The sequence below is a fragment of the Aliisedimentitalea scapharcae genome (assembly GCF_045277565.1).
GTDB lineage: Bacteria > Pseudomonadota > Alphaproteobacteria > Rhodobacterales > Rhodobacteraceae > Aliisedimentitalea > Aliisedimentitalea scapharcae.
On the sequence record NZ_CP123584.1, the window covers coordinates 3,850,881 to 3,907,248 of the forward strand.

General features: G+C 58.7%; 56 protein-coding genes (2 of these 56 only partly in view). 23 read left to right on the forward strand and 33 right to left on the reverse strand.

The window, feature by feature from the left end:
• On the forward strand, positions 1–292 hold the 3' portion of the coding sequence (gene ccmI, locus QEZ52_RS17875; protein WP_406645833.1) for a c-type cytochrome biogenesis protein CcmI. 1,118 nt of this gene lie to the left of the window's left edge; the window shows 292 of its 1,410 coding nt (coding positions 1,119–1,410); its start codon lies beyond the left edge, outside the window; its stop codon occupies positions 290–292.
• 129 nt (positions 293–421) lie between these two features.
• Here ccmI and QEZ52_RS17880 read toward each other — a convergent pair whose 3' ends face one another.
• The 4 genes from QEZ52_RS17880 to QEZ52_RS17895 form a co-directional block, all read right to left on the reverse strand.
• The gene (locus QEZ52_RS17880) at positions 422–1,690 is read right to left on the reverse strand and encodes an ABC transporter permease (RefSeq protein ID WP_406645834.1); all 1,269 of its coding nucleotides are present in this window, start codon (positions 1,688–1,690) and stop codon (positions 422–424) included.
• Entirely contained in the window at positions 1,687–2,493 is an 807-nt protein-coding gene (locus tag QEZ52_RS17885; RefSeq protein ID WP_406645835.1) for a taurine ABC transporter ATP-binding protein, read from the reverse strand. Before QEZ52_RS17885 ends, QEZ52_RS17880 begins: the two co-directional genes overlap by 4 nt.
• Before the next feature lie 133 nt (positions 2,494–2,626).
• Positions 2,627–3,616: an ABC transporter substrate-binding protein gene (locus tag QEZ52_RS17890; protein WP_406645836.1), complete on the reverse strand. Its 990-nt coding sequence runs from the start codon at positions 3,614–3,616 to the stop codon at positions 2,627–2,629.
• A gap of 278 nt (positions 3,617–3,894) precedes the next feature.
• Entirely contained in the window at positions 3,895–5,175 is a 1,281-nt protein-coding gene (locus tag QEZ52_RS17895) for an NAD(P)/FAD-dependent oxidoreductase (RefSeq protein ID WP_406645837.1), read from the reverse strand.
• A gap of 272 nt (positions 5,176–5,447) precedes the next feature.
• Here QEZ52_RS17895 and QEZ52_RS17900 point away from each other — a divergent pair, with 272 nt between their 5' ends.
• A complete protein-coding gene (locus QEZ52_RS17900; RefSeq protein WP_406645838.1) occupies positions 5,448–6,845 on the forward strand; it encodes an aspartate aminotransferase family protein in 1,398 nt (465 codons plus the stop codon).
• A 322-nt stretch (positions 6,846–7,167) separates the two neighbouring features.
• Here the strand turns inward: QEZ52_RS17900 and QEZ52_RS17905 are convergent, their stop codons facing one another.
• Both QEZ52_RS17905 and QEZ52_RS17910 read right to left on the reverse strand, forming a co-directional pair.
• Entirely contained in the window at positions 7,168–8,196 is a 1,029-nt protein-coding gene (locus QEZ52_RS17905) for a permease (protein WP_406645839.1), read from the reverse strand.
• Positions 8,189–8,500, reverse strand: coding sequence for a helix-turn-helix transcriptional regulator (locus tag QEZ52_RS17910; protein ID WP_406645840.1), 312 nt, complete (start codon positions 8,498–8,500; stop codon positions 8,189–8,191). Before QEZ52_RS17910 ends, QEZ52_RS17905 begins: the two co-directional genes overlap by 8 nt.
• Positions 8,501–8,674: 174 nt before the next feature.
• Here QEZ52_RS17910 and QEZ52_RS17915 point away from each other — a divergent pair, with 174 nt between their 5' ends.
• The 6 genes from QEZ52_RS17915 (at position 8,675) to QEZ52_RS17940 (ending at position 17,600) form a co-directional block, all read left to right on the forward strand.
• Positions 8,675–10,135: a PLP-dependent aminotransferase family protein gene (locus QEZ52_RS17915; RefSeq protein WP_406645841.1), complete on the forward strand. Its 1,461-nt coding sequence runs from the start codon at positions 8,675–8,677 to the stop codon at positions 10,133–10,135.
• 119 nt (positions 10,136–10,254) lie between these two features.
• Positions 10,255–12,027: a sulfoacetaldehyde acetyltransferase gene (gene xsc, locus QEZ52_RS17920; RefSeq protein ID WP_406645842.1), complete on the forward strand. Its 1,773-nt coding sequence runs from the start codon at positions 10,255–10,257 to the stop codon at positions 12,025–12,027.
• 3 nt (positions 12,028–12,030) lie between these two features.
• A complete protein-coding gene (locus QEZ52_RS17925; protein WP_406645843.1) occupies positions 12,031–12,777 on the forward strand; it encodes a TSUP family transporter in 747 nt (248 codons plus the stop codon).
• Between the two features lie 254 nt (positions 12,778–13,031).
• The gene (locus QEZ52_RS17930; RefSeq protein WP_406645844.1) at positions 13,032–15,866 is read left to right on the forward strand and encodes a molybdopterin oxidoreductase family protein; all 2,835 of its coding nucleotides are present in this window, start codon (positions 13,032–13,034) and stop codon (positions 15,864–15,866) included.
• 82 nt (positions 15,867–15,948) lie between these two features.
• On the forward strand, positions 15,949–16,713 hold the full coding sequence (locus QEZ52_RS17935) for a 4Fe-4S dicluster domain-containing protein (RefSeq protein ID WP_406645845.1): 765 nt from the start codon (positions 15,949–15,951) through the stop codon (positions 16,711–16,713).
• Entirely contained in the window at positions 16,713–17,600 is an 888-nt protein-coding gene (locus tag QEZ52_RS17940) for a dimethyl sulfoxide reductase anchor subunit family protein (protein ID WP_406645846.1), read from the forward strand. The genes QEZ52_RS17935 and QEZ52_RS17940 overlap by 1 nt, the downstream gene beginning before the upstream one ends.
• Before the next feature lie 134 nt (positions 17,601–17,734).
• Here the strand turns inward: QEZ52_RS17940 and dapA are convergent, their stop codons facing one another.
• A complete protein-coding gene (gene dapA / locus QEZ52_RS17945; RefSeq protein ID WP_406645847.1) occupies positions 17,735–18,607 on the reverse strand; it encodes a 4-hydroxy-tetrahydrodipicolinate synthase in 873 nt (290 codons plus the stop codon).
• 144 nt (positions 18,608–18,751) lie between these two features.
• Here dapA and QEZ52_RS17950 point away from each other — a divergent pair, with 144 nt between their 5' ends.
• Entirely contained in the window at positions 18,752–20,716 is a 1,965-nt protein-coding gene (locus QEZ52_RS17950; protein ID WP_406645848.1) for a lytic transglycosylase domain-containing protein, read from the forward strand.
• Here the strand turns inward: QEZ52_RS17950 and QEZ52_RS17955 are convergent.
• The gene (locus tag QEZ52_RS17955) at positions 20,690–21,580 is read right to left on the reverse strand and encodes a DMT family transporter (protein WP_406645849.1); all 891 of its coding nucleotides are present in this window, start codon (positions 21,578–21,580) and stop codon (positions 20,690–20,692) included. The two genes, QEZ52_RS17950 and QEZ52_RS17955, sit on opposite strands and share 27 nt — an antisense overlap.
• On the reverse strand, positions 21,577–22,245 hold the full coding sequence (gene mnmD, locus QEZ52_RS17960) for a tRNA (5-methylaminomethyl-2-thiouridine)(34)-methyltransferase MnmD (protein WP_406645850.1): 669 nt from the start codon (positions 22,243–22,245) through the stop codon (positions 21,577–21,579). Before mnmD ends, QEZ52_RS17955 begins: the two co-directional genes overlap by 4 nt.
• Positions 22,246–22,303: 58 nt before the next feature.
• Here mnmD and QEZ52_RS17965 point away from each other — a divergent pair, with 58 nt between their 5' ends.
• The gene (locus QEZ52_RS17965; protein WP_406645851.1) at positions 22,304–23,344 is read left to right on the forward strand and encodes an NAD(P)/FAD-dependent oxidoreductase; all 1,041 of its coding nucleotides are present in this window, start codon (positions 22,304–22,306) and stop codon (positions 23,342–23,344) included.
• A gap of 72 nt (positions 23,345–23,416) precedes the next feature.
• Here the strand turns inward: QEZ52_RS17965 and QEZ52_RS17970 are convergent, their stop codons facing one another.
• Positions 23,417–24,223, reverse strand: a complete 807-nt coding sequence (locus QEZ52_RS17970) for an acyl dehydratase (protein ID WP_406645852.1) — start codon at positions 24,221–24,223, stop codon at positions 23,417–23,419.
• 51 nt (positions 24,224–24,274) lie between these two features.
• Here QEZ52_RS17970 and QEZ52_RS17975 point away from each other — a divergent pair, with 51 nt between their 5' ends.
• The gene (locus tag QEZ52_RS17975) at positions 24,275–24,676 is read left to right on the forward strand and encodes a VOC family protein (RefSeq protein WP_406645853.1); all 402 of its coding nucleotides are present in this window, start codon (positions 24,275–24,277) and stop codon (positions 24,674–24,676) included.
• Positions 24,677–24,730: 54 nt separating this feature from the next.
• On the opposite strand, the gene QEZ52_RS17980 is transcribed toward QEZ52_RS17975, so the two are convergent.
• The 3 genes from QEZ52_RS17980 to QEZ52_RS17990 form a co-directional block, all read right to left on the reverse strand.
• Complete coding sequence (locus tag QEZ52_RS17980) at positions 24,731–25,273, reverse strand: NADPH-dependent FMN reductase (protein WP_406645854.1); 543 nt, start codon at positions 25,271–25,273, stop codon at positions 24,731–24,733.
• Between the two features lie 223 nt (positions 25,274–25,496).
• Positions 25,497–26,159: an OmpA family protein gene (locus QEZ52_RS17985; protein WP_406645855.1), complete on the reverse strand. Its 663-nt coding sequence runs from the start codon at positions 26,157–26,159 to the stop codon at positions 25,497–25,499.
• A gap of 139 nt (positions 26,160–26,298) precedes the next feature.
• Entirely contained in the window at positions 26,299–26,994 is a 696-nt protein-coding gene (locus QEZ52_RS17990) for a helix-turn-helix transcriptional regulator (RefSeq protein ID WP_406645856.1), read from the reverse strand.
• A 105-nt stretch (positions 26,995–27,099) separates the two neighbouring features.
• Between QEZ52_RS17990 and QEZ52_RS17995 the strand changes: the two genes are divergently transcribed.
• A complete protein-coding gene (locus tag QEZ52_RS17995; protein WP_406645857.1) occupies positions 27,100–27,288 on the forward strand; it encodes a hypothetical protein in 189 nt (62 codons plus the stop codon).
• A gap of 12 nt (positions 27,289–27,300) precedes the next feature.
• On the opposite strand, the gene QEZ52_RS18000 is transcribed toward QEZ52_RS17995, so the two are convergent.
• On the reverse strand, positions 27,301–28,155 hold the full coding sequence (locus QEZ52_RS18000) for a methylated-DNA--[protein]-cysteine S-methyltransferase (RefSeq protein WP_406645858.1): 855 nt from the start codon (positions 28,153–28,155) through the stop codon (positions 27,301–27,303).
• 146 nt (positions 28,156–28,301) lie between these two features.
• Between QEZ52_RS18000 and nth the strand changes: the two genes are divergently transcribed.
• Both nth and QEZ52_RS18010 read left to right on the forward strand, forming a co-directional pair.
• Complete coding sequence (nth, locus tag QEZ52_RS18005) at positions 28,302–28,946, forward strand: endonuclease III (RefSeq protein ID WP_406645859.1); 645 nt, start codon at positions 28,302–28,304, stop codon at positions 28,944–28,946.
• Positions 28,943–29,932, forward strand: a complete 990-nt coding sequence (locus QEZ52_RS18010) for an adenosine kinase (RefSeq protein WP_406645860.1) — start codon at positions 28,943–28,945, stop codon at positions 29,930–29,932. The genes nth and QEZ52_RS18010 overlap by 4 nt, the downstream gene beginning before the upstream one ends.
• Before the next feature lie 219 nt (positions 29,933–30,151).
• Here the strand turns inward: QEZ52_RS18010 and QEZ52_RS18015 are convergent, their stop codons facing one another.
• Both QEZ52_RS18015 and QEZ52_RS18020 read right to left on the reverse strand, forming a co-directional pair.
• Positions 30,152–30,646 (reverse strand): hypothetical protein, encoded by a 495-nt coding sequence (locus QEZ52_RS18015; RefSeq protein ID WP_406645861.1) that lies wholly within the window; start codon positions 30,644–30,646, stop codon positions 30,152–30,154.
• Positions 30,643–31,128, reverse strand: coding sequence for an RNA pyrophosphohydrolase (locus tag QEZ52_RS18020; protein WP_406645862.1), 486 nt, complete (start codon positions 31,126–31,128; stop codon positions 30,643–30,645). The genes QEZ52_RS18015 and QEZ52_RS18020 overlap by 4 nt, the downstream gene beginning before the upstream one ends.
• A gap of 130 nt (positions 31,129–31,258) precedes the next feature.
• Here QEZ52_RS18020 and QEZ52_RS18025 point away from each other — a divergent pair, with 130 nt between their 5' ends.
• Positions 31,259–33,286, forward strand: a complete 2,028-nt coding sequence (locus QEZ52_RS18025) for an FAD-dependent oxidoreductase (RefSeq protein ID WP_406645863.1) — start codon at positions 31,259–31,261, stop codon at positions 33,284–33,286.
• 39 nt (positions 33,287–33,325) lie between these two features.
• Here QEZ52_RS18025 and QEZ52_RS18030 read toward each other — a convergent pair whose 3' ends face one another.
• On the reverse strand, positions 33,326–33,766 hold the full coding sequence (locus QEZ52_RS18030; protein WP_406645864.1) for a DUF4399 domain-containing protein: 441 nt from the start codon (positions 33,764–33,766) through the stop codon (positions 33,326–33,328).
• Positions 33,767–34,018: 252 nt separating this feature from the next.
• On the opposite strand from QEZ52_RS18030, the gene QEZ52_RS18035 reads away from it, so the two are divergent.
• Positions 34,019–34,924, forward strand: a complete 906-nt coding sequence (locus tag QEZ52_RS18035) for a LysR family transcriptional regulator (RefSeq protein ID WP_406645865.1) — start codon at positions 34,019–34,021, stop codon at positions 34,922–34,924.
• A gap of 103 nt (positions 34,925–35,027) precedes the next feature.
• On the opposite strand, the gene QEZ52_RS18040 is transcribed toward QEZ52_RS18035, so the two are convergent.
• Genes QEZ52_RS18040 through QEZ52_RS18055 form a run of 4 tightly spaced genes read right to left on the reverse strand, consistent with a single transcriptional unit; the run spans position 35,028 to position 38,051 of the window.
• Positions 35,028–35,951, reverse strand: coding sequence for an OmpA family protein (locus QEZ52_RS18040; protein ID WP_406650550.1), 924 nt, complete (start codon positions 35,949–35,951; stop codon positions 35,028–35,030).
• Positions 35,952–35,980: 29 nt separating this feature from the next.
• Positions 35,981–36,553, reverse strand: a complete 573-nt coding sequence (locus QEZ52_RS18045) for a peroxidase-related enzyme (RefSeq protein ID WP_406645866.1) — start codon at positions 36,551–36,553, stop codon at positions 35,981–35,983.
• A gap of 11 nt (positions 36,554–36,564) precedes the next feature.
• The gene (locus tag QEZ52_RS18050; RefSeq protein ID WP_406645867.1) at positions 36,565–37,287 is read right to left on the reverse strand and encodes a GNAT family N-acetyltransferase; all 723 of its coding nucleotides are present in this window, start codon (positions 37,285–37,287) and stop codon (positions 36,565–36,567) included.
• Complete coding sequence (locus QEZ52_RS18055) at positions 37,284–38,051, reverse strand: competence/damage-inducible protein A (RefSeq protein WP_406645868.1); 768 nt, start codon at positions 38,049–38,051, stop codon at positions 37,284–37,286. Before QEZ52_RS18055 ends, QEZ52_RS18050 begins: the two co-directional genes overlap by 4 nt.
• Positions 38,052–38,113: 62 nt before the next feature.
• On the opposite strand from QEZ52_RS18055, the gene sfsA reads away from it, so the two are divergent.
• A complete protein-coding gene (gene sfsA, locus QEZ52_RS18060) occupies positions 38,114–38,815 on the forward strand; it encodes a DNA/RNA nuclease SfsA (RefSeq protein WP_406645869.1) in 702 nt (233 codons plus the stop codon).
• A 138-nt stretch (positions 38,816–38,953) separates the two neighbouring features.
• The gene (gene map / locus QEZ52_RS18065) at positions 38,954–39,742 is read left to right on the forward strand and encodes a type I methionyl aminopeptidase (RefSeq protein WP_406650553.1); all 789 of its coding nucleotides are present in this window, start codon (positions 38,954–38,956) and stop codon (positions 39,740–39,742) included.
• 79 nt (positions 39,743–39,821) lie between these two features.
• Here the strand turns inward: map and QEZ52_RS18070 are convergent, their stop codons facing one another.
• The 3 genes from QEZ52_RS18070 to QEZ52_RS18080 all read right to left on the reverse strand — a co-directional run bounded on the left by QEZ52_RS18070 (position 39,822) and on the right by QEZ52_RS18080 (position 42,350).
• Positions 39,822–40,481 carry an HAD family hydrolase gene (locus QEZ52_RS18070; RefSeq protein ID WP_406645870.1) on the reverse strand — a complete coding sequence of 220 codons (660 nt, stop codon included), beginning with the start codon at positions 40,479–40,481 and terminating at the stop codon, positions 39,822–39,824.
• Between the two features lie 100 nt (positions 40,482–40,581).
• The gene (gene rsmD, locus QEZ52_RS18075) at positions 40,582–41,142 is read right to left on the reverse strand and encodes a 16S rRNA (guanine(966)-N(2))-methyltransferase RsmD (protein WP_406645871.1); all 561 of its coding nucleotides are present in this window, start codon (positions 41,140–41,142) and stop codon (positions 40,582–40,584) included.
• Positions 41,139–42,350, reverse strand: coding sequence for an NAD(P)/FAD-dependent oxidoreductase (locus tag QEZ52_RS18080; RefSeq protein ID WP_406650555.1), 1,212 nt, complete (start codon positions 42,348–42,350; stop codon positions 41,139–41,141). Before QEZ52_RS18080 ends, rsmD begins: the two co-directional genes overlap by 4 nt.
• 95 nt (positions 42,351–42,445) lie before the next feature.
• On the opposite strand from QEZ52_RS18080, the gene QEZ52_RS18085 reads away from it, so the two are divergent.
• Positions 42,446–42,931, forward strand: a complete 486-nt coding sequence (locus tag QEZ52_RS18085) for a peroxiredoxin (RefSeq protein WP_406645872.1) — start codon at positions 42,446–42,448, stop codon at positions 42,929–42,931.
• A 126-nt stretch (positions 42,932–43,057) separates the two neighbouring features.
• Here the strand turns inward: QEZ52_RS18085 and QEZ52_RS18090 are convergent, their stop codons facing one another.
• The 6 genes from QEZ52_RS18090 to QEZ52_RS18115 all read right to left on the reverse strand — a co-directional run bounded on the left by QEZ52_RS18090 (position 43,058) and on the right by QEZ52_RS18115 (position 48,912).
• Positions 43,058–43,351, reverse strand: coding sequence for a 4a-hydroxytetrahydrobiopterin dehydratase (locus tag QEZ52_RS18090; protein ID WP_406645873.1), 294 nt, complete (start codon positions 43,349–43,351; stop codon positions 43,058–43,060).
• On the reverse strand, positions 43,348–44,535 hold the full coding sequence (locus QEZ52_RS18095; protein ID WP_406645874.1) for a GNAT family N-acetyltransferase: 1,188 nt from the start codon (positions 44,533–44,535) through the stop codon (positions 43,348–43,350). The genes QEZ52_RS18090 and QEZ52_RS18095 overlap by 4 nt, the downstream gene beginning before the upstream one ends.
• Positions 44,536–44,583: 48 nt before the next feature.
• On the reverse strand, positions 44,584–45,354 hold the full coding sequence (locus QEZ52_RS18100; RefSeq protein ID WP_406645875.1) for a glycerophosphodiester phosphodiesterase family protein: 771 nt from the start codon (positions 45,352–45,354) through the stop codon (positions 44,584–44,586).
• A complete protein-coding gene (locus QEZ52_RS18105; protein ID WP_406645876.1) occupies positions 45,351–45,809 on the reverse strand; it encodes a RidA family protein in 459 nt (152 codons plus the stop codon). The genes QEZ52_RS18100 and QEZ52_RS18105 overlap by 4 nt, the downstream gene beginning before the upstream one ends.
• Positions 45,810–45,877: 68 nt before the next feature.
• Complete coding sequence (locus QEZ52_RS18110; RefSeq protein WP_406645877.1) at positions 45,878–47,182, reverse strand: HlyD family type I secretion periplasmic adaptor subunit; 1,305 nt, start codon at positions 47,180–47,182, stop codon at positions 45,878–45,880.
• Positions 47,179–48,912: a type I secretion system permease/ATPase gene (locus tag QEZ52_RS18115; protein ID WP_406645878.1), complete on the reverse strand. Its 1,734-nt coding sequence runs from the start codon at positions 48,910–48,912 to the stop codon at positions 47,179–47,181. Before QEZ52_RS18115 ends, QEZ52_RS18110 begins: the two co-directional genes overlap by 4 nt.
• Positions 48,913–49,104: 192 nt before the next feature.
• On the opposite strand from QEZ52_RS18115, the gene QEZ52_RS18120 reads away from it, so the two are divergent.
• Together QEZ52_RS18120 and QEZ52_RS18125 are read left to right on the forward strand one after the other, a co-directional pair.
• Complete coding sequence (locus QEZ52_RS18120; protein WP_406645879.1) at positions 49,105–49,866, forward strand: VacJ family lipoprotein; 762 nt, start codon at positions 49,105–49,107, stop codon at positions 49,864–49,866.
• Between the two features lie 3 nt (positions 49,867–49,869).
• Entirely contained in the window at positions 49,870–50,457 is a 588-nt protein-coding gene (locus QEZ52_RS18125) for a phospholipid-binding protein MlaC (RefSeq protein ID WP_406645880.1), read from the forward strand.
• Positions 50,458–50,588: 131 nt separating this feature from the next.
• Here the strand turns inward: QEZ52_RS18125 and QEZ52_RS18130 are convergent, their stop codons facing one another.
• Positions 50,589–52,880, reverse strand: a complete 2,292-nt coding sequence (locus tag QEZ52_RS18130; RefSeq protein WP_406645881.1) for a transglycosylase domain-containing protein — start codon at positions 52,878–52,880, stop codon at positions 50,589–50,591.
• Positions 52,881–53,148: 268 nt separating this feature from the next.
• On the opposite strand from QEZ52_RS18130, the gene QEZ52_RS18135 reads away from it, so the two are divergent.
• Positions 53,149–53,487 carry a P-II family nitrogen regulator gene (locus tag QEZ52_RS18135; protein WP_406645882.1) on the forward strand — a complete coding sequence of 113 codons (339 nt, stop codon included), beginning with the start codon at positions 53,149–53,151 and terminating at the stop codon, positions 53,485–53,487.
• 56 nt (positions 53,488–53,543) lie between these two features.
• A complete protein-coding gene (locus QEZ52_RS18140; RefSeq protein WP_406645883.1) occupies positions 53,544–54,881 on the forward strand; it encodes an ammonium transporter in 1,338 nt (445 codons plus the stop codon).
• 85 nt (positions 54,882–54,966) lie between these two features.
• Here QEZ52_RS18140 and QEZ52_RS18145 read toward each other — a convergent pair whose 3' ends face one another.
• Complete coding sequence (locus tag QEZ52_RS18145; protein WP_406645884.1) at positions 54,967–55,587, reverse strand: MliC family protein; 621 nt, start codon at positions 55,585–55,587, stop codon at positions 54,967–54,969.
• Positions 55,588–55,700: 113 nt separating this feature from the next.
• Positions 55,701–56,368, reverse strand: partial view of an aromatic amino acid transaminase gene (locus QEZ52_RS18150; RefSeq protein ID WP_406645885.1) — the 3' portion only. The gene runs 517 nt beyond the window's last position; the window shows 668 of its 1,185 coding nt (coding positions 518–1,185); its start codon lies beyond the right edge, outside the window; the stop codon is at positions 55,701–55,703.

Genomic DNA, 56,368 nt, shown 5'->3' on the forward strand with positions numbered 1-56,368 from the left:
GGGTCTTGCGCTTAACAAGGGGCCGGACGCAGCCGCAGTGGCTGCGATGTCAGAGTTGAGCCAGGGTGAACGTGATCAGATGATCGACGATATGGTCGCAGGGCTGGCCGACCGCTTGCAGGATGATCCCATGGATCTGGACGGTTGGGTCATGCTGGTGCGCTCCTATGCGACATTGGGTCGGGATGAACAGGCAAAACAGGCGTATAAAACCGCATTGACTGTTTTCGAAACTGACACGGTTTCCCTGGCCACATTGAAAGAGGCTGCCGGACAGTTGGTCCAGCGCTGAATACGCAATCGGGGCCCGACACGTATCGAAGGTCAAATGTCATGCGCTTTGGCCGATCATGGGGCCAGGCGAAACGTAAACAGGCCGGGGAAACCCCGGCCTGTTGTCATTTTTATGGTATAGCGACTGTTACGCTTTGCCTTTCCACGGCACCATGAGACGCTCCATCCAGCGCATCAGCATATCGATGCCGAACCCGATGACACCAATCAGGATTATCCCCATGATGACGATATCGGTGTTCTGGAACTTGGAAGCGACCATGATCATCATGCCGGCCCCCTTTTCGGCGGCCACCAGTTCAGCAGCCACAACTGTCCCCCAACAAACGCCCATGGCGACGCGGGCTCCGGTAAAGATTTCCGGCAGCGAGTTTGGCATGATCACATAGCGCATGATCTGCACTTTGCTGGCACCCAGGCTATAGGCCGCGTGGACCTTGGAAATATTCACGCCGGACACACCCGAACGGGCAGCAATCGCCATGATCCACAATGCGGCCAGGAACAACAGGATGATCTTGCCCGCTTCACCGATCCCGGCCCAGATGATGACCAGCGGGATCAACGCAAGCGGTGGCACCGGGCGCATGAATTCGACGATCGGGTCGAACCATCCACGGAACCAATTGGACAACCCCATGGCATATCCCAATGGGATACCGACCAAAGCCCCCAGAACGAAACCCATCACAACGCGCATCAACGAAAAGCCGAGATGTTCCAGAAGGGTGGTATCGCGGAAACCCTCGGAGGCAATTTCAGCCAGCCGGACGGCCACGTCTTCGGGGGCCGGCAACCAGATCGGCTCCATTTGCCAGCCTTTGTTCGGTTCAAAGTTCAATGTCCCCTTGGGCGACATTCCAACCCGTCCAAAATCGGTTTCGACCGACCCACCCGGTGCAATTGGCGTTCCGTTGACAGCGACGACTTTTGCGCCTTCGCTGCGGCCAATTTCGTCATTCTTGTCGACCCGGATCAAACCACTGCGCCACATTCCAATGGTGGCACTGTCGTTCTTGGCCCAGCCGTCACCGGGGTCGACTTCGGGTTTGTCCACCTGCTGATCGACGGGATGCACCAACACCGTCACCGTGGCGGTGTCGCGGTCACCATTTTCTGCCTGCGCGGTATATTCAAAGGACGCTTCGCCCTCGAACGGTCCCGGAGCATGCAAAAAGCCAGGCAGCAGGGTCGAGCCGGTAAAGATCCCCCACATGACAAAGATGGTCACGACCGAAATCACGCTGGCCACCCGGTCAGAGACAACCGCGCTTTCATCACCAAAGGTCACGGTCTTGAGCGACGTGTAGTCGTGTTTGGCGGTGCGATGCACCAGGAACTTCACAATATAGAACGCACCGATAAAAATCGCAGCATAAAGGAGAAACGGTATCATTGTGCGGCCTCCGTGCGTCCCATGATTTCTTCTTCCATGTCCCAGATCATGCCCAGGATCTCATCGCGTTTGACGGCAAAATCAGGATGTTTCTTGACTTCACGCAGATCCTGCCCAACGCCCATATCAGCAAACGGCAGGTTATATTCCTTGTGAATGCGCCCCGGGCGTGGCGCCATGACCAGCAGGCGTTCGCCCAACAACAGCGCCTCTTCGACCGAATGGGTGATCAGGATAATGGTCTTGCCGGTTTCCTTCCACAGTTTCAAAACGAGCGATTGCATCTTTTCCCGGGTCAGCGCATCCAATGCGCCCAACGGTTCGTCCATCAGGATCACATCGGGATCATTGGCCAGGCAACGCGCCAACGCCACCCGCTGCTGCATCCCGCCAGACAGTTCGTAAACGGCCTTTTCCTTGAAGTCCTGAAGCCCGACCACATCCAACAGGTGATCGACAATTTCGACCTTGTCGAGTTTTGGCATTCCCTTCATCGACGGGCCGAAACCCACGTTTTCACGCACGCTCATCCATTCAAACAGGGCACCTTTTTGAAACACCATGCCGCGTTCGGCATCCGGGCCGATCACGCGGTGGCCGTTCATGACGATCTGACCTTCGGTCGGTGCCAGGAAACCAGCCAGAATATTCAATAATGTCGTCTTGCCGCAGCCCGAAGGGCCGAGCACGCTCATCAATTCACCTTCTTTGAGATGCAGGGAGACATCTTTCAGCGCCTGAACCGATCCGCCATTGGGCAGATCGAAACGCATCGAGATGTTTTCTATGGAAAGTCCAGACATACGGGCGACCTCGCGCGTTGTATGTTATCATTTTCGGACAGCTGGGAACGGCGGTGTGCCCCGGCTGTGCAGGGAAGTGGTGACAAAAAGGGCGGGGTTCGTCGCGAACGCCCGCCCAATGTGCAATCAGCGATTACTGAGCCGCGCCCAGAGGACCGGCGTTCACAGCGTTTTCATAGCTATCCAGCGCCGAATCAATCGACCCGGCGGTCACGAACACGTCAGCCACACCCTTCATGAATGTCTGAGCGTTGCCACCCAGCCACGTCTGCGACAACTGCTCTTCGACGCCCGGGAATTTCATGGTCGAAATCGCGCTGCGCGCCGAGTCGATGTCCATGCCGGATTCCTTGGCAATCACGGCCAGCATCTCGTCGCCACCGGCACCCGAGTTCCACTTTTCGTTGGCAGCCGCTGTGACGCTGAGGAATGTGGAAACAACGTCGCTGCTTTCGGCGACAAACCCTGCAGGGGCCGATGTCACGTCAAACACCAGGATACCCAGTTCTTCTTTTTCCGCACCGGTCAAAAGCGTGTTGCCATGCTCCTTCATGCGGCCCAATCCGCCGCCATAGCCACAGGCAAAATCGACGGCACCCTGGGCCAGCGCAGCTGCGCCTTCTGGGGGTGCCATGTCAACGATGTCCAGCGACGCCAGATCAATTCCAAAGTGGTCCATCTGGCGCAGGAAGCCATAGTGGGCCGCAGTTCCCATTGGAACAGCCACTTTCTTGCCCGCCAGTTCGCTGGCCGAATCTTTGTCCACTTCCAAATCGGCACGTACGACACAGTTGTCATTTTCCGAGTAAGACACCGCAACGTCGAGAACCTGGATGTCCTGACCGGCGCTGGCCGCGACGACGAAAGGCGGCACACCTTGGCTGACCGAAATCTGAACGTCGCCCGACGCCATGGCCGCGCTCATTGCTGTGCCGGTTTCAAAGCTGACCCAGTTCACTGTCATTCCCAGAGCTTCGTCATAGGATTTGTCGGCTTTTGCCGCCAGGAAGGGCATGGGCCATTCTAGGAAATACCCAACGGTCAGCTCTTCGGCGACGGCCGCCTGCGCCGTGACGGCTGCGGCGGCTGCAAATGCGAAGCTCTTGATTTTGTTTTTGATCATCTTTTTCTCCCAGTTGATCATTTTGGACAGCCCCTTTCGAGCCCTGCCCAGTCGTGTTTTTTGGGATTAAGACCCCGTGAGATCCAGTTCCCTTTATTTTTTTGACGGTTATCCCGCTCTTAGGCTGCGACACCCTGACTTTGGAGTCCAGAGACTTGATTGAATTCAAACTGCATGACAGCTTCTCAATTTGCTCCGGGCCAAGGGTTGACCCAAACAATGTTCATGGTTGGGCTGCTACGATACTCCCAGTTTCACTCCCCGACTAAGTCCAGATTTCAATCTGCTTCCAGTTTATCCCGAACCCGCATCAATCCCATAGCCAAACCAGCGCCTCTGACCTGGATGTCACGGAACCGATAATTGCGCATGCCGGTAACCGGGAACGGCAGGCTTTCGGCACCTGCGCCCAACGCCCGCTGGGCCAGAACCTTGCCCATGACAAGAGACATCGCGACACCACGGCCATTATAGCCCAGCCCCGCAAAGATCCCCGGTTCCGGTTCGTGCAGATGCGGGACATGATCTGATGTCAGCGCAATTTCACCCCCCCAGCGATATGTCCATTTGACCCCCTTGAGGCTGGGAAAGATCCTGGGGGCATCTTGCAGCAGCCACCTGAAGCCGCCTGTGCCACCGAAAGGTTTACGAAACCCGATGCCCCCGAACACCATTTGGTTACCAGGTTCGCGACGGGCGTACATGATCAGACGTCGGGTATCGGAAATCGTATGTCCTTGTGCCAGAATCGGACCGATTTGATCGTCGCTCAAAGGTTCGGTCGCGATCTGAACCGGTGTCAGCGGCAGGATAGAGCGTTTCAATCCCGGGATCAGATCATCGGTATACCCATTGGTTGCAACAATGATTGATTGCGCGCGCACCTGACCCTGATCAATATTGAGTACCCAATCAGCACCTTCACGGCGTGGCTGGCTGGCTCTGGCCCCCTCTATGATGCGCGCTCCGGCGGCAACGGCGGCGGCGGCAAGCCCGTATACCAGAGACAACGGTTGGACTGCACCGCCTTTGGGTGACAACACAGCCGAGCCATATCCGGACGCTCCGGTCAGACGCTGTACATCCGCTTGCCCCAGAAATTCGAACCCAGCACCGAAAGCGTTCCACAAACGCGCGGCCTTTTCCCAGGCTGTTCGGGCCTTGTCGCAGTGATTACACCGAACCCATCCATTTTGGCGCGCATCACATGCAATTCGATATTTCCGCACCAGATCAAACAGATCATCAGCCGAGCGCAAAGACACGTCTGCCATACGTTCAAAATAGACATCTCCCACGGCGCGGCGCAAATCTGCGGGATAGGTCACTGGCAACATCGGATTGACTTGCCCTCCGCTGCGCCCGGATGCACCGTATCCCAAGGTTTCCGCCTCGAGCACGATCACATCGGTTCCGGCTTCGGCCATTTCCAACGCCGCGCGCAGACCTGTAAAGCCGCCACCAACAACCAGAACGTCACAGCACAGATCTCCACTGGCTCCCAGACCGATTGGGGGTTTGGGAGCCGTGACCCGCCACAGTGAATTGACGTCCATCATTCTCACCCTCATCGCAGTTTTATCTAACCTGTCGCCAGTTTGCTGGTCTGCCAAGCTCACACTCTGTCCAGGTGGTCATGAAATTTGATCATTTTTATCAAACCTATTTATTTTCAGCATCTTATGATTTTCCACCCTCGCTCTGGCGTTACGGGATTTGGGAATCTGGCCCTATATTCCACCACGGTTTCCATGTGTGGTGACTTATCGCAAATAGCCCCGGTCAGCGGGGGCGCGCGCAAAGCGTCTCATATAGAATGAAAGGACATGTCATGGACGGCACGTTCAACGAAAACGATCTTTCCCGCGTGGTCGAAGCCGACAAGGCTCACCTGTGGCACCACCTGTTCCAGCACAAGGCGCTGGAAACATCGGATCCCCGCATCATAGTCGAAGGCAAGGACATGCGCGTCTGGGATCAGAACGGCAAGGAATTCCTGGATGCCGTTTCAGGTGGCGTCTGGACCGTCAATGTTGGCTATGGCCGTGAATCCATTGCCAAGGCCGTCTACGAGCAATTGATGAAAGTGTGCTATTTCGCCAACTCGGCCGGTTCGATACCCGGATCGCTGTTTGCGCAAAAGCTGATCAGCAAAATGCCCGGCATGAGCCGCGTCTATTACACCAACTCCGGGTCCGAAGCGAACGAGAAGGTGTTCAAGATGGTGCGCCAGATCGCGCACAAGCGTTATGGCGGCAAGAAAACCAAGATCCTGTATCGCGACCGCGATTATCATGGTTCGACTCTGGCGACCATGTCGGCCGGTGGGCAGGACGAGCGCACCGCACAATATGGCCCGTTTGCGCCCGATTTCGTGCGCGTGCCCCACTGCATGGAATACCGCAAGCACGAATTGGGCCTGGAAGACCTGTCCGGCGAAGCCTTTGGCCAGGCCTGTGCCGATGCCATCGAAGAGGTGATCCTGCGCGAAGGTCCGGAAACTGTCGGCCTGCTGTGTCTGGAACCGGTGACGGCCGGTGGTGGCGTGATCGAAGCGCCCGAAGGGTATTGGGAGCGGGTCCAGGAGATCTGCAAGAAGTACGACGTGCTGCTGCATATCGACGAAGTTGTCTGTGGTGTCGGCCGCACCGGCACCTGGTTTGGTTATCAACAGTACGGTATCAAACCCGACTTTGTGACCATGGCCAAAGGTGTGGCGTCCGGATACGCCGCGATTGCCTGCATGACCACCACCGAAGACGTCTTTGACCTGTTCAAGGATGACGCCTCGGATCCGATGAACTACTTCCGTGACATCTCGACGTTTGGGGGCTGCACTGCCGGCCCTGCGGCTGCTTTGGAAAACATGCGCATCATCGAAGACGAAGACCTGTTGGGCAATTGCGCCAACATGGGTGATCGGATGATGGGCAATCTTCAGGCGCTCATGGAAAAGCACAAGGTGATCGGTGACGTGCGTGGCAAGGGCCTGTTCCTGGGGGCCGAGCTGGTCGCAGACCGGTCAACAAAAGAACCTGTCGCAGAAAAGCTGGCCCAGCAGGTTGTGGCCGAATGTGGTGCCCAAGGCGTCATCATCGGTGTGACCAACCGCTCGATCCCGAGCCGCAACAACACCCTGTGCTTCAGCCCCGCGCTGATCGCCACGGCTGATGACATCGACAAGATCACGGATTCCGTTGATGTCGCCCTGACACGCGTCTTCGGGTAACCAAGACGTTGCCCTCACCCCGGTTTCTTCCCCTGGGGTGAGGGCGCTTCCGCGCCGCAAGCGCCCAAGAAAATTCACAAATTTTCTTACCAAAATTCTTTCTCCAAGAATTTTCCGCCCTCAAAACGCCGCAGCTTCAACCAGATACGGACACCTTGCAAAAGGGCGAATTGTGTCACCGCGCCGTTGACCAAACAGGTCCACCTGCTTTCCGCCCGGCGACTGATCACAAAATAGCGGCACCGGTTCAGCACCGGCACCGCTTGTTCCGTCTGTGTTTGACCGCCCCTCACGCAAAGCCAGGCGACGCTAATGCGATCTGCTAGACCATCTGAAACAGGATCCCGCTGACAATCGCGCCAGCGATCCCCAGCCCCAGATAAGTAAAGAACACCTGCGGCTTCACCAGTGACCAGACTGCCGCCATCGCCGGGATCGAGCTGATCGCGCCAGCAACCATGAACGCCATTGCAGCACCAGCGCTCATGCCCTGCTCCATCAGCCCGGCCAACAGCGGCGGTGCAACGTAGGAGTTCAGATAGGCAGGCATCCCGACCAGGGCCGCAACTGCGATCGGAACAACCCCTTCGCCACCAACAGCCTGAGCAATCAGGTCTGCAGGGACATAATTCACCAGCAGCGCTTCCAGAACATACGCCAAGGCCAGCCACTTTAGCAAAAACAGACCATTGCTGACAAACTCGGCCTTGAACACTGCGCGACGCGGCTCTTCCTGCCAGAACGCCCAATGGGGTTTGGGGTCCTCCACCTTGGTGCCGCCACAGCAACCAGATGGCTTGTACACCTTGAGCGGAGCCGCAAAGGCTCCATGCCCTTTCAAGGCGCGAATGGCAAACCCGCCGAATAGACCCAGGCCGACGGCCGCCACGGCCTTGCCAATTGCAAACGGCCACCCCAGAGCACCGGCCGTGATCAACAATGTGGGTGGGTCAATCAACGGCGAGCTCAGCCAGAACGCCATGACTGCCGACAAAGGAGCCCCAAGCGCCAACAAACCGGCAATGAATGGGATGACTTCACAGGAACAGAACGGAGCCAGGCCTCCGAAAAGAGCCGCCAAAAGGATCATGCGGGTTTCGCGCCCCTCAAAGGCCCGCGCCACCAGAACTTCGGCCCCCGTCGCTTTGAGATACGCCAACAGCAAAACGGCAAACAGGATGTATCGGGCCGTATGGGCCAGAGCCGCCAGCGCAAATCCCACAACCTCCCGAACGTTGCCGGGATCCAAAACCGCAACCGCGATCAACAGCACGACACTCACGGTCCAGGGCGTTTTCACCCACCCCGTCCAATCCCGCCGCGCAGAGGTACTTTGTGCAATATCAGCCATCGTTTGCAGCCTTTTTATCTTCATCCTGACAGCATTCGTTCAAAATGAACCCCGCCAACGCTTCCAATTGTGTGAACCTGGCCCGATTGATGACCTGACGCCCGGATTTCTCCTGATCAACCAGATCCGCCCCGGACAGGAATTTGAGATGATGCGCCAATGTAGATGGCGCAATGCCCGTGCGGTCCTGAATCTCTCCGACGGTCAACCCCGCATGACCGGCGCGGATCAATGTGCGCAATACCTTGAGCCTTGCTTCGGACCCCATAGCCGCGAATCCCTGCGCTGCCATTTCCCATTGCATGTTGATTCTCCTAAAACCTATTAAACTAGTTTTATAGTTTCTTTTGCGAAATTCAACCCACTTGTTCCACAAAAGCGGCCCGCCACACCGAACGCTCAAAGAAAAACGATCACTATTGGCTTTTTCCAATATGTCCAGATTGCACCTGGATTAAGTCCAAACTAGTCTGCCCTCATGGCAATCTCAGTCGATACCTTCTTTCTCAATCCCGACGTACAGGGCACCCTGCAATCCCAAATTCAGCAAATGATTGCTGAGGGGATTCTTTCAGGGCGGTTTCATGTCGGGGAAAAACTCCCCTCCTCACGCAAATTGGCGGCCCACTTAGGGATCAGCCGGATTACCGTGACCCTGGCCTATACGGAACTTTTGGCCAATGACTACATCACCTCGCGCGGCCGCTCGGGATATTATGTTTCCGAAAACGCACCGATTCCGCCGACCTATGCGCCGACGACCAGAACTCAGGATCGCGTTGATTGGTCCCGGGCCTTGGCCCGAACCTTCACCGGCGGAGACACGCCGCGCAAGCCGTTGGATTGGCATCAGCTAAAGTATCCGTTCATCTATGGTCAGGCCGATCCCACATTGTTTGATCACGCAAACTGGCGCCTGTGCGCCATGCGGGCTTTGGGGCACAAGGATTTCACCCCGATGACAGTCGATTATTTCGACCAGGACGATCCGTTGTTGGTGGAATACATCGCCCGACACACCTTGCCACGGCGCGGTGTCACCGCGCGCCCCGAAGAGATCCTCATCACTTTGGGAGCCCAGAACGCGCTTTGGCTTGCTTCTCAGATTCTGCTGGGCCCGGATCGCAAGGCCGCCATCGAAGACCCATGCTATTATTCGCTGCGCGATCTGTTGGTTCAATCGCGCTGTCAGCTGGACCCGATAGCCGTGGATCGCGATGGCCTGCGCCCCGAAGCGATTACAGCCAACACAGATGTCATCTTTACCACGCCCAGCCACCATGCACCTACGACCGCGACAATGCCGGTCGAGCGCAGAAAGCGTTTGTTGGAGCGCGCAAGGCAACTGGATGCTCTGATCGTCGAAGACGACTATGATTTCGAGATGGCATTTCTGGCCGCGCCATCGCCCGCTCTCAAATCCATGGATGAAGACGGGCGTGTCATCTATACGGGCAGCTTTTCGAAATCTTTGTTTCCTGGCTTGCGCCTTGGATATCTGGTGGGGTCCGAACCCTTTATTCGTCAGGCACGCGCCCTGCGGGCCAGCGTCCTGCGCCACCCGCCTGGCCACGTCCAACGTACGGCGGCCTATTTTCTGTCATTGGGTCACTACGACGCTCAGATCAGGCGGACAGCCACAGCTTTACACGAACGCCGGCGAACTCTCGAAGATGCTGTCGCCAAACACAAACTCACCATTGCCGGGCGCGGCGTCTATGGCGGGTCTTCCTTGTGGATGCAGGCTCCGGACCGGATCGACACCACCAGACTGGCCGAAATCCTGCGCGAAGAGGACGTGTTGATCGAACCAGGCGCACCGTTTTTTCACGCATCGAACCGCAAACACAATTTCTATCGGCTCGGGTATTCGTCGATTGCGCCGTCTCGCATCGAACCCGGCGTCGAAAAAATAGCGAGCGCGATTCGCAAAATGTAGCATCTGGCGTTAACCGGCCAGTTAATCTGGCCCTAACCCCTTTTCCAGTGACTCCCTAAACCAGAAACATCCCGGCATCCCGCCGGCCGTTTTTGATTACCCATGGGGAGTGCTCGCACATGAAAATGACCACTGAAGAGGCGTTTGTCAAAACGTTGCAGTTGCATGGCATTGAACATGCCTTTGGGATCATCGGTTCTGCGATGATGCCGATTTCTGATATTTTTGAGCCTGCGGGTATCACTTTTTGGGATTGTGCCCACGAAGGGTCCGGTGGGATGATGGCGGATGGCTATACGCGCGCCACCGGCAAGATGTCGATGATGATCGCCCAGAACGGCCCCGGCATCACCAACTTTGTGACCGCCGTCAAAACCGCCTATTGGAACCACACACCGCTGCTGCTGGTCACCCCGCAGGCCGCCAACAAGACCATGGGTCAGGGTGGTTTCCAGGAAATGGAACAGATGCGCATGTTCGCCGACTGCGTCTGCTATCAGGAAGAGGTCCGCGACCCGACCCGCATGGCCGAAGTCCTGAACCGCGTGATCATGCAGGCGAAACGCAATTCCGCCCCCGCCCAGATCAACGTGCCGCGCGATTATTTCACCCAAGTGGTCGACATTGACCTGCCCGCAGTTGTCGACTTTGAACTGCCCGCAGGCGGTGCCGATGCCGTGAGCCAGGCGGCCGAGCTGCTGTCAGGTGCCAAATTCCCGGTCATCCTGAACGGTGCTGGTGTTGTCATCGGCGGCGCGATCCCGGCCTCGATGGCTCTGGCCGAACGCCTGGATGCGCCGGTCTGTGTTGGCTATCAGCACAACGACGCCTTCCCCGGGTCGCACCCGCTGTTTGCCGGTCCGCTGGGCTATAACGGCTCCAAGGCCGGAATGGAGCTGATCTCCAAGGCGGACGTCGTGCTGGCTCTGGGCACCCGTCTGAACCCGTTCTCGACCCTGCCCGGCTATGGCATCGACTATTGGCCGACGGATGCCAAAATCATCCAGGTCGACATCAACCCCGACCGTATCGGCCTGACCAAGAAAGTCAGCGTCGGCATCGTGGGCGACGCCAAGGCCGTGGCCAACACCATCCTGGAAAAGCTGGCTGACACGGCCGGTGACGAAGGCCGCGCCGCGCGCAAGGACCTGATCGCCACCACCAAATCGGCCTGGGCCCAGGAACTGTCGTCGATGGACAGCGAGCAGGACGATCCAGGCACCACCTGGAACCAGCGCGCCCGCGATGCCAAACCCGACTGGCTGTCCCCGCGCCGCGCATGGCGGGCGATCCAGGCCGCTCTGCCGGGCGATGCGATCATCTCTTCGGACATCGGCAACAACTGTGCCATCGGCAACGCCTATCCCAGCTTCGAAGACGGCCGCAAATACCTGGCCCCGGGCCTGTTCGGTCCCTGTGGCTATGGTCTGCCTGCGGTTGTTGGTGCGAAAATCGGCTGCCCGGACGTTCCGGTTGTCGGCTTCTCGGGGGATGGCGCATTTGGCATCGCCGTGACCGAACTGACCGCGATTGGCCGCGAAGAATGGCCCGCCGTGACCCAGGTTGTGTTCCGCAACTATCAGTGGGGCGCGGAAAAGCGCAACTCGACCCTGTGGTTTGACGACAACTTTGTCGGCACCGAGTTGGACACCCAGGTGTCTTATGCCGGCATCGCCAATGCCTGTGGTCTCAAAGGCGTGATCGCGCGCACCATGGACGAATTGACCGACGCCCTGCGCCAGGCCTGCGAAGACCAGAAAAAAGGCATCACCACCCTGATCGAAGCCATGATCAACCAGGAACTCGGTGAACCCTTCCGCCGCGACGCAATGAAAAAACCCGTCGCAGTCGCTGGTATCAGCAAAAACGACATGAAACCGCAGCAGGTTTGATAGGTGTCCTTGCCCTTTGACCTTACTACAGGCCAAGGGGCCTACCTGGCCGCCGCACTTGTTGCGGCGGCCTTTATCCGGGGCTTTTCCGGCTTTGGCTTTTCCGCCATTTTTATCATTCTGGCGGCGTTAACCACCAATCCGCTGCCACTGATCCCAGTGGTGTTCTCTTGTGAGATCGCCATGACCACCTTTCAGGCCCGAGGCATTCGCCCCCATATCGACTGGCGTCGTGCGATCTTTTTGCTGGTGGGTGCGGGGTTGGCCACCGTGCCTTCCATTGCAGTCATGTCCCAACTGGGAGAGAACGAAGCCCGTCTTGCCATTTCGTCAATGATCCTGGTGCTTTCTCTGGTTCTTCTCAGCGGGTGGAAGTTGCGCCAACCGGTGGTAGGCAAAGGCAATATTGGCATAGGCATGATCGCCGGGATCGCCAATAGCGCCGGTGTCGGCGGCCTGCCAGTGGCGGCGTTCCTGGCTGCTCAACCGATTCAGGCCGCTGTTTTTCGCGCCACGATGATCGTTTTTCTAACCGGAATCGATGTCATGGCACTGCCGGTGATGGCCGCCAATGGTTTGGTCGGGTCAGATACGTTTGTCGGAATTGTCCTGGCCTTTCCCTTGTTGGGACTGGGCATCTGGGCCGGGAGCAAACAGTTTGCCACCGCATCACCGGATCTGTTTCGCCGCGCCATTGTGCTCCTGTTGTGCGTGCTGTCCTGTCTGAACCTCGCAAAGGTCATGGCATGACCAATGCGCCCCGCCTGACCCACCGTCGCAGGGTTCTGTCGATCACAGAAACTTTGCGGTCGCGTAAAACACCAATCAACATCTTGCACTACGTGCAAAACTAGGACCAAATCCCGATCACGACCTGACCCACGTAAAACTATCCCGAATTCTCGGGCAAAAAACAAAGAAACGACCGCATCTGTTTGCCCATCCGGCAGGAGGTGCATCCAACATTCCGACGCTCCGCGCGAACAACAACAAAGGAACAGGGAATGAGCTTCCAGCAACCCAAGATCGACCTTTCCCCAAAAGTGTCGTCAGAGGTCCGCCAAACCACCTGTTACATGTGCGCTTGCCGCTGCGGCATCAACGTGCACATGAAAGACGGCCCCGATGGCAAGAAACAGGTCGCCTATATCGAAGGCAATCGCGATCACCCGGTAAACAAGGGCGTTCTGTGCGCCAAGGGCAGCGCCGGCATCATGCAGGTCAATGCGCCGTCCCGGCTGCGGTCACCATTGAAACGCGTTGGACCCCGCGGATCAGGCCAATTCGAAGAGATCAGTTGGGACGAAGCGCTGGACATGGCCGTTGGCCTGCTCAAACCCATCCGCGAGAAAAACCCCGAAAAGCTGGCGTTCTTTACCGGTCGCGACCAGTCACAGTCCTTTACAGGGTTCTGGGCGCAGAATTTCGGCACGCCCAATTTCGCCGCGCATGGCGGATTTTGTTCGGTAAATATGGCTGCAGGTGGCATCTACACCATGGGCGGCGCGTTCTGGGAGTTCGGCCAACCCGATTGGGATTACACCAAACTGTTCATGCTGTTTGGTGTGGCCGAGGATCACGATTCCAATCCGATCAAGGCCGGCATTGGCAAGATCAAGGGCAGAGGTGCCCGCGTCATTGGGGTGAACCCGATCCGGTCCGGGTATAACGCGGTGGCCGACGATTGGGTCGGCATTACTCCAGGCACAGACGGGTTGTTCATCCTGGCGCTGATCCACGTGTTGATGAAAGCAGGCAGGATCGATCTGGATTATCTGTCGCGCTATACCAATGCGCCCGTGCTGGTGAACGCGGCCGAAGGTCCGGAGAAGGGTCTGTTCCTGCGGGATGCAAACGGCAAGGAATTGGTGATTGACCGCACTACCGGAAAACTCACCCCATTTGATCAGCCCGGTGTGCGCCCGGACCTGTCCGCCACCTACCACGTCGACGGTATCACCCACCGCCCCGTGTTCCACCAGATGGCTGAACGGTATCTGGCAGATGAGTTCGCCCCCGAAGCCGTCGCTGACCGCTGTGGTATCCCGGCAAAACGTATCCGCGCCATTGCCGCCGAACTGGCCCGCGTCGCCTTTGACGAGGCGTTTGAGCTGGACCGGGAGTGGACTGATTTCCGTGGCGAAAAGCACACCAAGATGATTGGCCGTCCGGTGTCCTTCCATTCCATGCGTGGCGTCAGCGCCCATGCCAACGGGTTCCAGACCTGCCGGTCGCTGCATGTGCTGCAGATCCTGCTGGGGACAGTCGAAGTCCCCGGTGGGTTCCGGTTCAAACCGCCCTACCCCAAGCCCGTCGAAGCGCACCCGGCACCACATGCCAAACCCACGCCCAATACGCCGCTGGAAGGTCCACACCTGGGGTTCGTTCGTGGCCCTGAACACCTGGCGCTCAAGGAAGACGGCAGCCCGGCCCGGATTGACAAGGCCTTTACCTGGGAAAACCCGATGAGCTCGCACGGGCTCATGCATATGGTGATCTCGAACGCACATGCCGGCGATCCCTACAAAATCGACACGTTGTTCATGTATATGGCGAACATGTCGTGGAACTCCTCCATGAACACCAAAGGTGTGATGGAGATGCTTACCGACACGGACGAAAACGGCGACTATGTGATCCCCAACATCATCTATTCGGATGCCTACAGCTCGGAAATGGTGGCCTATGCGGATCTGGTGCTGCCCGATACCACATATCTGGAACGTCACGATTGCATTTCACTGCTGGACCGCCCGATCTGCGAAGCGGATGCGGCTGCCGATGCAATCCGCTGGCCGGTGATCGAACCGGACCGCGAAGTCCGCGGATTCCAGACCGTGCTGATCCAACTTGCCAACAAGCTGGGTATGCAAGGGTTCACCCATGAGGACGGGTCGGCCAAATGGGAAGATTATGCCGATTATATCGTCAATCATGAACGCAAACCCGGAATCGGCCCGCTCGCCGGGTTCCGTGGCGACGGCACCCAAGTCGGCCGCGGCGCCGTAAATCCCGAACAGCTTGATCGCTATATTGAAAACGGCGGGTTCTTTGTCGAACACATCCCGGTCGAAGCGAGCTATTACAAACCCTGGAACGCACAATATCAGGATTGGGCCGTGGGGATGGGGATTTATGACAGTCCACAACCCTATCTGTTCCAGCTTTATGTGGAACCAATGCGCAAATTCCAGCTTGCCGCCGAAGGTCATGGCGAGCGCCAACCACCCGAGCATCTACGCCAGCGAATCCTGGACACAATGGACCCTCTGCCGATCTGGTATGAAACCGATCAGCACGGCAACGAAGGGTTTACCATCAACGCCCTGACACAGCGCCCGATGGCGATGTATCACAGTTGGGGCACCCAAAACGCCTGGTTGCGCCAGTTGCACGGACGCAATCCACTGTATGTGCCGACCAAACTGATGCGCGAACACGGATTGAAAGATGGGGATTGGGCCAAGGTCACGTCGCCCCACGGCTCCATCACTGTGCCGGTCATGGAAATGGCGGCGCTGAACGAAAACACCATCTGGACCTGGAACGCCATCGGCAAACGCAAGGGCACCTGGGCGCTGGAAGAGGATGCTCCCGAGGCCACGAAAGGGTTCCTGTTGAACCATCTGATCCACGAACTTCTCCCTGCCAAGGGCGATGGTATGCGATGGGCCAATTCGGACCCGATTACCGGGCAAGCTGCCTGGTTTGACCTCAAGGTCAAAATCGAGAAAGCCGCGGGCCCGGATGCACAGACAGAATGCGACCCCAGCTTTGCGCCAATCACCTCTCCAGTGGGCACGGGCCCCAAGGAACTGAAGTGGAAGGTCGGCAAATGAGCGGGCAAAATTTTTGTGAAAAATTTTACCAAGACTTTTCCCAAAAGTCTTGGCTCGAGAACTCCAAGCGGAGGGCAATGACATGACTGAACTTCCTGGATCAACCGACCGCAAAATGGGTCTGGTTATTGACCTGGACACCTGTGTGGGCTGCCATGCCTGTGTGATTTCCTGCAAAGGGTGGAACACGGAAAACTATGGGGCACCGCTGTCCGATCAAAATCCCTATGGTGCAGATCCGTCGGGCACCTTCCTGAACCGGGTACATTCGTTCGAAGTTCAGCCGGAAGACGGCCATGCCCAATTGGTCCACTTCCCCAAATCCTGTTTGCATTGCGAAGATGCGCCCTGTGTCACCGTCTGCCCGACGGGTGCGAGCTACAAGCGGGTCGAAGATGGCATTGTGCTGGTCAATGAAAGCAATTGCATCGGTTGCGGCCTGTGCGCCTGGTCCTGCCCCTATGGTGCACGCGAACTGGATCTGGCCGAGGGCGTGATGAAAAAATGCACGCTCTGCGTCGACCGGATCTACAATGAGAACCTGCCCGAGGTGGACCGCATCCCCTCGTGCGTGCGCACTTGCCCTGCCGGCGCGCGTCATTTCGGAGACCTGGGCGACCCCAACAGCGATGTTTCCCAGCTGGTCGCAGAGCGCGGTGGCATGGACCTGATGCCTGAAATGGGCACCAAACCGGTCAACAAATATCTGCCACCACGGCCCAAGGACCAGATCGAAGATCAAATCGACATCCTCGCCCCCCTGCTCGCTCCGGTGTCCGAGACACCCCAGGGCTTTTTGGGGTGGCTCGACAAGGCGCTCGACAAACTGCCCGGAGGATCTGCCTGATGCATCCTGCACCTTCTGTCATCATTTTCACTACCCTGTCCGGGCTTGGCTTCGGGCTGTTGTTTTTCCTCGGACTGGGCAGACCCGACGTGACGGGCATGACCGCCTTTGTCTTTTATGCCATCGCGTATGGTCTGGCCTGTGGCGGGCTGCTGGCCTCGACCTTTCACCTGGGTCATCCTGAACGGGCCTGGCGTGCCTTTACCCAATGGAAAACCAGTTGGCTCAGCCGCGAAGGCGTCTGTGCCGTCCTGGCGCTGCTGGTTATGGGGCTGTACGCGATCGGCACCATTTTCCTGGATGCGCAATGGCGTGCCCTGGGCGTGGCAGGCAGCGCTTTGAGCCTGCTCACCGTCTTTACCACCTCGATGATCTACACCCAACTCAAGACCATTCCGCGTTGGCACACCGGACTGACCCCGGCGTTATTCCTGTCTCTGTCACTGGCTGGGGGGGCGTTGCTGGCCGGTCAGGTCCGGATAGCAACCTTGTTGCTGGTCGTCGCGGCCGTCATCCAATTGGCCTATTGGCATCAGGGCGACACCGCGTTGGAACGGTCAGGCACCAACCTGGGCACCGCAACAGGCCTGGGAGACCGCGGTAAGGTGCGCGCCTTTGAACCACCCCACACGGGCACCAATTATCTGCTGCGGGAGTTCGTGCATGTGGTCGGGCGCAAACATGCACAAAAACTGCGAATGATTGCCTTTGCACTTGGGTTCTTGTTGCCATTCGTTCTGTTGCTCTACCCGTTCGAAAGCATCGCACTCAAACATATCGTCGCCGCATTGGCGGTCGCGTCCCACCTCGCAGGTATCGCGACCTCGCGGTGGTTGTTCTTTGCACAGGCCGAACATGTGGTGGGACTGTATTACGGCAAACGCTGACACACGGCGCAAGGCACCCAAAAATACTGGTGTCTTACCGCAGAGACTTCTGCCCAAATTCAGGACAGGTCCGGAACAATAAAAAAGGGCGGCACTCCAGATGGAGGCCGCCCTTTGTTTCTAACAAGGATGCCTTACAGGATGCCTGCGTGGTCCATGGCCGCGTCAATCGCCGCTTTGGTGCTGTCTTCCAACCCGGTCAAAGGCGACCGGACTTCTTCTGAACACATGCCCAGTTTGCTGAGCGCATATTTCGCGCCAACCAGACCTGGTTCGATAAAGATCGCCTCGTGCAGAGGCATCAGCTTGTCCTGATAGGCCAGCGCCTTGGCGTAATCTCCTGCCAGAGTCGCCTGCTGGAATTCGGCACACAGCTTTGGCGCAACATTGGCGGTCACGGAAATACAACCCACACCACCATGCGCATTAAAGCCCAGCGCCGTGGCGTCTTCGCCCGACAGCTGAATGAAATCGGCTCCGCAGGACCCGCGTTGCTGGCTGACCCGCGCCAAATCTCCGGTGGCATCCTTGACCCCCACAATGCGCGGGAGTTTTGCCAGCTCACCCATCGTGGCCGGTGTCATATCGACCACGGACCGGCCTGGGATATTGTAGATAAAGATCGGCAGGTCGGCGCAATCATGCAGCGCCGTAAAATGCGCCACCATGCCGCGCTGGGTCGGCTTGTTGTAATAGGGGGTTACCACCAGAGCAGCATCGGCACCGACACGCTGGGCGAATTCGACAAAGCGAATCGCTTCGATGGTATTGTTGGACCCGGCACCGGCAATGACCGGCACACGACCGGCGGCCGTCTTGACCACTTCTTCGACCACGGTTTCGTGCTCTTCGTGGGTCAGGGTCGGGCTTTCACCGGTGGTCCCGACCGGCACCAGACCGGTGGATCCTTCGGCAATCTGCCACTCAACAAGACGTTTGAGCGTTTCCAGATCCAGCTCGCCGTTGCGGAACGGGGTGACGAGGGCAGGCATCGAGCCTTTGAACATGGGTACGCTCCCTTTGCAGTGCAGTTCATGTGACGGGCAGCCACCCGCCTGTTTTGCGACGTTGCCAGGAATTTGAGTTTGATCCCGACACGCCACGGACTATCGTCAAAGGCTCTAGCCCCTGATCCCAATGAATTGCAAGTGATGAGACGATTTCTGAGCCTGGTTGCCCTGATTTATTCGCTATGTGTGCTTCCTGTATCCGCCCAACCCGGCATTACCATGGGCAAAGCCATGGATTTGATGCGCGCGGAGAAATGGAACGACGCCCTGCGTACCGCCGGGCGGCCCAACAGTGTTGGGCGCGACATCATCGAATGGCACCGCCTGCGGGCATCGATGGGATCCCCCGACGAAGTCCTGGATTTCTTGAAACGACGGCCGGATTGGCCTGGGTTGGCCTGGCTGCGCAAGAAAAGCGAAACCGCCATGGTCAACGCAGGCACCGCCGACGTTTTGCAGTTTTACGCCGATCACCCACCGCAAAGCGCGGAAGGCGCATTGAATCTGGGCAAGGCGCTGATTGCATCGGGACAACGCGGGGATGGCGAAGCGGGTCTGGTGATCGCATGGCGGACAATGCCGATGGGCGACGGGCTGCAAAGCCTGTACCTGAAGGATTTCTCCAAGTTGCTAAAACCCCATCATGTGGCCCGGCTGGACAGGATGCTGTGGGACGGACATCTGGTCAGTTCACGGCGCATGTTAAATCTGGTGCCCGAAGCCGAACGCAAGCTGGCCGAGGCGCGAATCGCCCTGCAGGACAAAGCCCCTGGGGTCGATGCCAAAATCAAGGCCGTACCGGGATCGCTGCAGAACGCACCCGGATTGGCCTATGATCGATTCGTCTGGCGCGATCAAAAACGCCGCCGCGAAGACGCCATCACCCTAATGGCGGAACGCAGCGTGTCGGCCGATGCCCTGGGCGAACCAACGAATTGGGCCCGCAGGCGACGCGACCTGTCACGTCAGGACATGCGTGACGGCAACAACCGGCGCGCCTATCGGCTGGCCGCCAATCACTATCTGACACCCGAAGCAGGATATGCCTTTTCTGACCTGGAATGGATCGCCGGTTACATCGCGTTGCGCAAGCTGAACGACCCGGAACGGGCGGTGCAACACTTTGAACGCTTTGGTGCCTCGGTTGCGACACCGATCTCACTGGGGCGTGGCGGATACTGGTTGGGCCGGGCGTATGAAGCGTTAGGGGACGTCGATAAGGCCCATGCCGCATATGCGCGTGGTGCGGCGCATCAGACATCATTCTACGGAATTCTGGCGGCTGAAAAGATCGGGCGCCCCTTTGACCCTGCGCTGACGCAGCCACCGGATTTGCCGCCCTGGCGACAGGCACCTTTCATGAAATCCAGCGTCACCGAGGCCGGTTTGCTGTTGCTGGCAGCCGGAGAACTGGATCTGGCCGAACGTTTTCTGACCCATTTGGTGGAAACGCTGGATGACACCGCCGCAGCCCAATTGGGGAAAATGGCGGTCGACATGGACCGCCCGCATTTGGCCGTCATGATCTCCAAACGCGCGGCCCGCAGGGGACAGGTGCTGCATGATGCCTATTACCCGCTCCACCCGGTGGCTGGGCAAAAGTTGCCAATGGCCAAGGAAATGACCCTGGCAATCGCCCGACGCGAAAGCGAGTTTGACGCCAAGGTCATCAGTCATGCAGGCGCGCGCGGGTTGATGCAGGTCATGCCCGCCACCGCCCGTCTGGTGGCGGGGGATCTGGGTATCCTGACCAATCATTCTACCGGACGTCTGACGGCAGAATGGACATACAACGCCCGCCTTGGTGCCAATTATCTGGCCGGGCTGGCGGGTGAGTTTCAGGGCAATGTGGTGATGATGGCAGCGGGATATAATGCGGGTCCCAAACGTCCCATCGCCTGGATGGAGCGGTATGGCGATCCACGCAGCGGATCACCCGACATCATCGACTGGATCGAACACATCCCGTTCAACGAGACCCGCAATTACGTCATGCGTGTATCCGAAAGCCTGCCCGTCTATCGCGCCCGTTTGGGCAAGGATCCCCTGCCCGTCCCGTTCAGCCGTGAACTGGCCGGGTCAACGCTTCATGCGTTCGCGCCATAGGGTGAACAGGCCCGCGGCCATGATGATCCCCGCACCGATGGCGACATTGGTGCGGACCACTTCTCCGAACACCGCAATTCCCAGCATTGCCGCCCAGACCAGATGGAAATAGGCAAATGGCTGCACTGCGCTGGCTTCGGCCATCTCATAGCATTTGATCAGCAGCCAATGCCCGGAAACCCCCGACAGGCACAACAGGCCCATCCAGAACCAATCGGATTGGCTCATCGGTTCCCAATACCAGATACCGACCGCTGTCATGGCAACCGATCCGGCAATCCCGGTCCAGAAAAAGCTGGTGGCGGTGGTGTCGCGCCGCGCAGCATACCGTGTGAGCAACCCGTAGACTGCAAACATCAGAGCCGACAAAAAGGGAATGATGGCCACCGGATTGAACACACCCATACCCGGTTGCAGAATGATCAGCACTCCGATCAAACCGACACCAATCGCCACCCAGCGCCGCCAGCCAACACGTTCGCCCAGAACCGGCCCGCTCAACGCCGCAACCAGCAACGGGTAGACGATGAACACCGCCTGGCTTTCAATCAACCCAAGCAGGGTAAAGCCATAGACTGCGACACAGATTTCGGCCACCAACAGAACCCCACGGAAGATCTGTAGAAACGGCTGGCTGGTGCGAGCCGTCGCGCGAATGCCGCCCGCCGACCGTGTCGCCAGAAACACCACAAAGGCAGCAAAGAACCAGTAGCGGATCATCACCACCATATACGTGTTGTACGTCCCGGCCAGATGGCGGGAAATCCCATCCTGCAACGCAAAGACAACCGTGGCGGCAATCATCAGCAGAATGCCTGCGGACACATTGTTGGTTTGCGGCTGTACCGCTGTTGGCTGGGTCATGCCAGATGTGCCCTTGTCATATGCCGCTTGCGCCCGAAACCGGGGGTGCGGATCACGTCGAAACCAGCGGCCTGCAATCCTCGCCGCACGAACCCTGCCGCCGTATAGGTCGCAGCCGTTCCGCCCGGCACCGTATGGCACGCCACCTGTTCCATGAGAGCCGGATCCCACAATTCTGGGTTCTTGGCCGGTGAAAACCCGTCCAGAAACCACGCGTCCGCCTGCCCCGTCCACTCTGGCAGCGACGTTCGGGCGTCGCCAATGACGACTTCGAGACGCAAATTCCCAAGATCACACGAACCGGCACCGGTCCAGACCTGCAGAAACCGGTCAGCCCAAGGGGTTACGGCCGGAAACGCCCGCAAGGCGCGCGCCATGTCTTCATGCGCCATGGGAAAGGCTTCAAAACTGGTGAAATGCAGGCATCCCTGTTGCCCGCTTTGCTCCCACGCGGCCCAGGTCGCCAGCATGTTCAACCCCGTGCCAAAGCCCAATTCGGCGATGTGAAATCCATCACGGAACCGTCCGGGCAGGCCGTTGCCTCCCAGAAACACATGGTTGGTCTCGGCCAACCCGTTTTCAAGCGAGAAATACGGGTCGTCAAATTGATCCGACACCGGGATGACGTCATCACGCCAACTCAGATGGGCCTGCTGGTCTGCCATGCTGTTTTCCCCTAAGTGCTACGGTAGCTTCCCGGATAAGTGGCGAAAGGCGGTCGAAATGACAATGGTGGATGTGACTGTACGCGGCGCGGGGGCCTTTGGCCTGTCTATTGCCTGGATCTGTGCCCGGCGCGGCGCACGGGTGCAGGTTGTAGATCCGTTTGGGCCAGGCGCAGGTTCCAGCGGCGGTCTGGTGGGCGCACTGGCCCCGCATGTGCCCGAAAACTGGAACCCGAAAAAGGCGTTCCAATTCGAAAGCCTGATCCTGGCAGAACCATTTTGGGCCGACGTTGAACAGATCGGTGGTGTCTCACCGGGGTATGGCCGCACCGGCCGATTGCAGCCGATCCAGGACGACCGCACGCTGGCCTTGGCCCACGCGCGCGCCGAAACAGCCAAGGATCTGTGGCAGGGACAGGCAGAATGGCGGGTTCGCCCGATTGACGACGTTGGACCCTGGGCACCGCCCAGCGCCACCGGGTTTGTCATTCACGACACGCTCAGCGCCCGGATGCACCCGCGTCGGGCCTGTTCGGCCCTGGTTGCCGCGCTGGAGACGGTTGGCGTTCACGTTGTCAGCGAGGCACCGGATCGCGGTTTGGTTATCCACGCCACCGGCGCGGCAGGTCTGACAGAATTGGGGGCCGCTTTGGGCAAACCCATCGGCAACGGGGTCAAGGGACAGGCCGCTCTGTTGCGGTTTGACGCCGGAGACGTGCCTCAGCTGTTTGCCGACAGCCTGCATTTCATCCCCCATGCGGATGGCACGCTGGCCATCGGGTCGACGAGCGAACGCGAGTTCGAAACCGCGGATACCACCGATGCTCAACTGGACGACATTCTGGAGCGCGCCCGCATTGCAGTTCCCATCCTGCACAGCGCCGAAGTGATCGAACGCTGGGCCGGGGTGCGCCCCCGGGCGCGCACGCGGGCTCCCATGCTGGGGGCCTGGCCAAACCGCCCTGGTCATTTCATCGCCAATGGCGGGTTCAAGATCGGCTTTGGCGTAGCCCCCAAGATTGCCCATGTCATGGCTGATCTGGTGCTCGACAATCACGACACCATCCCCCAGGGGTTCCGGGTCCTTGATAATCTTTAGACACCAGTCACGGGTGCCAGCAAGACGCTTGCACACGCCTTGAACCGGTTACAAGCGGCTTCCACCGCTGTCTCAGAGGTCAGCTTTGATCTTGGCAACGGCGCTCATGCATTGTCGCCCGTCCGCTCCTCTGACCCACAAGTCATTGCCGTTCCGGCACAGGGTTGCGGTTTCAAAATGCATCAACGGAGAGGATGCTCTGAAACTGAACGTCTCCAATGGTCCCATCACATCTTCTGCCATCAACATCAGATGTTGCGCCAACAGCGGCCCATGGACCACCAACCCTGTATAGCCTTCGACGTCTTTGGCATAATCCAGATCATAGTGGATCCTGTGCCCGTTAAAGGTCAGGGCCGAATACCGAAACAGCAACGTCGAAGAAAACGCAACGTCGCGCCGGTCGGTTTCGTCCGACCGCGCATCAGGGGCAACGGGTCGGGGTGCGTCGGGAGCCGGGTCTTCGCGATAGACCAGATCCTGCCATTCGGTCAGACAGCGCACGCCCCCCTGCCAGATCTCGTGACGCAGCACCACAAATCCCAACGGGCCTGTCCGCCCGACCTTGCGGTCAGCACGCTCCAGCACGCTGCGTTTCTCTGCCTCTATTCCGGCCTTGAGCGGATGATCGAACGCCAATCGCCCACCTGCCCACATCCGACGCGGAAGACCCAGGTCCGGGATCAACCCACCGCCGACTTTGGGGTGCCCGTCCCGTCCCAACGCCGAGGGCGGCAAAGGAGTCCAGAAATACAATTGATGGAAAAACGGCGGCAGATCCGATCCGCGCGTGATGTTTTCTGCCTGTCCCAGCGCCACCTGGAACGCTGCGGCACGAGCGGGATCCAGCCCATCACTTTGACATTCCATTTTGGACATATAAGTAATCTCCGGTTAGACTGCGCCGCATGACCAAAGGACACTGCAAAAATGACCTTGTCACTGACATCTCTTGATCACTTGGTTCTGACAGTCAAGGATATAGACCGCACGATAGCATTCTATACGGAAACGCTTGGTATGACTGCCGAAATCTTTCATCCTCTGGATGGAACGACCCGCCATGCGCTGCGGTTTGGCTCGCAAAAGATAAACCTGCACCCGCACCGGCATGAGTTCTCTCCCAAGGCTGCAACACCCTGCCCTGGCACCGCGGATTTGTGCTTTTTGTCTACAGCACCGTTGCAGGATTGGCTGGACCACCTCGCCAAGTTGGACATTTCCATCATCGAAGGCCCGGTGCCGCGGACCGGGGCCGCGGGCGGTTTGCAGTCGATCTATATCCGCGACCCCGACGGAAATCTTCTCGAAATCAGCAACCGTCGCTGCTGATCCGGTTGCTGATCCGGTCGGGCCCACGTCGCAACAGAGCGGCGTTGAACGGCCTTACCCTGTCGCGTCGTCGCGCAGAATTTGCATCAACCGGGTCAGCGTTGCGGTGTATTGCGTGCTGATCAATTGGCCGTTGTCATCAAACTGGCTGGCAGCCCCCGCCAGATGAACCTGCGGGCCAGACACGAGCCGGGGTTGAAAGGGCACCATGAACCCGCGCAATACCGCCTGTGCCTGTTCACCACCTGCGCGCCCCGCCGCCGACGACATCACGGCCACCGGCTTGCCCATCCAGGGCGAACCGTCTGTGCGGCTGACCCAATCCAGGGCGTTTTTCAGAACACCGGATGGTCCTTTGTTGTATTCAGGAGTCGACAGGATCACGGCATCCGCAGCTGCAATCTGATCGGCCAGAAACTGAACCTCAGACGGGATCCCGTCTGACGCTTCTGCGTCGCCGTCATACAAAGGCAGGCGCAGATCCGCTTCGACATAGGAACACGGGCCAAACACACGCGCCGCTTCACGCAGCAATTTCCGGTTGGTGGCCTGTGCCCGCAGCGACCCAGATACCCCCAGAAGAACAAAATCGGACATGGTGGCGCTCCCTTGTTTTCACCTCACCTGACCTGTCTAAGCCAAGCGTGAAACATGAAAAAGCCGACCACCGCGCATTGGCTGTTCGGGAATGCACCAAAGGAAGCGCACAGCCTCAGCAACCGGAAACCCGGCCATGAACACTGATGGGAAAACGGCGCACTGGTTGGCTCACCAGCGCGCCCATCATAGCCTGACGTGACCTGGATGATAGAATCTCAGATCAACTCTGGCTGGGGATCACCACGATTTCGACCCGGCGGTTGCGTGCCTTTCCCGCCTCGTCCAGATTTGAGGCAACGGGTTCATCCTCACCACGGCCAGAGGTGCGAATGCGCGTATAGGACACGCCACCGGCCTGCAACTCGTCGGCAACTGCATTGGCGCGACGCTGGGACAAAGTCAGGTTGTACGATGCCTCGCCATCACTATCTGTATGGCCAATCACCTGAACGGTCGAATTCGGGTATCTCTGCAGGTTGGCGGCAACCTTGGACAGATCCGTTTTCAACACAGGGCGCACCGCATAGCTGTCAGTGTCAAACGTCAGATCATTGGGCAGAGACACCACCAACCGGTCGCCTTCATTAACGACCGAAATCCCATCGTCCAGCTCCTGACGCAGCTCGGCCGCCTGCTTGTCCAGCTCATTGCCGATCAGACCACCCGCCGCTGCGCCCAGAATGGCGCTCCCGGCGATGGTCGCGCCCTTGTCATCATCCGAAGTCAGCGCCCCAATTCCGGCCCCCAGAAGGCCACCAATAAGCGCGCCCTGCTTGGCCTTGGAATGCGGGTCATCGGGGTCCAGATACGCTGGATTGGTACAGGCCCCCATCACCAGAATGGACCCCATGGCCAGAACCGAAGTTGCTTTTGCGAATGTCATGACTGTGCCTTTTCTGCTCGCCCCGGTGATACCTGCCGGGTTTTACCTGAATATATCGGTGTTGCGCTGCCTCGGCTCAAGCCTTTGATCCGAATAATCGGCAATTCCCCGCCCAAGCTCTTCCCTTGGGCCCATTGCATCAGCTGTGCGCCGGCGAGGTCTCCTCCCACCGGTTCAGATCCTGCCAGACCATGCGCAAGGCATTGCCTTGCCCAATGAACTGTTCCTCCATCGGCTCACACCCCCAGATCCTGTCCGTGCGAAAATGGCGAAAGCCCCCGCGCAGCTCACACCATGCTGCCAGCATGGTGCACTCCAGATGGTAAATCACGGCAACCGGACGAACGATGCGCTGGCTTTCCTGCTCTTGCCCATTGCGATAGGTCAGGCGCAGCTTGCGTTCGTCTCGCACCGCGTCACGCAAGGCAGCGATCGACACACAGCCCCGCGCCGGGTCGTCCGGTGGTGCCCCCCAGGGCGCAACCTGCAACCAACTGCTATCCTCGTGCAGGGCTTCGATCTTGCGACAGATCCGGCTGGCGGCCTCTTGCAGGGCGCTGTCCCCCGTGCGCGCCAGCATCGACAACCCCACATGCAGGGCTTCGACCTCTTCGGCATCAAAATTCAACGGCGGCAGATCATAGCCACGCCGCATCATGTACCCAATCCCGGCCTCGCCTTCGACCGGGGTTCGCATGGCCTGAAGCGCCGAGATATCGCGGTAAATCGTGCGCGTCGAAACCTCCAGCCCTTCGGCCAGAGCATCCGCCGTCACCGGGCCGGGTGCCCCGCGCAGGATCTGGATGATTTCAAACAATCGGCTGGAACGGCGCATCTGATCCTCTGGTGCTGATTTCCTGCTGACACACTAGCACAGGCTCCTGACAACACCCTGTCAGGGGCGACCTGCGAGTGTCCTTTTATCAGAAAGGATCAAACCATGAGCTATTTCAACACCAAGACAATGATGAAACTGCAACTGGGCTGCTGGCAGGACGACCGCCCGCTGAAAGCCTATGAACGCGAACGCGAATTGCTCCGTCAGGTACACCAACCAAAGAGCAAACCGATGACTGTTGCACCAGCCGGGTGGCGGTTGTTCGGATGGCTGCGACGGCGGATGGCCTGACACCGCATGGGCTCAGGCCGCATCGGACCGACCATCGGCCTGCGCCGCCTCATAGGCCAGCATCGCCCGTTTCACCGGCAGCCCCCAATGATAGCCGCCCAAGGCACCGGATTTGCGCAGCGCCCGGTGACAGGGAATCAGGAAGCTGACCGGATTGCGCCCCACCGCAGTCCCAACCGCGCGCACCGCCTTGGGCGCTCCGACGGATTTGGCGATTTCGGAATAGGTGGTGACCTGCCCCGACGGGATCCGCAACAACGCTTCCCACACTTTGATCTGCATCGGTGCCCCGATCATGAACAGCGCCGTTTCGCCACGCCCTGTGAACACCGCCTCGACCAGTGGGCGCAATTGATCTGGGGCCTGGACATACGTCGCCTTGGGCCATCGGGCAATCATATCGCCCCAGGTCGCTTCAGCCCCGGTCTCTTCGGCAAAGGCCAGACCACAGATGCCCTTGGTCGTGCCCATGGCCAGCGCCTGACCAAAGGGGCTGTCAAACCATCCCCAGTTGATCACCAACCCGTCGCCCTTGCGGGCAAAGTCACCGGGGCTCATGGCTTCCCACCGCACAAACAGATCATGCAACCGCCCACTACCGGACAGCCCGACCGAATGCGCCGTGTCCAATGTTGAAAAGTGATCACGCAACAGGGTTTTGGCATGGCCCAGGCGTAGATATTGCTGATAGCGTTTGGGCGACACCCCGACCCAGGCGGAAAACAAACGCTGGAAATGGGCCGGGCTCATCCCCATCTGATCTGCCAATTCTTCCAGAGGCAAATCCTCTTCGCCCTGATCGATCAGGTCAATCGCACGTCGCATGACGCCGTAATGATAGCTGTTTTCGCTGGTCTCGACAGTCATGGACGACCCTCTCAAATTCGGATGTCTCTACTTTACGCCCGGCCTCCCGGTGCAATCGACCCGAAACTTGCGACTTTTTCCTGCACCTTGGGTCAACCGGTTTTTACCCGTTGCGGGAACCTGCGCGGCACGGCATTAAAGCAGCCATGGCAAAGCAACTCGATTATCATACCTTGCGCGAGATTTTCACGCGGTTTCAGGCAGCAGAGCCAGAGCCCAAAGGGGAACTGGATCACGTCAATGTCTATACGCTGGTGGTGGCGGTCGCCCTGTCGGCACAGGCCACCGACGCAGGCGTCAACAAGGCGACAAAGGATCTGTTCCAAATCGCTGACACGCCGCAGAAGATGCTGGATCTGGGCGAAGAGGGATTAATCGAACACATCAAAACCATTGGCCTGTTCCGCCAAAAAGCCAAGAATGTGATCAAGCTGAGCCGCATTCTGGTCGAAGAACACGGCGGTGTCGTCCCCAATTCCCGCGCGGCGCTGCAGGCGCTGCCCGGCGTCGGGCGCAAGACTGCCAATGTGGTGCTGAACATGTGGTGGCATCATCCCGCACAGGCGGTGGACACCCATATCTTTCGCGTGGGCAACCGGTCCGGGATTTGTCCGGGCAAGGATGTAGACGCGGTCGAACGCGCCATCGAAGATCATATTCCGGTCGATTTCCAGCATCACGCCCATCATTGGCTGATCCTGCACGGCCGGTACCATTGCAAAGCGCGCAAACCCCAATGTGGCACCTGCCTGATCCGGGACCTGTGCAAATTCGAGGACAAGAACCTATGAAAACCTACCAGCTTGCCGGCATCGGAAATGCCGTTGTTGACGTCATCAGCCACGGCGATGACAGCTTTCTGGAACTGATGGGCATTGAAAAAGGCATCATGCAGCTGATTGACCAGGAGCGCGGCGAGCTGTTGTATGCGGCGATGAACGAACGCATCCAGACCCCGGGCGGGTCCGTGGCCAATACAATCGCTGGTGCCGGAGCGCTGGGACTGGATACGGCCTTCATCGGACGTGTGCACGATGATGCGCTGGGGCGTTTTTATGCGGATGCCATGAACGAGGATGGCGTGGATTTCGTCAACCCGCCTGTTGCGGGTGGAGAATTGCCGACCTCGCGGTCAATGATCTTTGTGTCGCCCGATGGCGAGCGGTCCATGAACACCTATCTGGGGATTTCCACCGGACTGACCTCGGCGGATGTGCCCGAGGATGTGGCGGGCAAGACCCAGATCATGTTTCTGGAAGGGTATCTGTTTGATCACGACGCAGGCAAAACCGCCTTTCGCAAGGCGGCGCGGGCCTGCAAGGTTGGAGGCGGCCGCCCTGGAATTTCGATCTCGGATCCTTTCTGCGTCGAGCGTCACCGCGCGGATTTCCTGTCTCTGATTGAAAACGAACTGGATTTTGTGATCGGTAACGAGGCCGAAATCAAATCCCTGTGGGAAACCGACGATCTGGATGACGCGCTGCACAAGACAGTCGCCATCTGTCCGCTGGTGGTCTGCACCCGATCCGGTGATGGGGTGACGGTGATGGGTGAAGGCACCCGTATCGACGTGGCCGTCGAAAAAATCGTGCCGGTGGATGCCACAGGCGCGGGCGACCAATTCGCCGCCGGGTTCCTGTTTGGGCTGGCCAGTGGCCGGGATCTTGAAACCTGTGCCAAAATCGGCGGTGTCTGTGCGGCTGAGGTCATCCGACATGTTGGCCCGCGCCCGGAGGTCAGCGTCATGGACCTGTTGCGCGACGCCGGATTGGCCTGAGCAAGAACGGCGTTCTCCCGCCCGTCGTCAAGGCCCCTGAACGGGGCCTTTCCTCCCGTTGGGCGTGGCAGCGCATCCGCGCTGCCTGCTTGGCTTTGGTTGAGCTTTTCCGAGGGTTGGGGCGCTGGTTTGAACGCTCCGAGCCTCCGGCGGGGATATTTCTGGCCAGATGAAGGCCGGATCCTGATCCTGCCCCACGGCGCGCCGACCTGGAACGGGTCAGTTTCCCGCGCGCGGGGCGCAACGACCGCCCTGATGGCATTGCAGCACCTGTTTCGCTGCCTCGCCCTTGCCTGCGTCAAAGGCAAAACCACCGCATGGGTTGACCTGAAGCACATAGCCGCCGGGGCGTTGTTCGAGGAACATGACATATCGCGCCCCGTCCGTTGCCCCTGCACACCAGGGGCCATAACACAGCACTTCGAGGGTAATGTCTGAGGCAAACGGGGTCAGATAGCCAGCACGGCTGAGCGACTGCCCTTGGATACGGGCCGGAATGCGGCTTTGTTCCGGCGTGTGCTGCTGGTTCTCCCAGTCCGTTGTGGGCAGCAGGCTGTCATCAAAGGTCAGTTGCCCATCCACCACCACGAAATTGGATTTGGAGGCTGCGGCTTCGAGGTAAGCATCGGTTGCCCCCCAAGGCAGGCAGCTGAGCGCCACGGCCGGGCCGGCCAAAACCACACCAATCAATGCAGAAGACAACCGGCAGATCATGACAGGTGATCCTGAAAGGCCGCCAGAACCTGTTCATAGACCGCGCGTTTAAAGGGAACGATTTCGGCGACCAGACGATTGGGGTGTTGCCATTTCCATGTGGTGAATTCCGGGTGTTCGGTGGCGATATTCACCTGATCATCCGTGCCGGTAAAGCGCATCAGGAACCATTTCTGCTCTTGCCCGCGAAATTGCCCGCCCCAGATCACTGGAACAATGTCATGGGGCAGATCATAGGGCAGCCAACCATCGGTTTCGGCGACAATTTCAACCAGATCGGCGCGCACTCCGGTTTCTTCCCACAACTCGCGCAGCGCTGCATCCTTGGGGGCTTCGCCCGGATCCACGCCGCCCTGAGGCATCTGCCAGGCCTCTGCATGGCGGTCATTGCGTTGTCCCACAAAAATCCCCCCTCCTGGGTTCATCAGCATCACACCGACACAGGGGCGATAGGGCAGGTTGGTGATCTCTTCGGGGGTCATCGCGGGCTCCTGGTATGGTTGTCTGTCCTGTGTAACGCTGCCCCGGCGTCGCGCAAGGGGGTGACGCTGCGTATGAGATGACAAGCCGCCGCAGCGCGGCAATTCTAATGGGCAAATCAGGGAGAGTAATATGACTGCGTACCCAAACATGCTGGCCCCGCTGGATCTGGGATTCACCACATTAAAAAACAGGGTTCTCATGGGGTCGATGCACACCGGTCTCGAAGAAACACGGGACTGGAACCGGGTCGCAGAATTTTATGCCGAACGGGCCCGCGGCGACGTCGGGCTGATGGTCACCGGCGGCATTGGACCCAACCTGGAAGGATCGGTGCTTCCTGGCGCGTCGATGATGACCAATGACGACGATGTGGCCAACCATGCGATCGTCACCGACCGGGTACATGCGGCAGGCGGCAAGATCGCCATGCAAATTCTGCACGCAGGACGCTATGCCTATGGGCCAAAATGCGTCGCTCCCAGCCCGGTGAAGTCTCCGATTTCCCCGTTTCCGCCAGCAGAGTTGGACGAAGACGGAATCGAGAAACAGATCAGCGACATCGTCAATGCCGCGCAGCTGGCCCAAAAGGCTGGCTATGACGGGGTCGAAATCATGGGGTCCGAAGGGTATTTCCTGAACCAGTTTCTGGTGACCCATACAAACAAACGCACCGACCGTTGGGGCGGCTCCTACGAGAACCGGATGCGCCTGCCCATCGACGTGGTGCGACGCACCCGCGCGGCCGTGGGCAGCGATTTCATCATCATCTACCGCCTGTCGATGATTGACCTTGTGCCCAATGGCTCCACCCATGACGAGGTCGTTCAACTGGCGGTCGAAATCGAAAAGGCCGGTGCCACCATTCTGAACACCGGCATTGGCTGGCACGAGGCCCGCATTCCCACCATCGCCACGTCGGTACCGCGCGCGGCATTCGCCTGGGTCACCAAGAAGCTGATGGGCAAAGTGTCGATTCCGATCATCACATCCAACCGGATCAACACGCCCGAGGTGGCTGAACAGGTGCTGGCCGATGGCTGTGCCGATATGGTGTCAATGGCCCGGCCCATGTTGGCCGACGCGCATTTCGTGAGAAAGGCGATGGAGGGCCGCGGGGATCGCATCGCCCCCTGCATCGCTTGCAACCAGGCCTGTCTGGACCACACATTCAGCGGCAAGTTGACCACCTGTTTGGTGAACCCGCTGGCCTGCAACGAGACCGAATTGGTGATTGACCCGGCGGACGCGCGTAAATCGGTGGCCATTGTTGGTGCCGGACCGGCCGGGTTGGCTACGGCGCTCACGGCGGCGGATCGGGGTCATTCAGTCACATTGTTTGATCGGGCGGACGAGATTGGCGGCCAGCTGAACATGGCCAAACAGGTGCCCGGCAAGGAAGAATTCTGGGGGTTGGTCGATTGGTACCGTACCATGGTCGCGGATGCCGGCGTGGACGTGCGACTGGGAGCCGAAGTTGGCCCGGATGACCTGACCGGGTTTGACGAGGTGGTGATTGCCACCGGCGTCACCCCCCGCGATCCGCAGATCCCAGGGCAAGACCGCGACAATGTCCTGAATTATATCGATGTGCTGCGTCACAAGGCACCAGTGGGCAAACATGTGGCAGTGATCGGCGCTGGTGGGATCGGGTTCGATGTTTCCGAATTTCTGCTGCACGAAGGCACCAGCCTGACCGAAGACCTGCCTGCCTGGATGAAGGAGTGGGGCGTGACTGATCCCTCCGAACACCGATCTGGTCTGGCTCCCGAAGGACCGCAACCCCACGCGCCCGCCCGCGCGGTCACATTGTTGCAACGAAAGACAAAGGCCCATGGCAAAGGGCTGGGCAAGACCACCGGGTGGATCCACCGGGCCGCGTTGAAGATGAAGGACGTAAATTTTGTCGGCGGGGTGAACTATGAACGCATTGACGATGATGGTCTGCATGTCTCGTTTGGAGAGGCGCGCGAAAACCCGACCGTGATCTCGGCGGACACGATTGTCCTGTGTTCGGGGCAGGTTTCGGAGCGATCACTGGCGGACGCGTTGGCGGATCGGGGCGTGACCCCACATGTCATCGGTGGCGCAGATGTCGCCGCCGAACTGGATGCCAAACGCGCGATCAATCAAGGCACGCGGCTGGCCGCTTCGTTCTGATCAAACCGATGGTGCCCGTGCAAAACGGGCACCAGGGGATCAATCCACCGTGATGGTGATCTGTTCGGAATAGATCGGATTGACGTGCGGGACATGGAACATATCCCCCACCAGCAATTGCAAGGTATGTGTCCCCTTGCTCAGATCTAATGTGACTTCGGTCTGCCCACCCCCAAAATGCTTGTGGTGATCATCGCCAGGGATCCCATCGTCGAATGTGTCCAAAGTGTCGGCCCCATAGGCTGTGGTATCAATCAACAAATGGTGGTGTCCGGTATTGTCCCGCTCGGTTCCGGCCGGGGCCACCCCCAACTCTCTCAGGCCAAATTGCACTGTGACCGGCGATGAAACAGTATCGCCATCCTTGAGTGTAACAAAATAGACGGCAGCCCCATCAGGTGCGGCGGTGTCCCGAGCCAGCGCTGGCACTGCGGTCGACAACATGACCAGGGTGGCAACAATCGTGGATCTGATCTTCATGAGCTTCGTGTCCCTCTGTACGCGTTACTAAAAGAGGTTCAGAATGCAGGAAGACCGGGGCAAACCCCACCCCAAACAACGGCGTCCTCACCGGGAAGTGAAGCCGTGATAGCCCCAATGTATCACGCCACGCTTGTTTCCAAGTCGCAAACGATCCTCGACAAAACCTTTGTATTATCCAACCTGTGCCCCCTTCTTGCCCAGATTTGAGGTCAAACAAGACTCAGATCAGAAGAAATCGAGGACGTGCAGATGGACCGACTGACTGAAATGGAAGCCTTTGCCAATGTGGTGGACCAAGGTGGATTCACCGACGCGGCAAAAAAGATGGGGATTTCCAAATCCGCAGTCTCCAAACATGTGTCGTCACTCGAAGCTCGACTGGGTGCCCGCCTGCTGAACCGAACCACCCGCCGGGTAAGCCCGACTGAAATCGGTCTGGCCTATTATGACCGGGCGCGTCGGGTGTTGAACGACGCCGGAGAAGCAGATGCCCTGGTCACGTCGATGCAATCCGCACCTTCGGGATTGTTGCGGATTTCGGTCGCCACCGACTTTGGTGTCAATCATCTGTCCCCGGTGCTGTCCGAATTCCTGTCAGACTTCCCCGATATTACCGTCAACATGGTATTGAACAATCGCTACGTCGAACTGATTTCCGAAGGGTTCGATATGGCTGTGCGGATCGGTGAGCTGGAAGACAGCTCGTTGAGAGCGCGCAAGCTGACAGAAACCAACAAACGGATGATCGCCAGCCCGGCCTATTTCGAAAAATACGGACGTCCACAAAAGATCGACGACCTGAATGAACACAAGCTTCTGCATTATTCGAACCAGTCCAGCGGCAACGTCTGGAAACTGACCGCCCCATCGGGTGAGAAACGCCAGGTTCGAACGGCCGGATGGCTTAGCGTCAACGATGGTCAATCGCTTCTCAACGCGGCGATTTCCGGCCTCGGGATCGCGTATCTTCCCAGCTATCTCTACGCCGACGCGCTGGAACAAGGGCTGGTTGAAGACGCAATGCCGTCTTTGCCGCTGGAGACCCAAGGGATCTATGCCGTGTACCCGCCGGGCCGGTTTACCCAGCCAAAGGTTCGCGCCTTTATCGATTTTCTCATACACGCTTTTGCCGAAAAGGGTCCGACCGATTGGTAAGGTCGCTCCCATCTGTTTCCCTTGGCAAACACCTGCCCCCGAATACATGTTCGGGGGTTTTTTCTTGCCCGGCATTCACCAAGCCAAGGTCGTTCCAACGGCCTTATTGCTCCAACAGAACCGCTTCGACACGGCGATTTGTCTTCTGCCCATCCGGAATCAGATTCGACGCCACCGGAGCCAGATAACCGACCCCTTCAGCTTCAAGCCGACCGTCATCAATCGCATATTGACGAACCAACCTGTCCTTGACCGCCGCTGCCCGCTTGCGGGACAAGACGATATTGTCCTGCAGGCTGCCGACATTGTCCGTATGTCCAACCAGATACAGACGGTACTGTTCATTCTCCTTCAGGAACGCAGCCAACAGCGACAGCGACGTCGGATTGCCGTCTGCCAATTGCGTCGCCCCGGTCCCAAAATCCAGATCGTCCAGCACCACATGCCCGTCCGCCAACAACCGCGCGACCAGATCACCGATCTGCGCCTCAGGTTGCGGCATGATGTCTTGGGCGGATGGACCAGATTGGGCTTCGGTCTGAGTACCAACAGCGGGCTTTGCCACACTGTCCCGGTGGCGGGGGCCGACTTCTATGATCTGAACATAGTTCGACGACCCTGCCCGACTGACCAGGATGGTAACAGTCTCCTCGTCACCCCGCGCTGCGGACACAAATCGATAATCGCCGATATCGACGATCATGTCCGGCGCTGGGATCACTTCGATTCCAAAACGGAAATCAAATCCGCCACAGGCCCGGTCCGCGCAGTCAAGAACAATGCGATACCCATCGGCCTGCAGCTGACGGCGCAACGGATCCAACAATTGCAACGTCGTGCTGGCCGCGCCATCCACCCGCCAACTGCGACGTTCAACGCGACCTTCCAAAGTCCGGCTTGGCACCTGCCCGGATGCAAAGACACCAATCGGCAACGCGTAACTGTCAAAAACGCTGATCCGTTCGCTGACATCCTGTGCATTGTCCGGCAACATCCAGTCTGCCGCCAGAACAGGTCCGGCCAACATCACCGAACAGGCTATTCCCAGCGCGCCCCTCACCGGTGTTGGGCGTGATATTCGTCGTTGGGGACCATGGCTGTCGCGCTCGCCACCCGGTTCGACATGTTGTAGAAACCAGCCACATTCGCAATGTCCCAGATATCACGATCGCTGAACCCCACGTCGCGCAAACCCTGGCGATGGTGTTCTTCGATCTCGGCGCTGGCAACGGTCATTTTGGCGGCAAAATCCAACATCGCACGCTGGCGCGCATCCAGAGGTGCAACGCGGTAATTCATCACCAGCATTTCGCCCAGCTTGGGATCGCCTGACAATTGCCGCACAGCCGCCCCATGCGCCACAAGGCAATAAAAGCATTTGTTGATGGACGACACCACCACGGCGATCATCTCGCGCTCCAGCTTGCTCAACCCGCTGGGTGCCAGCATCAGGTCGTTGTACATCCCGGTAAAGGCGTTCAGCTTGGCAATATCAAACGCGTTCGCCTTGAGCACATTGGGCACCATGCCCAGCTTTTCCACGCAGATATCAAAATACTTCTGTGTCTCTTCGGGCAGCGGATCCACCATAGGCAGGTCCAGGGCAGTCGGCCGGGTCTGATCAGTCATCTTGGTCACTTTCAATTGGATTTATGACGATAGTGATACTGTCCCACGCAGGTCATCCCCAGGGAAGTGTAAAGCCCATTGGCCCCATCGTTACGTTTCGTACAAATCACCGACAGTGTCTGTGCGCCATTGTCCACAGCCCAAATGGCCGCCTGACGCATCATCCAGGCCCCCATGCCCTGTCGGCGTTGATGCGGCAGGATTTCCAGAGCGTGCACCATCGCAATATCGCCATGAATGGCGCAAAACCCGGTCCCCGCCGGTTTGTCACGATGACGCCCCAGCAACGCGATCTTGGGGCCCTGGGCACGGTCCATGATTGCCTGACGTTCAGCGCCGATACCACCGCTGTTCCAGATTTCCCGACAGATCTGCAACGGCTCCCAGACCGCAAAGGTCGTGACCCGCGGAATCACGACATCGGTCAGCTGAGCGGCTGGGCAGGCCCAGATATTGACCGGATCAAGAACCGCATACCCCAGCGTCTCCAACTGTGTGTCAAACCCATCCTGACCGTCGCGGATCATGAACTTTGGGGATTGCCCCATGTCCCGCATGGCCTGTTCGGCCTCGGCAATCTCCTGGTCGCTCGCCTGTTCAGCCTCAAGCGTTGCCGCCGATACCCGTGAACCACCGCCCTGCCCTTCACGCAGGCGAAACGGGCCTGACATTGAAAACCCGGCTGCGGGCCATGTGGCATCTACCACTTCGTAATAACGCGGATCGGTGGTCACTGGTCGATCTCCTTGGCCAATTGGGTCATGGCGGCATCAATGCGGGTCCCATCCGTGCCGCGCACGACGATGTTCGCCCCATAGGCCCCGTCTTTCTGGAACGGGTAGCACCCAATGGAAAGGTCCGAAAACGTCGCGGCCAGCGCCGAAAGCGTTGCAGCAATATCCCCTTCGCCCCGCATCACGCGCAGCGTCTGGGACAGCACCGGTTGCCCCCCGGCCAATCCCGGCAACACACTGGCCACCATGGCCTGAAACACAGACGGCACTCCGGCCATGACATGCACATTGGCGATGGTGAACCCCGGAGCCGCCGAAACCGGGTTGTCGATCAGCGCTGCACCATCCGGAATACGCGCCATACGCAGGCGGGCTTCGTTCAGCTCGGTCCCCATGGTGTCGTAATGGGCCTGAAGGATCGCGCGCGCATCGTCACGCACGTCAAGACGCGCATCAAAAGCCTGGGCAATACAATCGGCGGTAATGTCGTCATGGGTCGGCCCGATACCGCCGCTGGTAAAGACATGATTGTATCCCTGCGACAAGGCCCGCGTCGCCGCAATGATCGCCGCTGCGTCATCGCTGACAATCCGGACTTCCTTTAACTCGATACCGTGTTTGGTCAATTCGCCAGCCAAAAAATGCATATTGGCATCCCGGGTGCGCCCCGACAGGATTTCGTCGCCAATAACCAACATGGCTGCGGTCGGGTTTGTCTCCGTCGGGTTTGTCATCATCGGGTTTGTCATCATCGCGTTTGTCATGGCAAAACTCCATTCAAATGCAGGTCTTGAACCCGCGTTTCAGCAGGTATAGGCCAGTGCACATGCGCTTTGAAACCCCTCTTGTCCCCGCCCGGCTGATCCGCCGCTATAAACGGTTTCTGGCCGATTGCACGCTGGAAGACGGGCGAGAGATCACCGCCCATTGTGCCAATCCCGGATCCATGATGGGGCTGGCCGCGCCGCACACCAAAGTATGGCTGGAACCCAATGACGACCCCAAGAAGAAGCTGAAATTCGGCTGGCGGCTGGTGGATCACGAAAACGGTCATTTTACCGGGGTCGATACATCCGTGCCCAACCGGGCACTCAAAGCTGCGTTGGAGGCGCGCCAAATTCCGACATTGGCCGCCTATTCCCATGTGCGGGCCGAGGTCAAATACGGAGAGAACAGCCGGATCGACTTTCTGCTGAGCGCTGATGGCCTGCCTGATTGTTATGTCGAAGTCAAAAGCGTCACCCTGTCGCGACAACCCGGTCTGGCCGAATTTCCCGACAGCGTCACCGCGCGCGGCACCAAACACCTGGGCGAATTGGCGGCCATGGTGGACCAGGGCCACAGGGCCATGATGCTGTATCTGGTGCAGCGCACGGACTGCGAGCGCTTTGCTCTGGCTGCAGATATCGACCCGGCCTATGCGCAGGCGTTTGACACCGCGGCCTCCCACGGCGTCGAACGTTTGATCCACACCACCCGCATAACCCCCGAGGGTGTCGAGGTCGGTCCGGAACTGCCTGCGGCCTGACTTCGCGCAGGCATCACCCCCTCTGGCCCTTTTGATCAAGACGTCTTACATATGGCCCGAAACACAACGCGAGCTTGACCCCCCGTGATCTTGACCCCAGTGATGGAGCGCATCTTGAAAAAAGCAGACCGTGGCCGCATGACCAAGGACGGCATCCGTATTTACGAGCAGGCCGATTTTGAAGGCATGCATGTGGCGGGTGCCCTGGCGGCACAAATCCTGGATGACATTGCGCCACATGTGTTTGTCGGACAGACCACGGGTGAAATCGACCGGATCATCACCCAGATGGTCGACGATGCCGGTGCGACATCTGCCACCATCGGCTATAAAGGCTATCAACACGGCAGCTGCATTTCGCTCAACCATGTGGTTTGCCACGGCATTCCCGGCGATAAAAAGCTGAAGGATGGAGACATTCTGAACATCGACGTCACCGTGATTGTCGATGGCTGGTTCGGCGATACCAGCCGCATGTATGTGGCGGGAAAACTGCCGCGCAAAGCCGAACGGCTGATTCAGATCACCCATGATGCGCTGATGAAGGGCATCGAGGTGGTCAAGCCGGGCAACACCTTTGGCGACATTGGCCATGCGATCCAGGCCTATGTCGAATCGCATCGCATGAGCGTTGTCCGCGATTTCTGCGGCCACGGACTGGGACGGGTGTTCCATGCGCCTCCCAATGTTCTACATTATGGCCGTCCGGGCACCGGTCCGGTTCTGGAAGAAGGCATGTTCTTTACCATCGAACCGATGGTGAACCTGGGCCGTCCGGAAACCAAGGTCCTGGCCGACGACTGGACCGCCGTCACCCGCGACAAGTCTCTGTCAGCGCAGTTTGAACATTCGGTTGGCGTCACAAGCGATGGTGTGGAGATCTTTACCCTGTCTCCAGGCGGGCGATTTCATCCGACATATGGGTGAAATCGGATTGAGATCGCCGGGGGCGCTGCCCCCGGACCCCCGAGGTATTTTTGACCAGAAAGAAGCAGGAGACGTGGCGTTAAAGTCCGATGAGGCGCGCAACGTCTGACATGTCCCGGATCACTTCGGCCCCTTGGTCGCTGAGTGTTTCGGCCGGCGTGATCGCAGCATAGCCGAGGCACCGCATCCCCGCGCGTGCCGCGGCCAGAGCGCCGGTCGGGCTGTCTTCGATCACCAGGCAGTCCCGCGCCTGAACATTGAAATGACTGGCCGCCGCAAGAAACAGGCCTGGGTCCGGCTTGGACATGCCCAGCGCATGAGCCGAGAACATAGCGTGATGGAACCGCTGCCACAGACCATTCTGTCCCAGGGTGATCTGCATCTTGTGCTCGCTGCCATTGGACGCCACGCATGTCGGTATACCGGCCCGGTCCAAGGTCTGAAGCAACTCTGGAATACCGGGGATCAGATCGACGCCGTTTTCCAGTGCCGCATAAGTTTCCTGATAGACTTCGTCGATCCAACCGTCGTGCAAGTCGGCACCAAGGTTTCTGGCCTTGTCCATCACCCCGGTCATTGTCGAGCCAACAAACAGGGACATGCTGCCAGCCAGATCAAGGTTCAGACCATACCGCGCCAAATTGTCAACAAGCGCCTGATTTGAAATGGTTTCGCTATCGACCAGCACCCCGTCACAGTCAAAGATCACCAGCGCAGGGGTCGGGGTGGTTTGTGGCATCGCGGGGGTGTCCTGAAGATGGGGTGATCGAAAAACCCAGCATGACATCAGCCCTGGTCAGACGCAAACCCCGGATCGGCGGCCTGCCGCGCGCCACGTTTCAATCCGAAATAGTGCGCCACATCAGCGTGATATGGGTATCGCCATATTTACGGCTGTCATGCGGTTCGAACCCTGGAGGGGCAACCATCGGTGCGTTTTCCTCCCATACCACCAACGCGTCATCGCCGATCCAGCCCCCTGTCATTGCCGCTTGCAGGGCTTTTTGCCCCATCCCTTTGCCATAGGGGGGATCAAGGAAGACCAGATCATAGGGCGCATCCGGATTCGGCCCCAGCCGGGTGGCATCCCTGCGGGCCAACTCTGTCTGATCACCAGCGCGACAGACGTCGATATTCTTGCGGATCAATCCGGTTGCAGCCCGCCCATCATCGACAAAAGTGACTGATTCTGCCCCCCGCGACAACGCTTCGAGTCCAAGCGCCCCGGTTCCGGCAAACAGATCCAGAACCCGGGCACCGGGAATGGCCCCCGTGTGCATCAGCACGTTGAACAGGCTTTCGCGGACCCGGTCGGTGGTGGGACGCAGATGTGCACCTGCATCCCCCTTGCCCACCGAGGCCAACGCGCGGCCGCGGAACTGACCGGCAATGATCCTCACGCGCGCAGGAGCGGCTTTAGGTCAGCCGAAGGGTCTGCGACCACGGTCTTGTCTGCGGTTTTACCAGTGTCGATCAGACGTTTGGCCACCATATAGGCGCGCGGATCGTTCATCGCATCCACGGCGACCAGCTTGTCCCCGGTGTAATACCAGAACGAAACCGTCTGACCTTCGCCTTGACGGGTGATCACATTGTCATAGCCGGTGTTCAGCCCCGCGATCTGCAGTTTGACGTCATACTGATCCGACCAGAACCAGGGAGTTGCAACATAGTCCTTGTCAGCACCCAGCATGTTGGCGGCCACGATTTCAGCCTGGTCGATGGCGTTGGGCACGCTCTCCAGACGGATCCGACCGCCCTGATATGGGAAAGAAGCACAATCGCCAGCTGCCCAGATCGACGCATCCGAGGTCCGCCCCCGAGAATCCGTCTGAATGCCGTTTTCCAGCGTGACGCCAGCCAGTTCTGCCAGCTGTGTGGCCGGCATAATACCGACACCAGCAATGACAAAATCCACATCCAGCTCAGACCCGTCGCTCAGAACGGCACCCGTGACTTTGCCATCTGTGCCAACCAGATGGCCCAGCCCCACGCCTTCGCGGATGGTCACACCGCGGTCGCTGTGCAGCGCACGAAAGTAATCCGAGGTTTCAGGCGCGGCCACCCGCTGCAGAATGCGGTCAGCCATTTCCACCAACGTCACCTGCACGCCACGTTTGGCACACACGGCGGCCGCTTCCAGACCGATATAGCCGCCACCGACGATCAGCGCCCGGGCCCCTTCGGTCACGGCCGGGGCCATGGCATCGACATCCCCCAACCCGCGCACCACATGAACGCCGTTCAGATCGCCACCGATGGCTGCCGGCAGATGGCGCGGATCCGACCCGGTGGTCAGAGCCAGCTGATCATAGTTGATCACTTGGTCCCCGACGCTCACGGTTTTGGCAGCGGCGTCAATTGCGGTTACCGGCTGACCCAGCTTCAGAGTGATGTTGTTGTCGTCATAAAAGCTTTGCGGACGGAGATAGAGACGCTCGACCTCCATTTCGCCCAGCAGATACGCCTTGGACAACGGTGGTCGCTGATAGGGCAGCGCCTGTTCGGCACCAATCAGGGTAATGTCTCCGTCAAATCCGTCTTTGCGCAGCTTGGCGACCAAAGAAGATCCTGCCTGCCCGGCTCCGATCACGACGATGTGGCTCATGTCCTTCTTGCCTCCCAACAAAAATGTGGTCACGGTTTCGCCGGACCCTATATGCGGCTTGTACCAAAACGCAATTGTTAGAAGGACGACATGCGATGATTTCTGTGGGAAACTCCCTTCCGGATGCCGAATTGACCGTAATGGGCAGCTCAGGCCCCGAGACGGTGCGGATTTCGGAAAAGACCAGCGGTAGAAAGGTGGCGATTTTCGCGGTCCCAGGTGCATTTACCCCCACCTGTCATTCGGCACATGTACCCAGTTTCATCAGAACCAAGGATCAATTTACCGCAAAGGGTGTGGACGAGATCATCTGTGTGTCGGTCAATGACCCCTTCGTCATGGCAACCTGGGGAGAGGTCACAGGCGCGACAGCCGCCGGAATCACCATGTTGGCGGACGCCGGCAGCAGTTTTACCGAAGCACTGGGTATGCGATTCGACGCACCGCCTGCCGGATTGATCGGGCGGTCTCAGCGGTTTGCGATGCTGGTCGAGGACGGTGTCGTGACGGTGCTGAACATGGAGAAAGGCCCCGGTGTATGTGACCTGACCGCCGGAGAAGGCCTGTTGGACGCGATGTAACCGGGACCGGGGTACTCCCGCCCGTTTTCGATGACCCTGACGGGACACCGAAACCCGTTGGGCCGGGCCGCGCGCGGGGTTCCCCCACGCGCGGGACGCCCTGGTTCGCGGTCAAGGCACACGATCCTATCGCAGGCTGTCCATCTTGCGGGCCAGCTTGGCGTCCAGGGCGCTCAGCCCGTTTACGTCATGGGTGGTCAAAACCACATCGACCCGATTGTAGACATTGCTCCATTCTGGGTGGTGGTCCCATTTCTCGGCCCAGATCGCCACTTTGGTCATCCAGGCGAATGCATCTACAAAACTCTTGAACTTGAACTGTTTCCAGAGCGCGTCCCGCCCATCAACCATGGCCCAGCCACTGTCAAAAAGTGGACCCAACAGGGGGCCACGGGTTTCTTCGCTTAGCCGTTCGGTCATTCCTGTTCCTCCACTTGCGCTTTTCTGAACGGACCATAGTCGGTCAGGATTTCGATCTCTTCGCTGACCGCGGCGGATTCCGCACGCAGGTATTCAGCGATGGCATCGGCAAATCCGGCGTCCCCGACCCAGTGCAGGCTGTGTGTCTGGGTCGGCAGGTACCCGCGCGCCAGCTTGTGTTCACCTTGCGCACCCGCCTCAACACGGCCCAACCCCAATCGGATCGCCAAATCTATGGCCTGATAATAGCACAATTCAAAGTGCAGGAAGGGATGATGTTCAATGCACCCCCAATATCGGCCAAACAGCGTCTCGCGTCCGATGAAATTCAACGCCCCCGCCACGTATTCTCCGTTGCGGCGCGCCAGTACCAGCGCCATATCGTCCGCCATCGTCTCCTGAGCCAGATCAAAGAAATCCCGACTCAGATAGGGCGAGCCCCATTTGCGTGCGCCCGTGTCCTGATAGAACACCCAGAAAGCATCCCAATGTTCAGGGCGCAGATCAGCCCCGCTCAGCACCTGGATTTCACCACCAAACCCCTGTGCCTGGGCCCGTTCCTTGCGGATGTTCTTGCGTTTGCGCGACGACAGGCTGGCCAGGAAATCGTCAAAGTGATCATAGCCGTCGTTTAGCCAGTGAAACTGTTGGCTGATCCGATCCATCAACCCCATCTGCTGGCCGATCTCGGCCTCCTTGGGAGTGCAAAACGTGATGTGCAGCGAGGAGATACGGTTATCAGCAGCCAGTTGGACCGCACCCTGAACCAGAGCCGACTGGCCAATACCTTCGTACCCCGGACGCACCAGGAACCGCCGCCCTGTCGCCGGGGTAAAGGGCACGGCAATTTGCAGCTTGGGATAATATCGCCCCCCGGCCCGCTCATAGGCATGGGCCCAGGAATGATCAAAAATATATTCCCCCTGGCTGTGGCTTTTGGCGTACATGGGCGCGCAGGCGATCAGCATCCCGTCCAGATAGGCCGTCAGGTATTGTGGTTGCCAACCGGTGCCACGTCCCACGGATCCGCTGTTTTCCAACGCGCTCAGAAAACGATGGGTTGTGAACGGATCAAACGGACGCCCGCCATCGACGGTTTCGGGACAGGCGCAGGCATCCCATTCATCGGCCGGGATCTGATCCAGCGATCCCAGTATCTGAATTTCGATCTGCGCCTGATCCATGTCCGCCCCTATGTGTTCCAAGAGTATCTGGGACCAATGCGGTCGGGATCAAGGGTGCTGTTGGGGCACATAGCCCTCAAATGTGATATTGTCGGCCCGTTGGCGCGCTGTGGCTTCGGCCGCAGAGGATTTGACTGTCCAGCACAGAATCGGCACACCGGCCCCGCGCAAGGTTTGAACCCGTTCGCGGTCCAGATCCTCGACCTCGTGACTGATAAAACAGGCCCCGACCCGGTCGAAATCCGGGATCTGACGCAGATGATCACAGACCTCGGGTGACAGCGGCCAATCGCCGGGGATATAGGCGCTGGTGACGATGCCGCGTGGCACATCCGGCAGCAGTTCGGCCATACATGCGACGCTGTGCGGGTTGAATGACATGACGGCCACATCCCCGTCATAGCCGCGCAGCGCGGCGGCTGTAGCGGCCTCCAGCGGGCCCACATCGGACCCCATGGCCCCATCCTGATCCTTAAGCTCGACCAGCAGGGGTACCTGACCAGAAACCAGCTCCAGCACTTCGTCAAAGCTGGGAATGCCTTCGCCGTCACCGCCAGAAAGGGCAATGCGCGCGGCCTGTTCAGCCGTATGTTGGCGGATCACCCCATCAGCACCTGTCAGACGCCCCAGACCATAGTCATGAAAGACCATGGCCTGGTTGTCTGCAGTCAGCTGCAAATCAATCTCGATTCCATAGCCAGCCGCGATCGCCGCGCGGATGGCCGCGCGACTGTTTTCAGGTCGCCCCTGCGCCACATCATGAAAGGCGCGATGCGCGATCGGAGCCGCCAGAAAAGACGCAGGGAGAACCTGGGTCATTTGACCTGGAACACACCGTCGATTTCAACAGCCACGCCCAACGGCAGTGACGGAGAACTGACCGCCGACCGCGCGTGACGGCCCGCGTCCCCAAGAGCTTCGACCAGAAAATCGGACGCCCCGTTGATCACCATTGGCTGTTGGGTGAAATCGGCCGTCGAGTTGACGAAACCACCCAGCTTGACCACCTTGACCAGCCGATCCAGATCGCCATCACAGGCGGCCTTGACCTGGGCCAGCAACGCAATGGCACAGCGCTTGGCCGCGGCGGCACCTGTCTGGACGTCCATGTCAGCGCCCAACGTGCCGGTGATCAATCCGTTTTCGTCCGCGGAAATCTGACCAGAGACATAGACGGTATCCCCAACCTTGACCCACGGTACATAATTGGCCGCAGGTGCGGGCGCATCGGGCAATGTGACACCCAGTTCCTTCAGTTTCGCTTCAAAGCCCATAAGAGATCCTCCATCTCGCGTTTCGGCGCGGACGCTAACCGGGACATCACCCCGCGAAAAGCAAAAAATCAGCTCTCGCGGAATGCCTTGGTGAAATAATCCGCGAGCGGTTTGACCAGATAAGTGATCGGGGACCGGTCATCCGTGCGGATAAAGCTTTCAACCGGCATGCCCGGAATGAGCGTTGTTCCCTCGGGCAGGCGATTGACCTCGCCTTCGTTCAACACGATCTCAGCGCGATAAAACGACACCTGACTGGCCTGATCTTCGAACGCATCGGCCGAAACCTGTGTCACGGTACCGAACAACTCGGGTGTCTCGCGCTGGTCCAGCGCCGAAAACCGCAGGCTGACCGTCTGCCCGACAAAGATCTTGTCGATATGGATCGGATCCACGCGTGACGCGATCACCAGCGGGCGATCCTGAGGCACGAGAAACAGAACCGGATCAGCGGGACGGATCACAGAGCGCGGCGTATGCACCTGCAACCCATAAACGATCCCCGACACCGGGGCCGTGATGTCCAGACGATCCAATCGCTCTTGTAAGCTGCGACGCTGTTCTGCCAGTTCCAGCTCGCGGTATTGCAGATCGCGCAGGCGCGTGATCGCATCTTCGCGCTGGCGCGTGCCGAGTTTCAGAATCTCAATCTCGATCTCTGTTATCCGCCCTTCGGCCTGGGCCTCGGACGCGGTCAGCTCTCCCAATGACCCATCCAGATTGGCCGCTGTCCGTCGCAAATTCAGAACCGTGGCCGCCTGTGCCAGACCGCGATCCAGCAGCGATTGCTGGTTTTCCAGTTCTTCGTTGATCAACTCCAACTGCACCACAAGTGACGCCTGCTGGGCCTTGATCCCGATAATCTGATCGGTGATCTGGCCCCGTCTCTTGCCCAATTGTTCGATTTCACGCGCGGTGGAATCCGCCCGCGCCTGAAACAGACGTTCCTGTCCCGCCACCAGCTCTGCGACCATGCCGCGTTCGGCGGCAATCGCAAGCAGTTCAAGGTCAAAGGCGATAAAGTCATTCCCATCCCGCTCGGCTTCGAGCCGACCACGCCGGGCCATCAGTTCGAACAGCTGTCCTTCGACGATCAGCTTTTGCGATTGCAGCAAATTGGAATCCAACCGAATGAGCGGCTGCCCCAGTTCTACCGTGTCGCCTTCCTCGACCAGGATTTCGGCGACAACGCCGCCGTCCAGGTGTTGAACGATCTGGCGGTTTCGGTCCACTTCCAGCCGACCTGGCGCAATAATGGCCCCGGCAATCGTGGCCTGGACGGCCCAGAAACCGAACCCCCCGACCAGCGTGATCAGTGCCAGAACCCCGATAATAATCGGTCGCTTGGCGGACCATGCGCTTTGTTCGCTCATTGTACGCCTCCCATGGCAGCAGATTTCTTCAGTTCCTTGTGGTTGGCGACCATTTCACGCATGACCTGATCCTTGGGACCAAAGGCCGAACGCATGCCGCCCTCCAATACCAATAGGGTGTCACACTCCTGAATGGCCGCGGGTCTGTGGGCCATGATCAGCACCGATTTTCCCGCCTCCTTCAGGGCCCGGATCGCCGAGTTCAAAGCCTGCGACCCTTCGTTGTCGAGGTTCGAATTGGGTTCGTCCAGAATCACGATGACCGGGCTGTCGTACAACGCCCGCGCCAGGGCGATGCGCTGCATCTGTCCCCCGCTCAATCGTCCGCCACCGGCACTGACACGGGTGTCATACCCATCAGGCAGTTTGACGATCATGTCATGGGCCGCGGCCAGTTTGGCGGCGGCCACGACCTTTTGCGCGTCCGGTTGTTGGGCCAGGCGGGCAATATTCTGGGCAATTGTGCCCTCAAACAGCTGAACCCGCTGTGGCAGATACCCAATGTGCCGCCCCAGAACATCCGGTGCATATTGATCCAATGCGGCCCCATCCAGACGGACGCTTCCGCCTGCCGGTCGCCACACCCCGGTCAATGCCCGGGCCAATGTGGATTTTCCCGCCCCGGACGGGCCGATCACGCCAACAGCCTGACCGGGTTCGACCCGGAAACTGACGGTGCGCAGCTGGGCTCGGGTATCGCCGGGCGGCACCACGGTCAGCGACTGCACATCGAGTTTCGCCTTGGGTTTGGGCAGATCGGTTCGCGGATCTTCGGGTGGCATCTTGGACAGCAACTCTCCCAGCGAACTCCAACCTTTGGTCGCGCGCTGTACCATCGCCCACTGACCAATGGCCAACTCGATCGGGGCCAACGCCCGTCCCAACAGAATCGACCCTGCGATCATTGCACCAGGTGTGATTTCGTTCAGCAGCACCAGATAGGCACCCAACCCCAACATCGCAGATTGCAAAAGCATCCGCAGTGTTTTGGTCAATGACGTGAACGAGCCACCGACATCCGTCGCCGCCACAGTTTCCACCAACGACGCATCCCGCGCCAGCTTCCAGCGTTCAAAGGCCGCGCTGCGCATCCCCATGGCCTGGATCAGCTCCGCTTCTGTGCGAATTTCTTCGCTCATCAGGTTGGCATGGTGGGACGAAATATTTGCCTTGGTGGTGGGGCCACGCGACAGGGCCTGGTTCACAAAGGTGATCATGACCAGCAACACGCCGCCCGCGATCGCCAACATTCCCAACCAGGGGTGAAACAACGCAATTCCGGCCAAAAAGAACGGTGTCCACGGAATGTCGAACCCGGCCAGCAGAACCGGCGAGGAAATCAGGCGCTGAATCGATTCCAGATCGGCCAACCCGGTTTGGGCCGTTGGATCAGGTGCCTGGGACGATCGACGAATCATCGCATCAAAAACACGTTTGTCCAATGTGGCCTGAAACCGTGCGCCAACCCGCGCCATCACGCGCCCGCGTGTATAGTCCAGGACCCCCATGGTGCCATAAAGAAACACCACAAGCAGCGTCAACGCGACCAGAGTTTCCTCGGACCGGCTGCCCAGAACCCGATCATAGACTTGCAACATATATATAGGACCTGTGAGCATCAGCAGATTAGCAAAAAAGCTGAATACTCCCACGATCCAAAAAAGAGTGCGGCTTTGACGCCGTGCTGAACGTAATTCTTCCAGCCCTTTGTTTTGCAGATGCCCTGCCATTATTCTATTTCTTCCATCCTGCGTTTGAGCTAGTTCACCATAATATGGCTAGTAAACCGAGACTCGAATATCGCCTGTTTCCAAATTGCCACAACTTTATTAAGTCAGGGCCTCCGCACTGGGAAAAGCCCTCAATGCCTATAGATGTTGCCGATCTGCTGACAACACCTGAACAACTGGACTAATAGACCAATGAGTCTGACGCCGCGACCATTTTTGTTTATCTGCGCCACACTTCTGTGCGGTCTGTTGTCCGCCTGTGCAAAACCGACACCAGAGCAAAAAGCCTCGGGTGTGGTTTTTGATCCTTACGAAGAAACCAATCGGTCGCTGCACGAATTCAACCTTGGTGTGGACAAGGCGCTGTTTCGCCCCGCGTCCAAAGGATATGTGTCAATTGTCCCTGAACCTTTGGTCACGAGCTTCAGCTATTTTACTGAAAACCTGTCGATGCCCGGTCAGATGGTCAACGCGTTGCTGCAGGGGGATCTAAGAACTGCGGGCAGCGCCGTTTCCCGCTTTCTCATCAATACCACTGTGGGGTTTGCCGGGTTGGCAGATCCGGCCAGCGATTTTGAGATCCCCGAAGTAGACACCGATTTTGGCGAAACATTGCACGTCTGGGGGGCCGGAGAAGGCTTCTACCTGGAAATTCCCCTATATGGTCCTTCGACCTCGCGCGATGCGGTTGGGTTGGTTGTCGATCTCTTTACCAACCCGATGGGCTATGCCACGCATAATCCCGTCGACAACATCACGGTATACGCGGAAATCGTCCGACGGATGGGGGATCGCGGAAATTACTCGGATACGATCGACGCAATCCTGTATGAAAGCGCCGATAGCTATTCCCAGCTGCGCCTGCTCTATATGCAGAACCGCCGGTTTGAGCTGGGACAAACGGATGAAGCAAACGAGATCGACCCGTTCGAACTGGACACAGAGGGATTCTGAGACATGTACCGCCGCACTTTCCTGATGGGCCTTGGGGCCACCATTGCATCGGTTCCACAAAAACTGTGGGCTTTGAACGAAGCTGGTGCCCGCACGCTGATTGATACGCTGGTAAAAGACATCAACAAGGTGATCGCGTCAGGAAAATCCGAACCCGCCATGTATCGCGAGTTCGAGCGGATTTTCAAACGGTACAGCGACACGTCCTATATTTCGGCCTATGCCATGGGCGTCGATGCCCGCCGGGCCTCCAGCTCCCAGAAACGGGCGTTCTCCAAAGCATTCCAAGGGTATATCGCCCGAAAATATGGACGTCGGTTTCGCGAATTCATTGGCGGCCGCCTGGAGGTTACAGGCGTGAAGAAGGTCAAGAAGTGGTACGAAGTCAGCACCATTGCCTATCTCCAGGGTGAATCTCCCTTTGAAGTCACATTCCTGGTGTCGGACAGATCTGGCAAGAACCTGTTCTTTAACATGTTCATCGAAGGCGTGAACCTGCTGTTGACCGAACGCACCGAAGTCGGCGCGCTGCTGGACAAACGAAAAGGCAATATTGATCAGATGATTTCGGACCTGTCAAAAGCCGGATAATCTGCGGTTTTTGTGTTTTGAGGATTGCGGGAAGACGCTTTGGGTGTCTTCCCGTTTTTGTTTTCGGCAGCGCCGGTGATGTACCAAGCCCGTCAATACGGCCTTGGCACATGTGGTCTCACCAGGGTGGCTCAGTTGCCAAAGATATCTTTCAGGATCTGATCCACAACCCCGCCAATACCCCCATTCTGCCCGCCGCTGCGCGATGGGCTACGCTTTGGTGTAAACTTGGGTGGCAAAGGTTTGGGCGCTTTCAAGGGCAGTGGAACCGGGGTTAACCCCTCATGAACCCGTGTCATGACCTCATTCCAGATTTCGGCTGGAAGCCCACCGCCCGTGACACCGGTCAATGGCGTGTTGTCATCATATCCCATCCAGACGCCGGCCACATATTCCGCAGTGAACCCGATGAACCAGGCATCGCGCGCGGCCTGGGTTGTGCCTGTCTTGCCCGCGACCTGCCATCCCGGCAATTGGGCCCGGGCCCCGGTGCCTTCGGAAACGACTTTTTCCATCATCCACATCAGTTCCTGCGCGGCCTGTGTCTGGATCACGCGTTCGCCGATGCCGCCCTGAGATCCCATCAACGCCGTCTGATCCCCCTGCAACCGCAGTTCGATCAGACCATAGGGCGTCACCGAAGACCCGCCGTTCAGAATCCCGGCATAGGCACCGGTCATTTCGATCAGCGTGCTTTCTGATGCCCCCAGCGCCAAGGCCGGACCCAACGCCAAATCATTATCAATGCCAAATTCGCTGGCCACCCGCCGGACCTTGTCCCGCCCAACCGATTCCGACACTTTGATCGCCGGAATGTTCAGGGAATCCCGCAGTGCCTGCCACAACGGCACCTCACCCTGAAATTTTTTGGTATAGTTCTTTGGGCAGTATTCGCCGGACCCGGGGATGTTCATGCAATAGGGCGCATCCAGAACCAGATCATAAGGCGAATAGCCCAATTCCAATGCCGTCGCATAGACAAAGGGTTTAAACGACGACCCGGTCTGGCGTTTGGCCTGCGTTGCCCGATTGAACACGCCAGAGACCTGCGCCTTGCGCCCACCGACCATCGCCCGCACAGCTCCATCCGCGCTCATCACCACGATGGCGGCCTGCGCCTTGGATCCCTCGCGCACCTTTTCCTGAAAGATAAAGGCCAACGCCTCTTCGGCGGATTTTTGCAGCCGTTGGTCCAACGTGGTCCGAATGATCACGTCTTCGGTTGTGTTGGTGCCCAGAAAATCGGGCATGACATCCATCACCCAATCCGCAAAATACCCACCGGCCCGTGCCGAGGCCGCCTCGCTCAACTCTGCCGGATAATCCTGGGCCGCCTTGGCCTGGGCTGCGGTCAGATACTCCTGTTCTTCCATCAGATCGACGATCACATTGGCCCGGTTCTGCGCGCGGGTCAGGTTGTTGGTCGGGGCATAGCGCGTCGGCGCAACCAGCAGTCCGGCCAACATCGCCGCTTCGGACGGGTTCACCTCGGCGGCGGATTTGCCGAAATACCGCTGGCTGGCGGCTTCGAACCCACGGGCCCCAGCCCCCAGAAATGCCCGGTTCATATAAATGGTCAGGATTTCGTCCTTGGTGTATTTCACCTCCATCGCCATCGAGAAGATGGCTTCCTTGACCTTGCGCCACAGCGTGCCACGCCGACAGTCCGCCTCGTATTCCCGTTCGCTCATCCCGGATTTGGGATTGTAAGGTTCCCCCAGACACAACAGCTTGGCCGTTTGCTGTGTGATGGTCGATCCACCGTGGCCGGACAAAGGCCCGCGGCCTTCACGCAGGTTGATGCGCACGGCGCTGGCCACACCGCGCGGCGAAATGCCAAAGTGGCTGTAGAACCGTTTGTCTTCGGTGGCGACAATCGCGTTTTTCAGATGCGGTGACACGCTTTGTGTCGTGACCACCCCCCCGAATTGATCACCGCGCCAGGCAAAAACCTGTCCGTTGCGATCCAGCATGGTCACCGACCCGCGCGCCCGGCCATCCAACAGGGCGGTCACATCCGGCAAACCGATATAGATATAACCGACAGCCATCGCGATCAGCAGGGCAACCACCATGCCCATGCGCCAGACAAATCCCCAGATCAACCCAAAGATCCAACCAAAGAATCTGGTGATCGCCCCCCGGATCCGGCCGGGTCCCCGCCCCTTGCCGCCGCCCTTGGTCCTGCGTGAGGAGGCCGGTTTGGAACTGGGTTTGGCGTTTGACCGTTTCGGCTTGCTCCCGCCCCAGAATTTCAGCCGCGCCATTATCCCCGTGCGTTTGGTGCGCGAAGACCGCGTGCGCGCCGCTGGTTTGGGACGCGATTTGGGCTTGGGTTTGGCTTTTGCCTTGGGCTTTGACTGCCCGGATGGGTATCGCCGTTCCGCCACCAGTGGAGGTTTGCGCCGTGGAGAATCTGTCATGCTGGAACGCTGCTCGGTTTTTGTGTTTGCCACACAATACAGTGGTCGGGCCGCTTTGTTGAGGGGCGGTTGCCAGTGTTTTTCCCTTCTTATTGCGTCCAGTAATTAGGCATACCCGATGATTCCCGCCATTTTTGCGCGCAAATGCGGCAAACCCAGCGCGGATTTGCACCGGAATTGTTCCCTTGCTGCACCGCAGCCGTTTTGCTGCAGGTGCGAAAAGAATGGCAAGACGCCTGACTTACTCGGCCAAAACTGGGGACATGACGTGAAACTCATCATTGCAACAATCAAACCGTTCAAGCTCGAAGAGGTGCGTCTCGCGCTGACCGATATTGGCATTCGCGGCTTGATGGTGACCGAAATCAAAGGGTTTGGATCACAGTCCGGACATACCGAAATCTACCGCGGTGCAGAATATGCGGTGAATTTCGTGCCCAAGATCAAGCTGGAGCTGGTCGTCGCCTCGGATCAGGTCGATCAGGTTCTCGAAGCAATCACCAAAAGCGCCCGTACCGGCAAGATCGGCGATGGCAAGATCTTTGTTCTGGACGTTCTCCAGGCCATGCGGGTGCGCACCGGCGAAACCGATCAGGACGCGCTGTAACACTGCCGCACCTGCGCGCCTCAACAGACAATCAAGGATAGACCAAGATGGACAACATGAAACTCATGCCCGCCCTGGGTGCGGTCGCAACGGTCGCGCTGCTGCCGGGGCTGGCCTTTGCCGAAGAAGCTGGCCCGACGGCTGGCGTAAACCCATCGACCGACACCGTTTTCATTCTCAATTCGCTGCTGTTTCTGGTCGGCGGCTTTCTGGTGTTCTTCATGGCCGCCGGATTTGCCATGCTCGAAGCCGGGCTGGTGCGGGCCAAGAATGTGACCATGCAGCTGACCAAGAACATGGCCCTGTTTTCCCTGGCCGCGATCTTTTATTGGCTGATCGGATACAACCTGATGTACCCATTGGGCACCTGGTCGGTCGAAGGCGTTCTGTCGGGTGTATTCGGACCCGGCGTGCTCGAAGCTGTCGGGATCACCGCCGATCAGGCGGATGACTATTCTTATGCCTCGACTGGGTCGGACTTTTTCTTTCAGCTGATGTTCTGTGCGGCCACCGCGTCGATCGTGTCGGGCACTGTGGCCGAACGGATCAAACTGTGGCCCTTCCTGATCTTTACCATTGTTCTGACAGCCGTGATCTACCCGCTGCAGGCGTCGTGGAAATGGGGCGGCGGTTTTCTGGATCAGGCCGGGTTCCTGGATTTTGCCGGATCAACCGTTGTGCATTCGGTAGGCGGCTGGGCCGCGCTGACAGGTGCCATCATTCTGGGTCCGCGTCTGGGCAAATACAAAGACGGTCGCACCCATCCGATCCCGGGTTCAAATCTGGCGCTGGCCACATTGGGTACCTTTATCCTGTGGATGGGCTGGTTCGGGTTCAATGGCGGGTCGCAACTGGCCATGGGCTCCATTGGCGATGTTGCTGACGTGTCGCGCATCTTCTCGAACACCAATGCTGCCGCTGCCGGCGGGGCTGTTGCCGCGCTGATCCTGACCCAACTGCTGTTCAAGAAGCCGGACTTGACCATGATCCTGAATGGCGCATTGGCCGGTTTGGTGGCGATCACCGCCGAACCTCTGACTCCCGGTCTGGGCCTTGCCACATTGATCGGTGCCATTGGCGGTGTTATCGTGGTCTTTACCGTTCCCTTCCTGGACCGTCTGAAGATTGACGATGTTGTCGGTGCCATTCCTGTGCACCTGGTGTGCGGCATCTGGGGAACGATCGCCGTTGTCCTGTCCAACCCCGAAGCCAGCGTCATGACCCAGCTTTACGGGATCGCAGTGGTCGGTGCCTTTGTGATCGTGACATCGTCGGCTCTGTGGTACGTGCTCAAGATTACTCTGGGTATCCGGGTCAGCGAAGAAGAAGAGATCAACGGATTGGACATGGCCGAACTGGGCATGGAAGCGTATCCCGAGTTCTCGCGCAGCTAAAATCTGCCCGGCCCAGGCCGAGCATACTATGACGCCCTTCGCACTGCGGGGGGCGTTTTCCGTTGGGACAGGCTGATTGCTGCGATCAATTCATCGCGTCTCGTGAACAGGTCACCTCTTGCCCGTCCGCCTGGGTCAATGTTGCGTCATCCCCCTGGACCCAGAACGTCGTGTTTGCATGGGTATACTTGCTGCCGGACCCCGCAGGCGTCCCGGTCAGAACGGCACCGCCACCCAGCCAAGTCAAACCGGCGATTGCTTCGGGAGCCGAGATAAAGACAACGCTCACAGGCACGTCCATGCCCTCACAGACGTAGGGAAACGGACCGGTCGAAGCTCCGTCTTCGCTGCGGGCATCTGCGAATTCCGTTCGGATTTCACCAATCCGCAGCACGTACTCTTGCAAAACACAATGCTCGACGCCCAAACTGGACTTCCAACAGTCGTTGCGACCCTTGACCCAACCGCGTTGAAACGCCCGCAGGTCGTGCACCCTGTCATCCGTCATATTGGGGCCTTTGACGGCCAGGCTGTACACACGCGTCAGCTCCCGGTCCAAAGCGCTGAGAGTTTCAGAAGCACAGACGGCATCTTCCGCGGTGCTGTCTGCTTTGGAGCAGTCAAAAGATGGCCCCTGCGCCCAGGCAGGGCCGATGCCAGCCCCAATCCATGCAAGGCCTGCAATCAAAGGTATCATCCGCGCCATTCAAACGTCCTTTCCAAACCAACTCCACTGTCTGAGCGATATAGCTCCAATCCCCAAAAAGAAAACGCGCGCCGGTTATGGCGCGCGTTTCTATTCAGCAGCGATGGCTGGCTTCAGACGCCGGCATCGACAATCGCCTGGGCCAGGATCGGCACGGTCTTGGCATTCAGACCAGCAATATTCAGACGGCTGTCGCCGACCATGTAGATGCCGTTGTCTACCCGCATCTTCTCGACCAGATCCGGCGTGGTCCCAAGCAGCGAGAACATGCCGCGGTGCTGCGCAATAAAGCTGAAGCGGTCCGATCCGGTCAGGCGCTGCAGTTCGTCGGCCAGACCCTGACGCAGTGTCAGCATCCCCAGCCGGGTCTCTTCGAGCTCGGCCGCCCAATCGGCCCGCAGGGCTTCGTCGTTCAGAATCATCGTCACCAGCCGGGCACCGTGATCCGGCGGGAAGGAATAGTTCTGGCGATTCAGGAACGCCAACGTCTGTTGGTTCAATGCCTGACCACCGGCGTCATTGGCCACAGCCATCAACAGCCCCGTCCGTTCGCGATAGATGCCAAAGTTCTTCGAGCAGCTGGCCGCGATCAGCGTTTCGGGACAATTCGCAGCGACCAGACGCACGCCCAGCGCGTCCTCTTCCAGACCGTCGCCAAAACCCTGATAGGCGATGTCGATCATCGGGATCAAACCGCGTTCGTTCAACAAGTTGATCACCTCCTGCCACTGAACCGCGTTCAGATTGGCACCGGTCGGGTTGTGACAGCAGCCGTGCAACA

Excerpts from the sequence above, each read along its gene's own strand:
- QEZ52_RS17880 (WP_406645834.1), bottom strand. The coding sequence starts at position 1,690 with ATGATACCGTTTCTCCTTTATGCTGCGATTTTTATCGGTGCGTTCTAT.
- QEZ52_RS17885 (WP_406645835.1), bottom strand. The coding sequence starts at position 2,493 with ATGTCTGGACTTTCCATAGAAAACATCTCGATGCGTTTCGATCTGCCC.
- QEZ52_RS17890 (WP_406645836.1), bottom strand. The coding sequence starts at position 3,616 with ATGATCAAAAACAAAATCAAGAGCTTCGCATTTGCAGCCGCCGCAGCC.
- QEZ52_RS17895 (WP_406645837.1), bottom strand. The coding sequence starts at position 5,175 with ATGATGGACGTCAATTCACTGTGGCGGGTCACGGCTCCCAAACCCCCA.
- QEZ52_RS17900 (WP_406645838.1), top strand. The coding sequence starts at position 5,448 with ATGGACGGCACGTTCAACGAAAACGATCTTTCCCGCGTGGTCGAAGCC.
- QEZ52_RS17905 (WP_406645839.1), bottom strand. The coding sequence starts at position 8,196 with ATGGCTGATATTGCACAAAGTACCTCTGCGCGGCGGGATTGGACGGGG.
- QEZ52_RS17910 (WP_406645840.1), bottom strand. The coding sequence starts at position 8,500 with ATGCAATGGGAAATGGCAGCGCAGGGATTCGCGGCTATGGGGTCCGAA.
- QEZ52_RS17915 (WP_406645841.1), top strand. The coding sequence starts at position 8,675 with ATGGCAATCTCAGTCGATACCTTCTTTCTCAATCCCGACGTACAGGGC.
- xsc (WP_406645842.1), top strand. The coding sequence starts at position 10,255 with ATGAAAATGACCACTGAAGAGGCGTTTGTCAAAACGTTGCAGTTGCAT.
- QEZ52_RS17930 (WP_406645844.1), top strand. The coding sequence starts at position 13,032 with ATGAGCTTCCAGCAACCCAAGATCGACCTTTCCCCAAAAGTGTCGTCA.
- QEZ52_RS17935 (WP_406645845.1), top strand. The coding sequence starts at position 15,949 with ATGACTGAACTTCCTGGATCAACCGACCGCAAAATGGGTCTGGTTATT.
- QEZ52_RS17940 (WP_406645846.1), top strand. The coding sequence starts at position 16,713 with ATGCATCCTGCACCTTCTGTCATCATTTTCACTACCCTGTCCGGGCTT.
- dapA (WP_406645847.1), bottom strand. The coding sequence starts at position 18,607 with ATGTTCAAAGGCTCGATGCCTGCCCTCGTCACCCCGTTCCGCAACGGC.
- QEZ52_RS17950 (WP_406645848.1), top strand. The coding sequence starts at position 18,752 with ATGAGACGATTTCTGAGCCTGGTTGCCCTGATTTATTCGCTATGTGTG.
- QEZ52_RS17955 (WP_406645849.1), bottom strand. The coding sequence starts at position 21,580 with ATGACCCAGCCAACAGCGGTACAGCCGCAAACCAACAATGTGTCCGCA.
- mnmD (WP_406645850.1), bottom strand. The coding sequence starts at position 22,245 with ATGGCAGACCAGCAGGCCCATCTGAGTTGGCGTGATGACGTCATCCCG.
- QEZ52_RS17965 (WP_406645851.1), top strand. The coding sequence starts at position 22,304 with ATGACAATGGTGGATGTGACTGTACGCGGCGCGGGGGCCTTTGGCCTG.
- QEZ52_RS17970 (WP_406645852.1), bottom strand. The coding sequence starts at position 24,223 with ATGTCCAAAATGGAATGTCAAAGTGATGGGCTGGATCCCGCTCGTGCC.
- QEZ52_RS17975 (WP_406645853.1), top strand. The coding sequence starts at position 24,275 with ATGACCTTGTCACTGACATCTCTTGATCACTTGGTTCTGACAGTCAAG.
- QEZ52_RS17980 (WP_406645854.1), bottom strand. The coding sequence starts at position 25,273 with ATGTCCGATTTTGTTCTTCTGGGGGTATCTGGGTCGCTGCGGGCACAG.
- QEZ52_RS17985 (WP_406645855.1), bottom strand. The coding sequence starts at position 26,159 with ATGACATTCGCAAAAGCAACTTCGGTTCTGGCCATGGGGTCCATTCTG.
- QEZ52_RS17990 (WP_406645856.1), bottom strand. The coding sequence starts at position 26,994 with ATGCGCCGTTCCAGCCGATTGTTTGAAATCATCCAGATCCTGCGCGGG.
- QEZ52_RS17995 (WP_406645857.1), top strand. The coding sequence starts at position 27,100 with ATGAGCTATTTCAACACCAAGACAATGATGAAACTGCAACTGGGCTGC.
- QEZ52_RS18000 (WP_406645858.1), bottom strand. The coding sequence starts at position 28,155 with ATGACTGTCGAGACCAGCGAAAACAGCTATCATTACGGCGTCATGCGA.
- nth (WP_406645859.1), top strand. The coding sequence starts at position 28,302 with ATGGCAAAGCAACTCGATTATCATACCTTGCGCGAGATTTTCACGCGG.
- QEZ52_RS18010 (WP_406645860.1), top strand. The coding sequence starts at position 28,943 with ATGAAAACCTACCAGCTTGCCGGCATCGGAAATGCCGTTGTTGACGTC.
- QEZ52_RS18015 (WP_406645861.1), bottom strand. The coding sequence starts at position 30,646 with ATGATCTGCCGGTTGTCTTCTGCATTGATTGGTGTGGTTTTGGCCGGC.
- QEZ52_RS18020 (WP_406645862.1), bottom strand. The coding sequence starts at position 31,128 with ATGACCCCCGAAGAGATCACCAACCTGCCCTATCGCCCCTGTGTCGGT.
- QEZ52_RS18025 (WP_406645863.1), top strand. The coding sequence starts at position 31,259 with ATGACTGCGTACCCAAACATGCTGGCCCCGCTGGATCTGGGATTCACC.
- QEZ52_RS18030 (WP_406645864.1), bottom strand. The coding sequence starts at position 33,766 with ATGAAGATCAGATCCACGATTGTTGCCACCCTGGTCATGTTGTCGACC.
- QEZ52_RS18035 (WP_406645865.1), top strand. The coding sequence starts at position 34,019 with ATGGACCGACTGACTGAAATGGAAGCCTTTGCCAATGTGGTGGACCAA.
- QEZ52_RS18040 (WP_406650550.1), bottom strand. The coding sequence starts at position 35,951 with ATGTTGGCCGGACCTGTTCTGGCGGCAGACTGGATGTTGCCGGACAAT.
- QEZ52_RS18045 (WP_406645866.1), bottom strand. The coding sequence starts at position 36,553 with ATGACTGATCAGACCCGGCCGACTGCCCTGGACCTGCCTATGGTGGAT.
- QEZ52_RS18055 (WP_406645868.1), bottom strand. The coding sequence starts at position 38,051 with ATGACAAACGCGATGATGACAAACCCGATGATGACAAACCCGACGGAG.
- sfsA (WP_406645869.1), top strand. The coding sequence starts at position 38,114 with ATGCGCTTTGAAACCCCTCTTGTCCCCGCCCGGCTGATCCGCCGCTAT.
- map (WP_406650553.1), top strand. The coding sequence starts at position 38,954 with ATGACCAAGGACGGCATCCGTATTTACGAGCAGGCCGATTTTGAAGGC.
- QEZ52_RS18070 (WP_406645870.1), bottom strand. The coding sequence starts at position 40,481 with ATGCCACAAACCACCCCGACCCCTGCGCTGGTGATCTTTGACTGTGAC.
- QEZ52_RS18080 (WP_406650555.1), bottom strand. The coding sequence starts at position 42,350 with ATGAGCCACATCGTCGTGATCGGAGCCGGGCAGGCAGGATCTTCTTTG.
- QEZ52_RS18085 (WP_406645872.1), top strand. The coding sequence starts at position 42,446 with ATGATTTCTGTGGGAAACTCCCTTCCGGATGCCGAATTGACCGTAATG.
- QEZ52_RS18090 (WP_406645873.1), bottom strand. The coding sequence starts at position 43,351 with ATGACCGAACGGCTAAGCGAAGAAACCCGTGGCCCCCTGTTGGGTCCA.
- QEZ52_RS18095 (WP_406645874.1), bottom strand. The coding sequence starts at position 44,535 with ATGGATCAGGCGCAGATCGAAATTCAGATACTGGGATCGCTGGATCAG.
- QEZ52_RS18100 (WP_406645875.1), bottom strand. The coding sequence starts at position 45,354 with ATGACCCAGGTTCTCCCTGCGTCTTTTCTGGCGGCTCCGATCGCGCAT.
- QEZ52_RS18105 (WP_406645876.1), bottom strand. The coding sequence starts at position 45,809 with ATGGGCTTTGAAGCGAAACTGAAGGAACTGGGTGTCACATTGCCCGAT.
- QEZ52_RS18110 (WP_406645877.1), bottom strand. The coding sequence starts at position 47,182 with ATGAGCGAACAAAGCGCATGGTCCGCCAAGCGACCGATTATTATCGGG.
- QEZ52_RS18115 (WP_406645878.1), bottom strand. The coding sequence starts at position 48,912 with ATGGCAGGGCATCTGCAAAACAAAGGGCTGGAAGAATTACGTTCAGCA.
- QEZ52_RS18120 (WP_406645879.1), top strand. The coding sequence starts at position 49,105 with ATGAGTCTGACGCCGCGACCATTTTTGTTTATCTGCGCCACACTTCTG.
- QEZ52_RS18125 (WP_406645880.1), top strand. The coding sequence starts at position 49,870 with ATGTACCGCCGCACTTTCCTGATGGGCCTTGGGGCCACCATTGCATCG.
- QEZ52_RS18130 (WP_406645881.1), bottom strand. The coding sequence starts at position 52,880 with ATGACAGATTCTCCACGGCGCAAACCTCCACTGGTGGCGGAACGGCGA.
- QEZ52_RS18140 (WP_406645883.1), top strand. The coding sequence starts at position 53,544 with ATGAAACTCATGCCCGCCCTGGGTGCGGTCGCAACGGTCGCGCTGCTG.
- QEZ52_RS18145 (WP_406645884.1), bottom strand. The coding sequence starts at position 55,587 with ATGGCGCGGATGATACCTTTGATTGCAGGCCTTGCATGGATTGGGGCT.